This window comes from Sphingobium cupriresistens, from assembly GCF_004152865.1.
Taxonomy (GTDB): Bacteria; Pseudomonadota; Alphaproteobacteria; order Sphingomonadales; family Sphingomonadaceae; genus Sphingobium; species Sphingobium cupriresistens.
This window is the reverse complement of the sequence record NZ_SEOO01000014.1, coordinates 1-54,556: the sequence shown is the minus strand read 5'-3', so window position 1 is coordinate 54,556 and position 54,556 is coordinate 1. Positions and strand designations below refer to the sequence as shown.

58 protein-coding genes are annotated in these 54,556 nt (G+C 64.7%); 36 read left to right on the top strand and 22 right to left on the bottom strand.

The features are described from left to right. Positions 1–40: 40 nt before the first annotated feature. From EWH12_RS10195 to EWH12_RS10185, 3 genes are all read right to left on the bottom strand, one after another. Complete coding sequence (locus tag EWH12_RS10195; RefSeq protein WP_129926497.1) at positions 41–1,915, bottom strand: DUF885 domain-containing protein; 1,875 nt, start codon at positions 1,913–1,915, stop codon at positions 41–43. A 252-nt stretch (positions 1,916–2,167) separates the two neighbouring features. Next, positions 2,168–2,614 (bottom strand): NfeD family protein, encoded by a 447-nt coding sequence (locus tag EWH12_RS10190; protein WP_129926496.1) that lies wholly within the window; start codon positions 2,612–2,614, stop codon positions 2,168–2,170. A gap of 148 nt (positions 2,615–2,762) precedes the next feature. Then, the gene (locus EWH12_RS10185) at positions 2,763–3,737 is read right to left on the bottom strand and encodes an SPFH domain-containing protein (protein WP_066604938.1); all 975 of its coding nucleotides are present in this window, start codon (positions 3,735–3,737) and stop codon (positions 2,763–2,765) included. Between the two features lie 86 nt (positions 3,738–3,823). Between EWH12_RS10185 and EWH12_RS10180 the strand changes: the two genes are divergently transcribed. The 3 genes from EWH12_RS10180 to EWH12_RS10170 all read left to right on the top strand — a co-directional run bounded on the left by EWH12_RS10180 (position 3,824) and on the right by EWH12_RS10170 (position 7,443). Beyond that, positions 3,824–4,639: an HpcH/HpaI aldolase/citrate lyase family protein gene (locus EWH12_RS10180; protein WP_129926495.1), complete on the top strand. Its 816-nt coding sequence runs from the start codon at positions 3,824–3,826 to the stop codon at positions 4,637–4,639. An 82-nt stretch (positions 4,640–4,721) separates the two neighbouring features. After that, entirely contained in the window at positions 4,722–6,479 is a 1,758-nt protein-coding gene (locus EWH12_RS10175; protein WP_242496009.1) for a TonB-dependent receptor, read from the top strand. A gap of 154 nt (positions 6,480–6,633) precedes the next feature. Next, entirely contained in the window at positions 6,634–7,443 is an 810-nt protein-coding gene (locus EWH12_RS10170; RefSeq protein WP_165363600.1) for a DUF1206 domain-containing protein, read from the top strand. Here EWH12_RS10170 and EWH12_RS10165 read toward each other — a convergent pair. Both EWH12_RS10165 and ubiG read right to left on the bottom strand, forming a co-directional pair. Beyond that, the gene (locus EWH12_RS10165) at positions 7,440–8,210 is read right to left on the bottom strand and encodes a hypothetical protein (RefSeq protein ID WP_129926493.1); all 771 of its coding nucleotides are present in this window, start codon (positions 8,208–8,210) and stop codon (positions 7,440–7,442) included. The two genes, EWH12_RS10170 and EWH12_RS10165, sit on opposite strands and share 4 nt — an antisense overlap. A gap of 25 nt (positions 8,211–8,235) precedes the next feature. After that, positions 8,236–8,970: a bifunctional 2-polyprenyl-6-hydroxyphenol methylase/3-demethylubiquinol 3-O-methyltransferase UbiG gene (gene ubiG, locus EWH12_RS10160; RefSeq protein ID WP_129926492.1), complete on the bottom strand. Its 735-nt coding sequence runs from the start codon at positions 8,968–8,970 to the stop codon at positions 8,236–8,238. A gap of 279 nt (positions 8,971–9,249) precedes the next feature. On the opposite strand from ubiG, the gene EWH12_RS10155 reads away from it, so the two are divergent. The 3 genes from EWH12_RS10155 (at position 9,250) to EWH12_RS10145 (ending at position 12,637) form a co-directional block, all read left to right on the top strand. Next, entirely contained in the window at positions 9,250–10,515 is a 1,266-nt protein-coding gene (locus tag EWH12_RS10155; protein ID WP_066600577.1) for an aspartate kinase, read from the top strand. Between the two features lie 134 nt (positions 10,516–10,649). Beyond that, entirely contained in the window at positions 10,650–11,663 is a 1,014-nt protein-coding gene (locus tag EWH12_RS10150) for an NAD(P)H-dependent flavin oxidoreductase (protein WP_129926491.1), read from the top strand. Between the two features lie 86 nt (positions 11,664–11,749). Next, positions 11,750–12,637 (top strand): hypothetical protein, encoded by an 888-nt coding sequence (locus tag EWH12_RS10145; RefSeq protein ID WP_066600582.1) that lies wholly within the window; start codon positions 11,750–11,752, stop codon positions 12,635–12,637. 36 nt (positions 12,638–12,673) lie between these two features. On the opposite strand, the gene EWH12_RS10140 is transcribed toward EWH12_RS10145, so the two are convergent. Beyond that, positions 12,674–13,108 (bottom strand): winged helix-turn-helix transcriptional regulator, encoded by a 435-nt coding sequence (locus EWH12_RS10140; RefSeq protein ID WP_129926490.1) that lies wholly within the window; start codon positions 13,106–13,108, stop codon positions 12,674–12,676. A gap of 98 nt (positions 13,109–13,206) precedes the next feature. On the opposite strand from EWH12_RS10140, the gene EWH12_RS10135 reads away from it, so the two are divergent. Continuing rightward, on the top strand, positions 13,207–13,944 hold the full coding sequence (locus EWH12_RS10135) for an SDR family oxidoreductase (RefSeq protein WP_066600589.1): 738 nt from the start codon (positions 13,207–13,209) through the stop codon (positions 13,942–13,944). Here EWH12_RS10135 and EWH12_RS10130 read toward each other — a convergent pair. Next, a complete protein-coding gene (locus EWH12_RS10130) occupies positions 13,931–14,602 on the bottom strand; it encodes a winged helix-turn-helix transcriptional regulator (RefSeq protein ID WP_129926489.1) in 672 nt (223 codons plus the stop codon). The genes EWH12_RS10135 and EWH12_RS10130 overlap by 14 nt on opposite strands. A 120-nt stretch (positions 14,603–14,722) precedes the next feature. On the opposite strand from EWH12_RS10130, the gene EWH12_RS10125 reads away from it, so the two are divergent. The 4 genes from EWH12_RS10125 to EWH12_RS10110 are packed head-to-tail and all read left to right on the top strand — an operon-like array spanning position 14,723 to position 16,903. Beyond that, positions 14,723–15,085 (top strand): DUF1428 domain-containing protein, encoded by a 363-nt coding sequence (locus tag EWH12_RS10125; RefSeq protein WP_066600595.1) that lies wholly within the window; start codon positions 14,723–14,725, stop codon positions 15,083–15,085. Between the two features lie 53 nt (positions 15,086–15,138). Further along, positions 15,139–15,936: a VOC family protein gene (locus EWH12_RS10120; protein WP_066600597.1), complete on the top strand. Its 798-nt coding sequence runs from the start codon at positions 15,139–15,141 to the stop codon at positions 15,934–15,936. Further along, complete coding sequence (locus EWH12_RS10115) at positions 15,936–16,427, top strand: VOC family protein (RefSeq protein ID WP_129926520.1); 492 nt, start codon at positions 15,936–15,938, stop codon at positions 16,425–16,427. Before EWH12_RS10120 ends, EWH12_RS10115 begins: the two co-directional genes overlap by 1 nt. After that, complete coding sequence (locus tag EWH12_RS10110) at positions 16,424–16,903, top strand: SRPBCC domain-containing protein (protein WP_129926488.1); 480 nt, start codon at positions 16,424–16,426, stop codon at positions 16,901–16,903. The genes EWH12_RS10115 and EWH12_RS10110 overlap by 4 nt, the downstream gene beginning before the upstream one ends. Positions 16,904–17,014: 111 nt before the next feature. Here the strand turns inward: EWH12_RS10110 and EWH12_RS10105 are convergent, their stop codons facing one another. Together EWH12_RS10105 and EWH12_RS10100 are read right to left on the bottom strand one after the other, a co-directional pair. Next, entirely contained in the window at positions 17,015–18,181 is a 1,167-nt protein-coding gene (locus tag EWH12_RS10105) for a pyridoxal phosphate-dependent aminotransferase (protein WP_129926487.1), read from the bottom strand. A 186-nt stretch (positions 18,182–18,367) separates the two neighbouring features. Further along, positions 18,368–19,525, bottom strand: a complete 1,158-nt coding sequence (locus EWH12_RS10100; protein ID WP_066600612.1) for a pyridoxal phosphate-dependent aminotransferase — start codon at positions 19,523–19,525, stop codon at positions 18,368–18,370. A 159-nt stretch (positions 19,526–19,684) separates the two neighbouring features. Between EWH12_RS10100 and ptsP the strand changes: the two genes are divergently transcribed. From ptsP to EWH12_RS10045, 10 genes are all read left to right on the top strand, one after another. Beyond that, entirely contained in the window at positions 19,685–21,958 is a 2,274-nt protein-coding gene (gene ptsP, locus EWH12_RS10095) for a phosphoenolpyruvate--protein phosphotransferase (RefSeq protein ID WP_066600613.1), read from the top strand. Between the two features lie 74 nt (positions 21,959–22,032). After that, positions 22,033–22,980, top strand: a complete 948-nt coding sequence (locus tag EWH12_RS10090; RefSeq protein WP_129926486.1) for a helix-turn-helix domain-containing protein — start codon at positions 22,033–22,035, stop codon at positions 22,978–22,980. Between the two features lie 91 nt (positions 22,981–23,071). After that, positions 23,072–24,010 carry a hypothetical protein gene (locus EWH12_RS10085; RefSeq protein WP_066600620.1) on the top strand — a complete coding sequence of 313 codons (939 nt, stop codon included), beginning with the start codon at positions 23,072–23,074 and terminating at the stop codon, positions 24,008–24,010. Beyond that, the gene (gene tilS / locus EWH12_RS10080; RefSeq protein WP_129926485.1) at positions 24,001–24,963 is read left to right on the top strand and encodes a tRNA lysidine(34) synthetase TilS; all 963 of its coding nucleotides are present in this window, start codon (positions 24,001–24,003) and stop codon (positions 24,961–24,963) included. The genes EWH12_RS10085 and tilS overlap by 10 nt, the downstream gene beginning before the upstream one ends. A gap of 130 nt (positions 24,964–25,093) precedes the next feature. After that, positions 25,094–25,285 (top strand): hypothetical protein, encoded by a 192-nt coding sequence (locus EWH12_RS10075; protein WP_066600622.1) that lies wholly within the window; start codon positions 25,094–25,096, stop codon positions 25,283–25,285. A gap of 99 nt (positions 25,286–25,384) precedes the next feature. Then, complete coding sequence (ftsH, locus tag EWH12_RS10070) at positions 25,385–27,334, top strand: ATP-dependent zinc metalloprotease FtsH (RefSeq protein WP_066604941.1); 1,950 nt, start codon at positions 25,385–25,387, stop codon at positions 27,332–27,334. Positions 27,335–27,771: 437 nt separating this feature from the next. Further along, positions 27,772–29,229, top strand: coding sequence for an IMP dehydrogenase (gene guaB / locus EWH12_RS10065; protein ID WP_066600625.1), 1,458 nt, complete (start codon positions 27,772–27,774; stop codon positions 29,227–29,229). 186 nt (positions 29,230–29,415) lie between these two features. Continuing rightward, positions 29,416–30,591 (top strand): RsmB/NOP family class I SAM-dependent RNA methyltransferase, encoded by a 1,176-nt coding sequence (locus EWH12_RS10055; RefSeq protein WP_129926484.1) that lies wholly within the window; start codon positions 29,416–29,418, stop codon positions 30,589–30,591. A gap of 92 nt (positions 30,592–30,683) precedes the next feature. Continuing rightward, entirely contained in the window at positions 30,684–31,202 is a 519-nt protein-coding gene (locus tag EWH12_RS10050; RefSeq protein ID WP_129926483.1) for a tetratricopeptide repeat protein, read from the top strand. An 80-nt stretch (positions 31,203–31,282) separates the two neighbouring features. Then, a complete protein-coding gene (locus EWH12_RS10045) occupies positions 31,283–32,434 on the top strand; it encodes a ribosomal protein uL16 3-hydroxylase (RefSeq protein ID WP_129926482.1) in 1,152 nt (383 codons plus the stop codon). 185 nt (positions 32,435–32,619) lie between these two features. On the opposite strand, the gene EWH12_RS10035 is transcribed toward EWH12_RS10045, so the two are convergent. From EWH12_RS10035 to EWH12_RS10015, 5 genes are all read right to left on the bottom strand, one after another. Then, positions 32,620–33,171, bottom strand: coding sequence for a pseudouridine synthase (locus tag EWH12_RS10035; RefSeq protein ID WP_129926481.1), 552 nt, complete (start codon positions 33,169–33,171; stop codon positions 32,620–32,622). Positions 33,172–33,260: 89 nt separating this feature from the next. Then, on the bottom strand, positions 33,261–34,097 hold the full coding sequence (gene rsmA / locus EWH12_RS10030; protein ID WP_129926480.1) for a 16S rRNA (adenine(1518)-N(6)/adenine(1519)-N(6))-dimethyltransferase RsmA: 837 nt from the start codon (positions 34,095–34,097) through the stop codon (positions 33,261–33,263). Continuing rightward, on the bottom strand, positions 34,090–35,112 hold the full coding sequence (gene pdxA / locus EWH12_RS10025; protein ID WP_066600634.1) for a 4-hydroxythreonine-4-phosphate dehydrogenase PdxA: 1,023 nt from the start codon (positions 35,110–35,112) through the stop codon (positions 34,090–34,092). Before pdxA ends, rsmA begins: the two co-directional genes overlap by 8 nt. Then, on the bottom strand, positions 35,090–36,475 hold the full coding sequence (locus EWH12_RS10020; protein ID WP_066600637.1) for a peptidylprolyl isomerase: 1,386 nt from the start codon (positions 36,473–36,475) through the stop codon (positions 35,090–35,092). Before EWH12_RS10020 ends, pdxA begins: the two co-directional genes overlap by 23 nt. Positions 36,476–36,560: 85 nt before the next feature. Continuing rightward, on the bottom strand, positions 36,561–38,843 hold the full coding sequence (locus tag EWH12_RS10015) for an LPS-assembly protein LptD (protein WP_129926479.1): 2,283 nt from the start codon (positions 38,841–38,843) through the stop codon (positions 36,561–36,563). A gap of 176 nt (positions 38,844–39,019) precedes the next feature. Between EWH12_RS10015 and EWH12_RS10010 the strand changes: the two genes are divergently transcribed. From EWH12_RS10010 to ndk, 3 genes are all read left to right on the top strand, one after another. Beyond that, positions 39,020–40,465 (top strand): leucyl aminopeptidase, encoded by a 1,446-nt coding sequence (locus EWH12_RS10010; protein ID WP_129926478.1) that lies wholly within the window; start codon positions 39,020–39,022, stop codon positions 40,463–40,465. 25 nt (positions 40,466–40,490) lie between these two features. After that, complete coding sequence (locus EWH12_RS10005) at positions 40,491–40,928, top strand: DNA polymerase III subunit chi (RefSeq protein ID WP_066600645.1); 438 nt, start codon at positions 40,491–40,493, stop codon at positions 40,926–40,928. A gap of 90 nt (positions 40,929–41,018) precedes the next feature. Continuing rightward, a complete protein-coding gene (ndk, locus tag EWH12_RS10000; RefSeq protein ID WP_066600648.1) occupies positions 41,019–41,441 on the top strand; it encodes a nucleoside-diphosphate kinase in 423 nt (140 codons plus the stop codon). A 162-nt stretch (positions 41,442–41,603) separates the two neighbouring features. Here the strand turns inward: ndk and EWH12_RS09995 are convergent, their stop codons facing one another. From EWH12_RS09995 to EWH12_RS09985, 3 genes are all read right to left on the bottom strand, one after another. After that, on the bottom strand, positions 41,604–42,452 hold the full coding sequence (locus EWH12_RS09995; protein ID WP_066600652.1) for a sulfite exporter TauE/SafE family protein: 849 nt from the start codon (positions 42,450–42,452) through the stop codon (positions 41,604–41,606). 113 nt (positions 42,453–42,565) lie between these two features. Beyond that, the gene (locus EWH12_RS09990; protein ID WP_066600655.1) at positions 42,566–43,210 is read right to left on the bottom strand and encodes a hypothetical protein; all 645 of its coding nucleotides are present in this window, start codon (positions 43,208–43,210) and stop codon (positions 42,566–42,568) included. 5 nt (positions 43,211–43,215) lie between these two features. After that, positions 43,216–43,890 (bottom strand): glutathione S-transferase family protein, encoded by a 675-nt coding sequence (locus tag EWH12_RS09985; RefSeq protein ID WP_129926477.1) that lies wholly within the window; start codon positions 43,888–43,890, stop codon positions 43,216–43,218. 205 nt (positions 43,891–44,095) lie between these two features. Here EWH12_RS09985 and EWH12_RS09980 point away from each other — a divergent pair, with 205 nt between their 5' ends. The 11 genes from EWH12_RS09980 to EWH12_RS09930 all read left to right on the top strand — a co-directional run bounded on the left by EWH12_RS09980 (position 44,096) and on the right by EWH12_RS09930 (position 51,030). Then, positions 44,096–45,334, top strand: coding sequence for a tyrosine-type recombinase/integrase (locus tag EWH12_RS09980; RefSeq protein WP_129926476.1), 1,239 nt, complete (start codon positions 44,096–44,098; stop codon positions 45,332–45,334). A gap of 126 nt (positions 45,335–45,460) precedes the next feature. Beyond that, positions 45,461–46,210, top strand: a complete 750-nt coding sequence (locus EWH12_RS09975; RefSeq protein WP_129926475.1) for a hypothetical protein — start codon at positions 45,461–45,463, stop codon at positions 46,208–46,210. A gap of 103 nt (positions 46,211–46,313) precedes the next feature. Further along, positions 46,314–46,475, top strand: coding sequence for an excisionase family DNA-binding protein (locus tag EWH12_RS09970; RefSeq protein WP_242496007.1), 162 nt, complete (start codon positions 46,314–46,316; stop codon positions 46,473–46,475). Positions 46,476–46,679: 204 nt separating this feature from the next. Beyond that, on the top strand, positions 46,680–46,913 hold the full coding sequence (locus EWH12_RS09965; protein WP_129926474.1) for a hypothetical protein: 234 nt from the start codon (positions 46,680–46,682) through the stop codon (positions 46,911–46,913). After that, positions 46,906–47,100 (top strand): hypothetical protein, encoded by a 195-nt coding sequence (locus EWH12_RS09960; protein ID WP_129926473.1) that lies wholly within the window; start codon positions 46,906–46,908, stop codon positions 47,098–47,100. Before EWH12_RS09965 ends, EWH12_RS09960 begins: the two co-directional genes overlap by 8 nt. After that, positions 47,093–47,305: a hypothetical protein gene (locus EWH12_RS09955; protein ID WP_129926472.1), complete on the top strand. Its 213-nt coding sequence runs from the start codon at positions 47,093–47,095 to the stop codon at positions 47,303–47,305. Before EWH12_RS09960 ends, EWH12_RS09955 begins: the two co-directional genes overlap by 8 nt. Next, positions 47,295–47,615, top strand: coding sequence for a hypothetical protein (locus tag EWH12_RS09950; protein ID WP_129926471.1), 321 nt, complete (start codon positions 47,295–47,297; stop codon positions 47,613–47,615). Before EWH12_RS09955 ends, EWH12_RS09950 begins: the two co-directional genes overlap by 11 nt. Continuing rightward, positions 47,612–47,782, top strand: coding sequence for a hypothetical protein (locus EWH12_RS22210; protein ID WP_165363599.1), 171 nt, complete (start codon positions 47,612–47,614; stop codon positions 47,780–47,782). Before EWH12_RS09950 ends, EWH12_RS22210 begins: the two co-directional genes overlap by 4 nt. Next, a complete protein-coding gene (locus EWH12_RS09945; protein WP_242496006.1) occupies positions 47,779–48,678 on the top strand; it encodes a primase/helicase family protein in 900 nt (299 codons plus the stop codon). Before EWH12_RS22210 ends, EWH12_RS09945 begins: the two co-directional genes overlap by 4 nt. Continuing rightward, on the top strand, positions 48,675–50,252 hold the full coding sequence (locus EWH12_RS09940) for a DUF3987 domain-containing protein (RefSeq protein WP_129926469.1): 1,578 nt from the start codon (positions 48,675–48,677) through the stop codon (positions 50,250–50,252). Before EWH12_RS09945 ends, EWH12_RS09940 begins: the two co-directional genes overlap by 4 nt. Positions 50,253–50,727: 475 nt before the next feature. Continuing rightward, positions 50,728–51,030 carry a helix-turn-helix domain-containing protein gene (locus tag EWH12_RS09930; protein WP_207212385.1) on the top strand — a complete coding sequence of 101 codons (303 nt, stop codon included), beginning with the start codon at positions 50,728–50,730 and terminating at the stop codon, positions 51,028–51,030. 269 nt (positions 51,031–51,299) lie between these two features. Here EWH12_RS09930 and EWH12_RS22645 read toward each other — a convergent pair whose 3' ends face one another. From EWH12_RS22645 to EWH12_RS09910, 5 genes are all read right to left on the bottom strand, one after another. Continuing rightward, on the bottom strand, positions 51,300–51,614 hold the full coding sequence (locus tag EWH12_RS22645) for a hypothetical protein (protein WP_242496005.1): 315 nt from the start codon (positions 51,612–51,614) through the stop codon (positions 51,300–51,302). 166 nt (positions 51,615–51,780) lie between these two features. Beyond that, positions 51,781–52,128 (bottom strand): hypothetical protein, encoded by a 348-nt coding sequence (locus EWH12_RS09920; RefSeq protein WP_129926465.1) that lies wholly within the window; start codon positions 52,126–52,128, stop codon positions 51,781–51,783. After that, positions 52,125–52,394, bottom strand: coding sequence for a hypothetical protein (locus tag EWH12_RS09915; protein ID WP_129926464.1), 270 nt, complete (start codon positions 52,392–52,394; stop codon positions 52,125–52,127). The genes EWH12_RS09920 and EWH12_RS09915 overlap by 4 nt, the downstream gene beginning before the upstream one ends. A gap of 3 nt (positions 52,395–52,397) precedes the next feature. Continuing rightward, on the bottom strand, positions 52,398–52,574 hold the full coding sequence (locus EWH12_RS22205) for a hypothetical protein (protein WP_165363597.1): 177 nt from the start codon (positions 52,572–52,574) through the stop codon (positions 52,398–52,400). Beyond that, positions 52,571–53,185, bottom strand: coding sequence for a hypothetical protein (locus EWH12_RS09910; protein WP_129926463.1), 615 nt, complete (start codon positions 53,183–53,185; stop codon positions 52,571–52,573). Before EWH12_RS09910 ends, EWH12_RS22205 begins: the two co-directional genes overlap by 4 nt. 1,067 nt (positions 53,186–54,252) lie before the next feature. On the opposite strand from EWH12_RS09910, the gene EWH12_RS22980 reads away from it, so the two are divergent. After that, positions 54,253–54,369, top strand: coding sequence for a DUF6471 domain-containing protein (locus tag EWH12_RS22980; RefSeq protein ID WP_422917723.1), 117 nt, complete (start codon positions 54,253–54,255; stop codon positions 54,367–54,369). Positions 54,370–54,556: the final 187 nt, after the last annotated feature.

Below are 54,556 nucleotides of genomic sequence, written 5' to 3'. Positions count from 1 at the left end.
AGGGCCGGGGGAGTGATCCTCCGGCCCTTTTTCATATGGGTTATAGCGTTGCGTGTTTCCGCGCGGGAACATGTAGCGAGGCTGTTGATTGCGCCCTCCTCCGTTCCGCCACCCAGACGTCGATGCTCTGGCCCAGCACGGTCATTGGGACGCCGCCGCTCTTGACCACGGCGTCGTTGAACAGGCGGAAGTCGAACCTGTCGCCCAGCGCCTGTTGCGCTTGTGCCCGCAGGCGGACGATTTCGCCATGGCCGACCTTGTAGCCGCAGGCCTGGCCCGGCCAGGCGCAGTAGCGGTCGACTTCGCCCTGAACATCCTCGACCGTCGAGCCGTTGGTGGTGGCGAACCAGTGAATCGCCTTGTCGCGGGTCCAGCGCATGGCGTGGAGGCCGGTGTCCACCACGAGGCGGCAGCAGCGATAAGCGATCGACTGGAGATAGCCCAGCCGCCCGGCGATATCGCCATCATAGGCGCCCAGTTCGTCGCCCAGTTGCTCGGCATAGAGCGCCCAGCCTTCGCTATAGGCGTTGAAGGCGAGGAGCGAGCGGATCAAGGGCAGCTTATACGTATATTCGCCCTGCCAGATATGGCCTGGTATCCCCTCATGATAGCAAAGCGTCGGCAGCGAATAACGAGGCCAGATGCTGGTGTCGCGCAGGTTGATATAATAGTTGCCGGGCACCGAGCCGTCGATCGACCCGGCCCCGGCATAGGCGCCGGGCGCGCCCGCTTCGATTTCCACCGGCACGCGCTTGACGATCAGTTTTGCGGGCACCAGCGTCGCGAAGGCGCGGGGCAGGCGAGTGCGGATGTCGGCGAGGCGGCCGTCGATGAAGGACAGGATCTGCGCCCGGCCGGCGTCGTCGTTGGGGAAGAGATAGCGCGGGTCTTTGCCCATCGCGGTCATGCGTTCGCCCACCGTGCCCTTGGTCATGCCGAGCTTGCCGAGCAGCCCGTCCATTTCGGACTGGAGCGCGGCGAGCTGGTCGAGGCCGAGCCTATGGACCTCGTCGGGCGCCATGGTCGTGGTGGTCCCGGCCTTGAGCGCCCAAGCATAATAGCCATCCCCCTGCGGCAGTTTCCACACGCCCGCGTCCATCGTCGCGGTGGCGCGCTGGCGGGTGAGTTCGGCAACCTGGGCGGCGAGGGCGGGGGCGACCTGGTCATGGACGATGGCCTGCGCCTTCGCGGCATAATCGCCGGGCATGTCCTTCGTGCGGCGGGCGAGCGAGGCGACCGGCACCCACTGGTCGAGGGGGAGGGTCTGCACCGCCTTCATCTGGCCCAGCGTCTTGTCGAGCAGGAAGGCGGGAGCGGTGACGCCGATGCCCGCGTCGTGCCGTAGCCGATCGGTTTCGCCAGTCAGGTTCGCGGCATAGGCGGTGAGGCGGGCAAGATAGGCGTCGGCGTCCGCCCTGTCCTTGACGACATGGTTGCTGTCGAGGAAATCGGGGGTCTCCACGAAACTGCCGGTATTCTGGGCGACCGCATAGGGGCTGTTGCGGTAGGACCAGTTGCTGTTCATGATCGCCATGTCGCCGAAGGGGAAGGCGAAGCCTTCCGCCGCGGTGTTGTGGGCGGTGCGGACCACCTCCACATCGATGCGGGTCGCGGGCGAGAGCGGCGCGAGATCGATGCCGCGCAGCCGGGCGAGGCGGTCCTTTACATGCGCGGCGATCTGCGCCTGGCCGGCGGGCGTCTTGTTGCCGAGGCGGCTTTTGAGCGGGGCGCGTGCGCCGGTGTCGATGCCCAGGCCGCTGGCGGTTTCCGGGGCATCGGCCAGCATCGCTTCGGCCATGTCGGCGAGCAGCGCCTGCGCGGCGGCGTCCGGGCCGGTGGCGGCGCGGGCGGGGAGGGCGGTCAGGCTGAGGGCGGACGCGCCGGCGGCCAGGAAATCGCGGCGATTGGTGCGCATGGAATGTGGGTCTCCGGTAGATCGTTGCGGTCAGCTTGGCATATTTTCGCTGGGCATATGGCAGTTTATTTGCGGCCTTCGTGGCGCGTGCGAAAAGCCTGCGAAGTTCACACCATTCTGGCCGACGCCTTTTTGCGGGTCACGAACCGGCGGCGTCGATGTCGCAAATAGGCGCCGGAAAGAGCGCCTGAACCTGAACGAACGACCGCCTCCGGGGAATGGAAATGGGACGTCGGATGGCGGCAAATCCGCCTAAACCCCCTCCACCCGTAGCATCGTCCCGTCCGCGCCCACGATCCGCACCCTGGCGCCAGCGTCCGCATCCGCGCCGGTGGCGGTCCAGACGCTGTCGCCGACCCTGACCCGGCCTTCGCCGCCGACGATCGGCTCCACGACGGTCACGGTCTGGCCGATCAGGCGGGCGGTGCGGTCGTTGAGGAGGGGATCGGTGGAGGCGACCGGATTGTCGACATACCAGCGGCGGCCGGCATAGACCGCTGCGATGCTGAGCGCTGCGAACAGCAGGAACTGGAGCGGGAGCGCGATCGGCAGCGCGAGCGCGACGAGGCCGGTGATGGCGGCGGCGATCGCGATCCAGATCAGGAAGACGCCGGGGATCATCACCTCCGCAATGCCCAGCAGGGCCGCGAAAACCAGCCAGCCCCAATGATCCTGGAGCAGGGAGAGAGTGGCAGTCATGGGTGGATGGTCCGATTACGCGTTGGGGAGGTTGGTTTGAAGGACGTCGCAGCGATGTGGAGAAGGAAGGGAAGGGGCTTCGACAGGCGCGGGACGAACGGCCGGGGGTTTGTAACCGTCCAGCGTGATGTGGCTGTCACCATGCCCATCACCCCTGGCTCTGGCCGAAGGGGCCGCGGCGGGGCGGTGCCGGCGGGGTGGGCGCGGGGGTGCCGTCGGCGCCCAGCGCTTCCTTCGCCAGCGCGCCGATGCCGCCCAGCGTACCGATCAGCTGGGTCGCTTCGACCGGGAAGAGAATGGTCTTGGCATTGGGGCTGGTCGCGAACTGGCTGACCGCCTCGGTATATTTTTGCGCGATGAAATAGTTGAGCGCCTGCGGATTGCCGGCGGAAATGGCGTCAGAGACCATCTGCGTCGCCTTGGCTTCGGCCTCCGCCTCGCGCTCGCGGGCTTCGGCGTCGCGGAAGGCGGCTTCGCGGCGACCTTCGGCTTGTAATATCTGGCCCTGCTTTTCGCCCTCGGCGCGCAGGATTTCGGCGGCGCGGGCGCCTTCAGCATCCAGGATGTTGGCGCGCTTCTCGCGCTCCGCCTTCATCTGGCGGCCCATGGCGTTGACGATGTCGGCGGGCGGGCGAATGTCCTTCAGCTCGACGCGGGTGATCTTGATCCCCCAGGCGTTGGTGGCGTGATCGACCACGGACAGCAGGCGGGCGTTGATCTCGTCGCGCTTGGAGAGGGTTTCGTCGAGGTCCATCGAGCCCATGACGGTGCGCAGGTTGGTGGTCGCGAGCTGCATGATCGCGACATAGAGTTCGGACACTTCATAGGCGGCCTTGGCGGCGTCGAGCACCTGGAAGAAGACCACGCCGTCGACCGACACCATGGCGTTGTCCTTGGTGATGATCTCCTGCCCCGGAATGTCGACCACCTGCTCCATCATGTTGATGCGGCGACCCACGGCGTAGAAGAAGGCGGGGTAGAAATTGAGGCCGGGCTTGGCGACTTCGGTGAACCGGCCAAAGCGTTCGATCGTATATTGATAGCCCTGCCGCACCACCTTCACGCTGACCGCGAGGTAGAAGAGGACGAGGCCCGTGAGCGTCAGTGCGAAGGTCGTCAGCATATCCATGTCTCTCCCCCGGATGTGGGCTTGGATTATGCGCCCTAATCGTTAACGGGGAAAGGCAAACCGCTACCCAGGAGAATATCATGTTGCTGCGTCACGCCCGTTCGCTGCTGTTCCTGCCCGCGTCCAACGCGCGCGCCATCGCCAAGGCGCGGACATTGCCGTGCGACATGGTCATATTGGACCTGGAAGATGCGGTGGCGGACGACGCCAAGGAAGAGGCGCGGGCCGGCGCGATCGCGGCGCTGGGCGAGGGTTTTGGCGGGCGGATCGGCGCGGTGCGGATCAATGTCGCGGGGACGCCTTGGCACGGGGCGGAGATGGTGGCGGTCAAGGCGTCGGCCGCGGACTATGTCGTGCTGCCCAAGGTGGAGGCGGGGCGGCAGGTGAAAGACGTGTATAGCGTGTGCGGCAAGCCGGTGATCGCGATGATCGAAAGCGCGCGCGGCGTGCTGGCGGCGGTGGAGATCGCCGCGGCGGAGGGCTGCGCCGGGCTGTTCATGGGCAATAACGACCTGCGCCGCGACCTGGGCATACCGGCGGGCGTGGGGCGCGAGGGGCTGAGCCATGCGATGCAGGCGGTGGTGCTGGCGGCGCGGGCGGCGGGCATCGCGGTGTTCGATGGGGTGTATAACCGGCTGGACGATCTGGGCGCGCTGGAGGCGGAATGTGTGGCCGGCCATGCGCTGGGCTTCGATGGCAAGACGCTGATCCACCCCAGCCAGGTGCCGGTGGCGAACCAGGTGTTCGGGCCGGACGCGCAGGCGGTGGCGGACGCGCGGCGGCTCATCGAGGCGGCGACCGGCGGGGCGGAACGCTATGAGGGGCGGATGATCGAGGCGATGCATGTCGAGGAAGCGCGCGCGGTGGTGGCGCGGGCTGAGGCGGTGGGGCAATAGGCCCATGCCGTAGCGGAAGGAGCGGCGACCTGCCGTTTTCCGCAGTCAGATTTTCGCGGGACTGGCCGCGGATGGCGCGCTGGTGTCGCGCGATAATTTCGACATGGGCGTGCGCGGCGAGAAAAATGAGCGCGAGACGATGCGTTTCGTAGGCGGGTTCGAGGGGGAAATTTCCGACCATGCCCGATATGAATTGTCCTACACGTTCGGCCAGACCAAGTCGAAGGTGCTGCTGACCGACTATCGCATCGGGGATCGTTACTGGGCGGCGATCGACGCGGTGCGTGACCCGGCCACCGGACAGATCGTCTGCCGGTCCGACCTGGACCCCACGGCCAACATCAATCCCGACAATTATGACGCGCCGGCCACGACCTTCACGCCGGGCGCGGGCAGCGGTTGCCGTCCGCTCAACCTGCTGGGCAACGGGTCGCCCAGTCAGGCGGCGCTCGACTGGGTCAATGCCGACATATTGAACCGCGCCAAAATCCAGCAGCATGTCGTGTCAGGTTCGATCTCTGGCGATTTCGGCCAGTTCTTCGAATTGCCTGGCGGTCCCATCGGCTTCGCCATCGGCGGCGAATATCGCAAGGAGAAGAGCAGCTTCGTGCCCGACGACCTGTTGCAGCAGGGCGCGTTGGCGGACTTTTCGCTGCAATTGCCCGAAAAGGGCAGCTTTGACGTGAAGGAAATTTTTGGCGAATTGTCGGTGCCGGTGCTCAAGGAAGTGCCCTTCGCCTATAATCTGAGCTTTGGCGCGGCGATCCGGCTGTCGGATTATTCGACCATCGGCAAGACCACGACCTGGAAGGTGGACGGCACCTATGCGCCGATCCCCGACATCACCTTCCGCGGCACTTGGTCCGAAGCGGTGCGCGCGCCCAACATCACCGAACTGTTCGCGCCGCGCAACGGCGGGTTCGATTTCATCGGTGATCCATGCGACCCGGTCTATATCGGCGAGGGCACGCAATATCGCGTCGCCAATTGCCAGGCGACGCTGGCGGCCGCGGGCCTGACGCCGGAACAGATTGCTGCGTTCAACCCGGAAAACGATCCGACCGCGACTGTCAGCCTGCCGGGCTTTTCCGGCGGCAACCGCAATCTGAAGGAAGAAACGGCGCGGACGTGGACGGCGGGCGTGGTGCTGCGCCCCAGCTTCATTCCGGGCCTGCTGGCGTCGTTCGACTGGTATGACATCAAGCTGAAAAATGCCGTCAACACCGCCACAGCGGAAGAAGTGGCGGAACTGTGCGTCGATCAGCCGACGCTGGACAATGTGTTCTGCCAGAATATCGGCCGCGACACGACGACTGGCTATATCAATAGCTGGTACGTCCAGCCGCAGAATGTGGCCAATTTCCGAACGTCGGGTGCGGACTTCAAGCTGAATTACGGCTTCAACACCGCCAAGACGGGGTCGTTTGCGATCACGCTGGTCGGTGGTTACCTCAACAAGCTGGAATTCATCCCGACGCCGGGCGCAAGCGTCGATGTGGACCGCGAGGAAGCCTATTATCCCAAGTGGAACGCGACCGGGGACATCACCTGGAAGATGGACAAGCTGACGATCAACTATGGCGTGAGCTGGTTCAGCAAGACGCGGCGATACGAGTTGGAGCAGACCAACGCCAACCCGGATATCGCCGAGAGCAAATATCTAAAATACAAGGAAAAGTGGCAGCACGACCTGTATGTCGCCTATGATGTGGACGAACGGTTCCGCTTCTATGTCGGCGCGAACAACCTGTTCGACCAGCAGCCGTCGATCGCGTCGTCCAACTATCCGATCAGCTATGTCGGCCGGTACATGTATGCGGGCGCCAAGATCACGATGTAATTGGTTGGTGTCCGATCACGCGGGAGGAGGGGCGGTTTTCCGCCCCTTTTCTTTTTGGAGAGGCGGGTGAGCCGCGCCTATTTTCCGCTCGCGCTTGCCTTTGATGGGAACGGACGTCCTGCCGGCGCATTGGCCGTGCGACAGGGAGTATGGCATGACCTATGACGACAGGATGACCCTTTTGGCGCGGATCGGTTTTGCCGCGCGGGGGCTTGTCTATATCCTGATCGGCTGGTTCGCGCTCGACGTCGCGGTCAATGGCGGGCAGTTGAAGGATAATCAGGGCGCGCTCGGCACGCTGGCCAGTGCGCCGTTGGGGCATGTGCTGCTGGCGATCTGCGCGATCGGATTCGTCGGCTATGCGATCTGGCGGCTGACGGAGGGGATCACCGACCCGGAAAATCGCAGCCGCGACATTAAGGGGCGGTTTGCGCGCGCGGGATATGCGGTCAGCGGGATCACCCATCTGGCGCTGGCGACGGCGGCGGCGCGTCTGGCCCTTCGCCAGACACCGGCGCAAGGCGGCAGTCCGGGCGACGAGAGTGCGCAAAGCTGGTCGGCCTGGCTGCTGGCGCAGCCGGGCGGGACGTTGATGTTGATAATGGTCGGCATCGGCTTTTTCGCGGTGGCCGCCGCTCAGGCGGTCAAGGCCTATAAGGCAAGGTTCGACGAATTGGACGCCCAGGTTCCGGCCCCGCGCTATGTGCGGTGGGTGGGGCGGTGCGGCTATGCGGCGCGTGCCTTGATTTTCGCCATCATCGGCTGGTTTCTCATCATGGCGGCGACAAACCATGACGCCGACCGCGCCGGTGGCCTGGGCGAGGCGCTCCAACAGTTGCGGTCGCAGTCGGAAGGCGCGGCAATCCTGGGCATCGTTGCGTTCGGGCTGGCTTTGTTCGGCATGTTCAGCCTGATCGAAGCGCGCTATCGCCGGATCAGGGTCAAGAAGCCGGGTTTTCTTTAGGCAATGGCGGCCCACCGACCTCCGGCCTCCTTGCGGACCAGGGTGAGCGAGCGCGGGTTGATTTCCGGTGATTCCTGGCCGAGGTCGAAATGCCAGACATGGCCCTGGCGGATGCGCCAGTAGAGTTGCGACCCCTGGTCCAGGCCGAGCGGGCCGCAGGCGGTGCGGATTTCGTCCTGCCGCATAGCGGCGGCTTCGGCGGCCGGGATATCGACCACCAGCGCGTCGGCGGGCCAGCCGGGGATGTCCGCCTTGCGCACATGGCAACCATGGTCGTCGGCCTGATCGGTGATCGCGGCGCGGGTGAGCGCCAGGATCGTGGATTGGGGATCGTGGTGGTCGGCCGGGGCGAAGGCGACCAGCGTGGCGCCCTTCGCCTGATCGCCGCCCATGGGCGAAAGCGCGTAGACGAGGCGGGCGAGCGGCCGGGCCGGCGCATAGGCGAGGGCTGTGGTTTTTCCGGCGCAGCGGGCGGCGCGATAGAGCAGCCAAATGTCGTCGGGCAGGGCGGCTTCGTTGACCGACCAGGCGCAGCCGTCCGGCAGCGAGGGATGATCGTCGGCGGGGAGCAGCGCGGCGGCGTCCGCCGGGCACAGGCCGGTGCCGGGTAGGCGGGCGGCCTTGTCCGGGCAGGCGGGGGCGCTCGTCATGCTGACGACAGGCGCGGCATTGGATGTCTGGGCGTTATTGGCTGACTGGTCGGCGGGCGGGGGCGCGCAGGCGGTCAGCGATGCGAGCAGCGCGCAGAAGAGCAGGTGTCGCATCATGGGTCTATTCTGATCGGAAGGGCGGTCAGGCCTGTCGGTGCCGCGCGGTCAGCAGATAGTTGATCGCGCTGTTGGCGGACAGGGTGAAGCCGCGGCCGGGATCGAAGCTGAGGCCGCTGCTGTCGATGACAGTCAGGCCCGCCTGTTCCAGCAGCGCGGTGAGTTCTTCGGGCGTGATGAATTTGTGCCAGTCATGCGTGCCCTTTGGGATGCCGCCTATGCTTTCGCCGATGGTGATCATGGCGAGGCGGGAGAGGGGCGTGCGGTTAGGGGTCGAGAGGATCATCAGGCCGTCGGGGGCGAGTTTGCTGGCCAGCGCGGCTATGAAGGCGGCGGGATCGGCGACATGTTCGATCACTTCCATCGAGGTGACGAGGTCGAAGCCGGTGTCGGTCATGGCTTCGACCGGGGTGGCGCGATAGTCGATGGAGAGGTGCTGGCTCGCCGCATGGGCCTGAGCGGCGGCAATATTTTCAGGGGCTGCGTCAAGCCCGGTGACGGTCGCGCCGAGGCGGGCGAGCGGTTCGGCCAGCAGGCCCGCGCCGCAGCCGACGTCGAGCGCGCGCTTGCCGGCGAGCGGGCGGAAGCCGTGCGCATCGCCCGGCCAGCGCTGGTCGATCGCGGCGCGAATATAGGCGAGGCGCACCGGGTTGAGTTTGTGCAGCATCGCGCTGGAGCCGGCAGGGTTCCACCAGTCGGCGGCCATATCACCGAAATGGGCGGCTTCCTTCGGGTCGATCGTGGCAGTGTTTTGGGTCATGATGCGCCTTGGTCTGCAATCCCCGAAAAGAAGAACAGCCCTTCGACAGGCTCAGGGCGAACGAGGAGGGGTGGTTTCGATTATCCTGTATCGGCTTTTAGCAGGCCATGGACGGGAGGCAAATGGACCTATGCCGTTGAACCGAAAAGAGCGGGCCTTTCATACGATAGCGCGAGCGGCAGGATTGCTTGCCATATGCGCCCGCGCTGCTAATAGGAGCGCCGTTTGGCCCTTTTGGGACATTTTCTTTCATAATAGTGGATAAGGTTCGACACACACATGGCGCGCATCGTGATGAAATTCGGCGGCACCTCCATGGCGGGGATGGAGCGAATTCGCAACGTGGCCGCGCGCGTCAAACATGTCGTGAGCCAGGGCCATGAAGTCGCCGTCGTGGTGTCGGCCATGGCGGGCGAAACGGACCGGCTGGTGGGTTTCTGCAAGGAAGCGTCGGCGCTGTACGATCCGGCCGAATATGATGTCGTGGTCGCCGCGGGCGAGCAGATCACCAGCGGGCTGCTGGCGATGACGCTCAAAGCCATGGACGTCGATGCGCGCAGCTGGCTGGGCTGGCAATTGCCGATCCGCACGATCGAAGCCCATGCCAAGGCGCGGGTGAGCGATATCGACACGCTGGACCTGCTGGCGTCGATGCGGTCGGGCACGGTGGCGGTGATCCCCGGTTTCCAGGGCATGATGGCCGATGGCCGGGTGTCGACGCTGGGCCGGGGCGGGTCGGACACGTCGGCCGTCGCAGTGGCCGCAGCGATCAAGGCGGATCGCTGCGACATCTATACCGACGTGGACGGCGTCTATACGACGGACCCGCGGATCGTGGCGCGCGCGCGCAAGCTGGACCTCGTCACCTATGAGGAGATGCTGGAACTGGCCTCGGTCGGGGCCAAGGTGTTGCAGACGCGCTCGGTCGGCCTCGCCATGAAAGAGGGCGTGGTGGTGCAGGTGCTGTCGTCCTTCGACGATCCCACGCAGGATGATTTGCCCGGCACGCTGATCGTCAGCGACGTGGAACTGGAAGCCAAGCTCAAGGAAGACAAGATGGAACGTCAGCTCATCACCGGCATCGCCCATGACAAGAATGAGGCGAAGATCATCGTGACGCGCGTGCCCGACAAGCCGGGCGCGGTCGCCAACATCTTCGTGCCGCTGGCCGATGCGGCGATCAACGTCGACATGATCATCCAGAATGACAGCAAGGACAATGAAGAGACGGACGTCACCTTCACCGTTCCGCGCGCCGACCTGGCCCGCAGCGTCGACATTTTGGAAGCGAACAAGGATGCGATCGGCTTTCGCCGGATCATCACCGACACCGAAGTCGCCAAGATCAGCGTCGTGGGTGTGGGGATGCGCAGCCATGCGGGCGTCGCAGCGACCATGTTCAAGACGCTGGCCGATCGCGGCATCAACATCGAGGCGATATCCACCAGCGAGATCAAGGTTTCGGTGCTGATCGACGAGGATGAGACGGAACTGGCGGTGCGTGTGTTGCACACGGCCTATGGGCTGGACGCGCCGATGGCTTGACCTTTTCTCCCCTCCCCTTCAGGGGAGGGGCCGGGGGTGGGGGATTGCCCCACATGCCGCGTCAAGTGGACAGCCCCCACCCCAACCCCTCCCCTGAAGGAGAGGGGCTTTTTGTGATTCTAGAGGCTAAGTTCATGACCCACGCAAAGCTGAACTCCCTGATGGCCCGCGGCGCCGCCTTTTTCGGGTGCGAGAGCGCTATCCTGTGCGGGGCGATGAGCTGGGTCAGCGAGCGCAACCTGGTGTCGGCGATTTCCAACGCCGGCGGGTTCGGTGTGATCGCGTGCGGCGCGATGACGCCCGAATTGCTGGACGCGGAGATTGCAGCGACCAAGGCGCTGACGGACAAACCGTTCGGCGTGAACCTGATCACCATGCATCCGATGCTGTTCGACCTGATCGATGTGTGCGCGAAGCATGAGGTCAGCCATATCGTGCTGGCCGGGGGGCTGCCGCCCAAGGGCAGCATCGAGGCGATCAAGTCGAAAGGGGCCAAACTGATCTGCTTTGCGCCGGCGCTGAGCCTGGCCAAGAAGCTGGTGCGGTCGGGCGTGGATGCGCTGGTGGTCGAAGGGATGGAGGCGGGCGGCCATATCGGTCCGGTCGCAACCAGCGTGCTGGCGCAGGAAATCCTGCCGGAAATGGCGGAGCAGGTTCCCGTGTTCGTCGCCGGTGGCATCGGCCGGGGCGAGGCGATCGCCGCCTATCTGGAAATGGGCGCGGCCGGCGTGCAGTTGGGCACGCGCTTTGCGTGCGCGACCGAGAGCATCGCGCATCCCGCTTTCAAGAAGGCGTTCTTCCGTGCGTCGGCGCGCGATGCGATCGCCAGCGTGCAGATCGATCCGCGCCTGCCGGTGATTCCGGTGCGGTCGCTGAAAAATGCCGGGATGGAGAATTTCACCGTCAAGCAGCGCGAGGTCGCCAATCTGCTCGACGAAGGCGCGGTCGACATGATGGAAGCGCAGTTGCAGATCGAACATTATTGGGCGGGCGCGCTGCGCCGCGCGGTGATCGACGGGGATGTTGAGGGCGGGTCGCTGATGGCGGGCCAATCGGTCGGCATGGTGACCAAGGAAGAACCGGTCGCGAACATCATCGCGCAACTGATGGATCAGGCCGCCGCGGCGCTGGAGCGGCGAGCCGCCTAAAGGCTTGCGGCGAACCGAGCGTTAGGCATATTTCCTCCGCACAAAATGCACGGCATGACCGGCGCACAGTCCCATCGGAGAATTTGATGTTGTCATCGCGCCGTCTTGGCCGTCTTTCGCTTGCGTCGCTGGCCGTGTTGGCGGCCTGTTCGACCCCGCCGCCACCGCCGCCGACCCCGCCGCCGCCGGTGGTGCCCACCATCCGCCCGATGCCGCCTGCGAATGCGGTCGAAGGCATGAGCATCCCGACGCAGGGTGCGGACGGCAAATATCTGACCGCCAATCGCGGCGTGACGTCGAATACCGCGTTGTGGCACCTGCGCATGGGACTGAACGTCGCGGCGCTCAATTGCGACAAATATGGGCCGACCGCGCGCAACCAGTATAATCAGTTGCTGGCGGTGCATAAGGCGGCGCTGAACGGGGCCAATGCGGCGGTCGATCGCAACTACAGCGTCGCCTATGGCAGTTCAGGCATGGCGTCGCGCGAACGGTTGAACACGGTGGTCTATAATTTCTTCGCGCTGCCGCCGGTCATCAAGAGTTTCTGCCCGGTCGCGGTGACGGTCGGGGCGAAGATGATCGCGATGCCATCGGACCAGTTGCTGGAAGCCGCGCCGGCCTTGCTGGCCGAACTGGAAAAGCCGTTCCAGGAATTTTACGCCGCCTATGCGGATTATCTGCGTCGTCTGGCCGAATGGCAGTCGCGTTTCGGTGCGACGGTGACGGTCGTCGTGTCGCCCACCCCGCTGCCGCCGCCGCCGATCCCGCCGGGGGAGGCGCCGCCCAAGGGATGGACGCCCAGTTACAAGAGCGCGCTGGAGGCGACCCCGCCGCCGCCATCGGACGGGGGCGTTGCGCCAGCTGTCGCGCCCGCCGCCTCGGTATCTGGTCCGCCGGCCGCTACACGCACTCTGCCGGACAATAGCCAGCCCAAGCTGATCGTGCAGCCGCTGCCGACCACGAGCGAGTAAGGACACGCCGCTCCGCTAGAACGACCGCGCCGTGAATCAGTCGCGCGCGTCAAAGGTGGCGCGGGCGGCTTCGACGATGTCGAGATGGCGTTCGGCCCAGACCCAGACGCCGCAAAAGGCGGCGCTGAGGCTGTTGCCGAGCGGGGTGAGCGCATAGTCGACGCGCGGCGGCACGACCGGATGGACGGTGCGGGTGAGCAGGCCGTCGCGCTCCATCTGGCGCAGCGTTTGCGTCAGCATCTTCTGGTTGATGCCATCGATCTGTCGGCCGATTGCGGAGAAGCGCAGCACGCCTTTCTCCTCCAGCAGTTCCAGCACCAGCAGCGTCCATTTGTCCGCGATGCGGCCGATCAGGTCGTTGACGAGTCGCTCCACCCGCGGGTCGAGTTCGGCGGGGGGATCGGTCGCAAGATAATGTTCGGCCTGCGCGATATCGTCGGCATGGAAGCGGGTTTGGAGCGGATTCGCCATTTCTTACCTTTGGGTGACTACAGCACTTTTTGGTGCCTACTTTCCAAAAGAGAGCATAAGCCTAAATGGCCTTTCAAGCCAATTGAAAGGAAAGATCCATGCAACCCACAGGCAATAGCATCCTCATCACCGGCGGCGGTTCGGGCCTTGGCGCGGCGCTGGCGCATGAATTTCATGAAGCAGGCAATCAGGTGATCATCGCCGGGCGACGGCAGGCGGCGCTGGACTCGGTCGTGGCGGCGCATCCTGGCATGGCCGCGATGGTGCTGGACATGGCGGATGCGGCGGGGATCGTCGCCTTCGCGGAGAAGCTGATTGCGGACTTCCCGGCTTTGAACGCCGTGCTGCTCAACGCCGGGATCATGGTGGCGGAGGAGAAGATCGACTTGGCCACAGCCGAAGCGACGATCGCAACCAATTTGCTGGGGCCGATCCGGCTGGCCCATGTGCTGCTGCCGCATCTGGAGGCGCAAGCGGCATCGACGATCCTGACCGTGTCCTCGGGCCTGGCCTTCGTGCCGCTGGCGGCGACGCCGACCTATAGCGCGACCAAGGCGGCGATCCATAGCTGGTCGGTCGCGATGCGCGCGCAGTTGAAGGCGACCAGCGTGGAAGTGATCGAGATCGTGCCGCCGGGCGTGCAGACCGACCTGATGCCCGGCCATGCCGAGAATGACCAGATGATGCCGCTCGCCGACTTCATCGCCGAGACGATGACGTTGCTGCGGCAGGAACCGGCGCTGCCGGAAATCCATGTCGCGCGGGTGAAATTGCTGAGCGAAGCCACGCAGCGCGGGGAATTTGCGCAAGTGTTCGGGATGCTCAACCAGCATTGACGGTAGAGGGCGCCCTGGGGGGTAGGGGGAAGAGGGTGGCGAAGCGGTCGGCCAGCGCCTCATCCCCCTCCACGCTCAGGGCGCCTGCCATGTCGGCATAGCGCGCGCCGCCATAAAGGACCGCGACCAGCGCATTCTGGTCGCCGCTGATGATCGCATCCGCGCCCGCCGCCGCGCCGCGATCTATTAGGACATCGCCGTCTTTGAATGTGGCGCGAAATTCCTCTTCGCCGAAGCGGAAGCCGATCGTCGCGTCCATGGCGCCGATGCGGCTGCGGTCGATCATCGTGCGCATCGACAGGATCACCGACACCTGGCTCATCGGCTTGCCCGGCTCCATCGTGGGAGAGCGGCAGGCCCATCGGCCCAGCACCTGAAACAGGATTTCCGATTCGCGGCCCCAGTCGGTCAGTTCGTAAATCTGGCTGGCCGCGGGCGGGGGCAGGCGGCGGCGGATCAGGATGCTGGCCGCTTCCAGCTCCTCCAGCCTTTGCGTCAGTACATTGGCGCTGATTCCGGGCAGGCCGGCGCGCAGGTCGGTGAAGCGCTTTGGCCCCAGCATCAATTCACGCATGATCGGCATCGCCCAGCGATCGCCGATGATGTCGAGCGCGTGGGCGACGGCGCATCCGTCCTGATAGGCGCGTTTCTGACTCATTGGTTATCTTTTATAACTTAACAGTTGTAATAGATAATGACGAGGCGCAGAAAGTGCAAGCGATGAGTCGCCTTCCGCAGGGAAAGAGCGCCGCTGCGTGGACAGAAGAGGAGAGAGACGATGGCCTATATGGACGGTTTCGTGATCCCGGTGCCCAAGGGCAATAAGGAACGCTATAGGGAGGTGGCGGCCTTTGCCGCGCCGATCTTCATCGAATATGGCGCGCTGCGCGTGGTAGAATGTTGGGGCAATGATATCAAGATCGGCAAGACCAACGACTTTCGTACCGCGGTGATCGCGGAGGAGGACGAGGAGGTCGTCTTTTCCTGGATCGAATGGCCCGACAAGGCGACCCGCGACGCCGGGGCCGAGAAGGTCATGAAAGATGAACGTATGCAGCCCAAGGAGGGCGAGGACATGCCGTTTATCGGCGCGCGGTTGATCTATGGCGGGTTCGAGATGTTGGTGGACGCGAAGGGTTAGGGCGTGCGTGTTCCCGCGCAGGCGGGAACACCCGATGATGCAGGAGGAAGACCATGACCGATCTGACCGGCAAATTCTTCTGGTACGAGTTGATGACCAGCGATCCGCAGGCGGCGCTGGCTTTTTATGGCGATGTGATAGGGTGGACGAACGCGCCCTTTGGCGGCGATCTGGGCGAACCTTATCATGTCGTGTCGGGCAGCGCGGGCGCGGTCGGCGGCGTCATGGCGATCCCGGCCGAGGCCCGGACATGCGGCATGACGCCCTGGTGGGGTGGCTATGTCGGGTCGGCCGATGTGGATGCGGACGCCGCGCGGTTGAGCGCGGCGGGCGGCACGGTGAAGCGCCCGGCCGAGGATATTCCCGGCGTCGGGCGCTTTGCGGTTATGAGCGATCCGGGCGGAGCGATCTTCATGCTGCTCAAGGGGTCCAGTCCAGACGGGATGCAGGCGGCTCCGCCGATGGCGTCCGGCCATGTCGGCTGGCATGAACTGTATAGCGGTGATTTCGACGCGGACATGGCGTTCTACACCGGCGCGCTGGGTTGGACCAAGGGCGAGGCCATGGATATGGGCGAGATGGGGCTGTATCAGTTGGTGTCGCAGACCGGCGGCGCGGACTTCCCCGACATGACCGGCGGGATCATGCCGGCGCCCAAGGAAATGCCGGGTCCGGCATGGCTCTTTTATTTCACCGTCGGCGATATCGACGCGGCGGTGGATCGGGTGAAGGCCGGAGGCGGCGCGGTGCTGAACGGCCCGATGGAGGTGCCGGGCGGTGCTTGGATCCTCCAGGCGGCCGATCCGCAGGGCGCGATGTTCGCGCTGGTCGGCAGCAAGGGAGACGCATGATGAGCAAAATATCGCCCTGCCTCTGGTTCGACGGCCAGGCCGAGGAAGCGGCGCATTATTATGCGGGCGTGTTCGGCGGTTCGGTCGATCATGTCAGCTATTATCCACAGGAGAATTCCTCGCCGTCACCGATGGCGGGCGGCAGCGTGCTGCTGGTCGAGTTCACCCTGTTCGGGCAAAGCTATCAGGCTTTGAACGGCGGCCCGCAATTCACCTTTGACGAGGCGATATCGCTGTCGGTCGAGTGCGCGGATCAGGCGGAGCTGGATCGATATCATGACGCGCTGATCGCCGATGGCGGATCGCCGGGTCCGTGCGGCTGGGTGAAGGACAAATATGGCCTGTCCTGGCAATTAGTCACCAAGGCGATCATGGCGAACTATCACAGCGACGACAAGGTGGCGATCGCCCGCATGATGGCGGTGATGATGACGATGCAGAAGCTGGATACCGCCGCGATGCAGGCGGCCTTTGACGGAGAGGCGGCATGAGCGAGGCCGAGCATGAACTGTCGGTGAGCTGTCATATCGCCGCGCCGCGCGCGATCTGCTGGAAGGTGTGGACCGACCTGAAGGACGAATGGTTCTGCCCCAAGCCCTGGCGCGCCGACGTGATCGAGGAGGATTTGCGGCCCGGCGGGCGCAGCGCGGTGCAGATGTTCGGACCCGACGGCGAGGAGACGGGGCCGATGGAGGGCGTCTTCCTGGAGGTGGCGCCGGGCGAGCGGGTGGTGACGACCGACGCCTATGCCGCAGGCTGGGCGCCGCAGACGCCGTTCATGACGGCGATCTGGGACTTTGCCGACGAGGATGTGGACGGCGATGGCGGCACGCGCTTCACCGCGACCGCGCGCCATTGGGATGCCGAGGCGAAGGCGCGGCATGAGGCGATGGGTTTCCATCCCGGCTGGGACCAGATGATGGCCCAGTATAAGGCGCTGTGCGAGACGTCGGCGGCGAGCGCTTAGCGTCGCCTTGCGATCGATGGGGCGGCGCAAGAGACGATCGCGATCGAGCATGAAAGGAAAGGGCGCCCGGTTTCCCGGACGCCCTTTCCTTCGTGACGCTATGTCGGGCGTTTACGCCTTGTAGACCTTGTCCACAGCGGCGCGGAACTTGGCCATGTCGTCTGCAGAACCTACGGTCACGCGCGAGACGTTGGGCCAGATCGCCCAGCTGCGGCCGATCTGCACCTTTTCTGGCGCGGCGATCAGCGCGGCCTGCATCTCCTTGGCCGGCTTCTTCCAGTCGACCATGAACATGTTCGCCTGACTGCCGGGATGGACTTCGATACCCTTCTTGGTCAGCCATGCGATGGTTTCGTCACGGTTGCCGATCATTTCGGCGCGGCGCGCCTTGATGAGGGCGGCTTCCTTGTAGACCGCGTTGCCGCAATGCATGGCGGTGATCGCCAGGCCGCCGGCCGAGGGACCGAAGAGCGAAATGCGCTTTTGCACTTCGGGGTCGGCGAAGGTGAGGCCAAGGCGCACGCCGGCCATGCCGAACAGCTTCGAGAAGGTCCGCATGACAATGATGTCCTTGCGGGCGCCGATCAGCGAGGCGGCGCTGGGGGCTTCGGAGAAGTGGATATAGGCTTCGTCCACCAGCAGCATGGAATCGGCCGGCTTGTTGTCCAGCAGCCACTTGATGTCGGCCAGTGGGGTGATGGTGCCGGTCGGGTTGTTGGGGGTGCAGATATAATAGAGGCCGGCATTGGGGTTGGCGGCGAGCATCGCCTTGACGTCATGGCCCTTGCCGATCGCCTGGGGCGCCTTGGCGATGGGGGCCTTCATGTAATCAGCCGTGCGCCACGCGGATTCGAAGGTCGGGTCGGCGGTGACCAGACCCTTGGTCGGCGAGCAATAGGCCGCCACGATGCTGACCAGCGGGCCGCCTGACCCTGGCCAAGGCATGACCTGCGCTTCGGGGATGCCTTCGACGGTGGCGACGGTCTTGATGAGGTCGCCCTTATAATTGTCGGGGTCGTACCAGTTGCCGAACGAGGCGGCTTCGGCGGCGGCCTGAACGCCCGAAGGGAAGGGGCCGGCCCAGCATTCGTTGGAACCGATGCGCACCGCGCCCTTCACGCCGCGCGCGGCCTGCTGCTGCGCCATGGCGCTTCCGCCCAGCAGCGAACTGGCGGCGACGCCCGCGCCGAGCAGCGCGGTGATTTCACCCAGTTGGCGGCGGGAATAGCCGCGCTCGATCATGTCGTCCTTGGCGTCTTTGGTCAGCATCATGGTCATGTCGTCCGTCCCCGTCTGATTTCGGTTTCAAATCTCATGGGGGAAAACGAAAGAGCGGCGCATTTCCACAATGCGCCGCCCCGTATTTTCGCAATTTTTATGCGTTTTTGGCCGATCATATGGCCGTGTCCTACGTGGCGTGTTCCCGCCTGCGCGGGAACACGCTATTCTTGCTCAATCCGTATTTCAGGCCTTCCAGACCGTGTCGACGGCGGCGTTGAACGCTTCCATTTCCTCCATCGAGCCGACCGACACGCGCGAGACGTTGGGCCAGATCGGCCAGCTGCGGCCGATCTGCACATTGGCGGCGAGCAGGGCGGCCTGCATGTCCTTGGCGGGCTTGCCCCAGTCGATCATGAACATGTTCGCCTGGCTGCCGGGAATGACCTTGATCCCCTTGGCCTTCAAATGGCTGACCGACTTTTCGCGGGCGGCGTTCATTTCGGCGCGGCGCGCCTTGATGAGGGCCGCTTCGGTGACGGAGGCGGTGCCGCAGGCGACGGCGGTCATCGGCAACATGCCCGTGACCTGGCCGCCGTCATAGCGCATCATCTTTTCCATCAGCGAAGGCGCGGCGAAGGTGAGGCCCAGCCGCATCCCGGCCATGCCGAACAGCTTCGAGAAGGTGCGCAGGATCAGCACATCGTCGCGGGTGGCGGCGAGCTTGGCGGCGTTGGGGCCATCGACCCAATGAATATAGGCTTCATCCACAACCAGGATCGAATCCTTGGGCTTGTTGTTGGCCAGCCATTCGATGTCGGCGATCGGCGTGACGGTGCCGGTCGGGTTGTTGGGCGAACAGATATAATAGACGCCGGCATTGGGATCGGCCGCCAGCATCGCCTTTACGTCATGGCGGTAGTCGCTGGTCAGCGGCACCTTCGTCACCTTCGCGCCCAGCCAGTCGCCGGTGCGCCAGATCGCTTCATAGGTGGGGTCGGCGGTGACGATGCCGCGCGTGGGCGAGGCATAGGCGACCGCGACGCGGCTAAGCGGGTCGGACGATCCGGGCCAGGCAACGATGCGGTCGGCCGGAATGCCCTCCACCGATGCGACGGCGTCGAACAATTTCTGATGTTCATTGTCCGGTTCGTAGCGATTGCCTTCCTCCACCAGTTTGAACGCCGCCTTGGCCGCGACGGGGAAGGGGCCGGTCCAACATTCGTTGGCGCCGATGCGCACCGCGCCCGCAACCGCCTTTGCCGCCTGCTGCGCGCCCGCGCCCGTCACGCGGATGGCGGCGGCGCCCGCGCCGAGCAGGGCGGCGACCTTCGCCAGTTGGCGGCGCGAATAGCCGCGATCGATCAGATCCTGTTCCATTTCTGGTTGAAGTCGCGTCGCCATGATCCCGTTCTCCCTGCGCGCCCGGTGACGGGCTTTCCACTTGATGGACGATTGTACAGAATGTTTCCGCCATGCAAATATGGCCTGTCGAACAATATTGCCGGCGCGGTGAACGGAAACGCCTTGGAAAGCCGGGCTTCAATCTGATAGCGCAATAATATGCCCAGCACACCCGCCGCCGCCGCCCGCCAAATTCTCGTTCGCCTGCAGGAGGTGATGGCCGCGCGCAATAGCGCCCAGGCCAAATTGAACAAGGTGGTAGAGATTATCGGCGAGTCGCTGTCGAGCGAGGTCTGCTCCATCTATCTGGTGCGCGAGGGCGTGCTGGAGCTGTTCGCGACCCGCGGGCTGAAGCAGGAGGCTGTCCATGTCACCCGCATGGCGATGGGGGAGGGGCTGGTCGGCCTGATCGCCACCAATGTCGAGACGCTGAATCTGGACGAGGCCGCGTCGCATCCCGATTTTTCCTATCGCCCCGAAACCGGCGAGGAATTGTTCCACAGCTTCGCCGGCGTGCCGATCGTACGGCGCGAGCGCGCCATCGGCGTCCTGTGCGTGCAACATGCCGATCCGCGCAAATATGAGGAAGTGGAGATCGAGGCGCTCCAGACCGTCGCGATGGTGATGTCCGAGCTGATCGCCAATGCTGAGCTCGCCGATGACGGCCCGGCCGACCAGCGGGTGACCGACACCGGCACGACCATGTTGCACGGGTTGCAGCTGGTGATGGGCATGGCGCGCGGCCATGTCGTGTTCCACCAGCCGCGCGTCCATATCGAACATACCGTCGCGGAGGATACCGAGGCGGAGCGGCAGCGCGTCATTTCCGCCTTCACCAAGATGCGCGAACAGATCGACCGGATGACCGGCGCGGCCGAGTTCGGCATGGAGGGCGAGCATCAGGAGGTGCTCGAAACCTACAAGATGTTCGCCTATGACGAGGGCTGGACGCGGCGCATCAACGAGGCGATCGACAGCGGCCTGACGGCGGAAGCGGCGATCGAGCGGGTGCAGCAGCGCACGCGGATGCGGATGCGGCAGATCGACGATCCGCTGCTTTCCGACCGGATGCACGATCTGGAGGATCTGGCCAACCGCCTGCTGCGGATCGTTTCGGGGCAGTTGGGTACGGCGGCGCAAATGGGGCTGCGGCAGGACGCGATCCTGATCGCGCGCAATCTTGGGCCGGCGGAGCTGCTGGAATATGACCGCCGGCGGCTGAAGGGCGTGATCCTGGAGGAAGGGTCGCTGACCGCGCATGTCACCATCGTCGCGCGCGCCATGGGCGTGCCGGTGCTGGGCCGGGTGCGCGACATTCGCCATCTGGTGAATGAAGGCGACCTTGTGCTGATGGACGTCGGCGCCAATGCGCTGTTGATCCGCCCGACCGCCGACATGGAGGAGGCGTTCGAGAATAAATTGCATGTGACGCAGAAGCGCCGCGCCGAGTTCGTCGCGATGCGCGACCTGCCGTCTGTGACGGCGGACGGGCAGCGGGTCGAGCTGATGGTCAATGCCGGATTGCGCGAGGATGCGCAGGCGCTGGACATGGTGGGCGCAGACGGGATCGGGCTGTTTCGCACCGAGTTTCAGTTCCTGGTGTCGGCCACGTTGCCGCAACGTGAGAAGCAGCAGCGGCTTTACAAGGATGTGCTGGATGCGGCGGGCGACCGGCCCGTCATCTTCCGCACCGTCGATATCGGCGGCGACAAGGCGCTGCCCTATATGCAGCGCGACGATGACGAGCATGAGGATAATCCGGCGATGGGCTGGCGCGCGCTGCGGCTGGCGCTGGACCGCGACGCCCTGATGAAGGCGCAGGCGCGGGCGTTGCTGGAGGCGAGCGCGGGCAAGATGTTGCACGTCATGTTCCCGATGGTGTCGGAGCCATGGGAATATGAGGAAGCGCGCGCGCTGGTCGAGCATCAGCGCGAATGGTTGCAGGCGCGCAAGAAGAAGCTGCCGATCGCGGTGCGTTATGGCGCGATGCTGGAGGTGCCGGCGCTGGCCGAAGTGCTGGATATCCTGCTGCCCAAGCTGGATTTCCTGTCGATCGGTACCAACGACCTGACCCAATTCCTGTTCGCCGCCGATCGCGCCCATCCCAAGCTGGCGGAACGCTACGACTGGCTGAGCATCGCGATCCTGCGCTTCCTGGACCGGGTGGTGCGAACATGCCACGACTATCAGGTGCCGGTCGGCGTGTGCGGCGAAATGGGCGGGCGCACGCTGGAGGCGATGGCGCTGGTCGGGCTGGGCGTGCGCCGGCTGTCGATCACGCCCGCGTCGGTCGGGCCGGTCAAGGCGATGATCCGCGCGATCGATGCGGAAGAGTTGCGCACGCTGATGCGGGAGTTGCTGGACGACGGCGTCATCGACATTCGTGGACGGTTGACCCGATGGGCGATTGAACGGAACATCGAACTGAGCTGAAATGGGCGGACGCGGCGTTGACAACGCCCGTCCCGCAATGAGACAAGGCCGGCCATCACAGGTCGCGGAGCAGCATGGCAGACGAACCAGAACTCGAAACCGGCGCACAGGGCGCGGCGCCGGAAGCGCAGCCGTCAACCCCCGGCGCCAAGCTGCGCGCCGCGCGGGAGGCGCGGGGCCTTTCGATCCAGGATGTCGCGACCCGCACGCGCATCGCCCAGCGTCAGTTGGAAGCGGTCGAGCGCGACGATTATGCGGCCCTGCCGGGCATTCCCTATGCCGTCGGGTTCGCCCGCGCCTATGCCCGCGCGGTCGATCTGGACGAGGTGGCGATCGCGGCGCAGGTGCGCCATGGCGTGCATAATAGCGACATGGGCGCGCGGTACGAGGCGTTCGAGCCGGTCGATCCGGCGCGCGTGCCGCCCCGCCGATTGGCATGGGTCGTGCTGGCGATCGTCGTCGTGCTGATCGCGGGCTACACCATCTGGCGGCCCCAGTTGATGACGTTGCCGACCGGCGAAGAAATCGCCCAGGAGCAGGCCCAGCCTGCGGCCGCGCGTCCCGCCGGCGCTGACCCCGTCGCGCCCGCCGCCCAGCCGGTAGTGTTCACCGCTATCGACGACGTCTGGCTGCGCATCTATGACGACGCAGGCGAGCGGTTGAAGGACGGTCTGCTGAAGAAGGGCGAGAGCTTTACCCTGCCGTCGACCGCCAAGGGGCCGATGATCCTGACGGGTCGCCCTCAGGCGCTGAGCGTGACAGTGGGCGGCAAAGTGATGCCGCCGCTTGGTGCGGCCGATCGCACCATCGCCGACGTGCCGGTCAGCGCCGAAGCGCTGCTGGCGCGGGGCGAAGCCCCGGCGGAGGCCATGCCAGCGCGGGGAACGCGCCCGTCTGCGGCGCCGTCACGTCCTGCGCAACGGCGCACCGCTCCTGCGCCTGCGTCCAGCGAGATCAGCGCGCCGCCTGCCCCAGCCGCGGTTGCGCCGGCGGGCGATGGCGCCGCTGCGCCGCAGCCCTGACGCGCGCCGCCGGGGATGACGGGCGACGTCGCGCTTTACCGCGCGAAATATCGCCTTATGGTTAAGCCAGGAATATCAGTCGGGGATCATCATGCGTAACGCCCTTCTTGCGACAACGGCGGCTTTGCTGGCCGTTGCCATGCCTGTCATGACCCTGCCCGCCGCTGCGCAGAACGCGCCGGTGGAGGTGCGGGTCGACCGGCTGGAAAAGGAAATGCGCGCGGTGCAGCGCAAGGTGTTTCCAGCCGGAACCCCGATCGAGGCGGAAATCAGCCGTCCGGCCACGCCGACGATCGCGCCGGGATCGCCCGCCTCCACCCCGATCGCGGACCTTACAGCGCGGGTCGGCGCGCTGGAATCGCAACTGGCGTCGGTCACGGGGCAGGTGGAGCAGAATAGCTATAAGCTGCGCCAGCTGGAGGAGGCGTTCAACAAATATAAGGCGGAGACTGATGCGCGTATGGCGCCCGCCGCCGAAGCGCCGCCGGTGCCGGCGCCTGTGGCGGCAGAGGCTGCGCCCGTCACGCCCCGTTCCGCAGCGCCCAAGCCAGCGTCCAAGCCGGCTCCGGTCGCCGCACCGCCGGTCGCGAGCGACGCGCGCAAGACCGCCGTCGCAGCGGTCGAGCGCCCCGACACCGGCGATGCGGCGGATGACGCCTATACTTATGGTTTCCGTCTATGGGACGCGAAATTCTATCCTGAGGCGCAAGGCCAGCTAAAGGCGACGGTCGAGAAATATGGCGACAGTTCAATCGCCAGCAAGGCGCAGAACCTGCTGGGCCGGGCCTATCTGGACGATGGCAAGCCGGCGCTGGCGTCGGTCGCCTTCTATGAAAATTACCAGAAGCGTCCGCGCGGCGACCGTGCGCCCGACAGCCTGGCCTATCTGGGCGACGCGCTGATCCAGCTCAAGAAGCCGGCCGATGCGTGCAAGGTCTATCAGGAACTGGAGCAGGTCTATGGCGAGAGCCTGTCTTCCTCCCTGCGCGGCATGATGACCGCGGGTCGCGCCAAGGCGAAGTGCAGCTGACCAACGAAGCGACCGCGCTGGTGGCGCGGCTGGACGCGGTGACGCGGACGCTGGTCGGGGACGACCCGGCGGCGCGTTTCGGCGTCGCGGTGTCGGGCGGGCCGGACAGCATGGCTTTGCTGTGGTTGGCCGTGCGCGCCTTTCCGGATCGCGTGGCGGCGGTGACGGTCGATCATCGGTTGCGCGCAGACTCGGCGGGGGAAGCGGCCATGGTCGCGCGCTGGTGCGCCGATCAGGACATCGCCCATGCCACGCTGACGCCCGACCGGCCGGTGGCGGGCAATGTTCAGGCTTGGGCGCGGGCGCTGCGCTATCGGTTGATCGAGGCGTGGCGGGCGGCGCAGGGGATCGATTGGATCATGACCGCCCACCATGCCGACGACCAACTGGAAACCATGCTGATGCGGCTGAATCGCGGGTCGGGCGTCGGTGGGCTGGCCGGCGTGCGGGCGCGGTCGGAGGCGGGCGCGGGCCGGGTGATCCGTCCGCTGCTGGGCGTGCGCAAGGCGGCGCTGGAGGCGCTGGCGCAGGTCGAGGGGCTGCCCCATGTCCATGATCCGTCCAACGCCGATCCGCGCTTTGACCGGGCGGCGCTGCGGAAGGCGTTGGCCGATGCGTCCTGGCTGGACGTCCAGGCGGCGGCGCGCAGCGCGGCGGCGCTGGCGGAGGCGGACGAGGCGATCGACTGGAGCGTGGCAGCGCTGGCGGCGGCGCATGTGCGGGCCGACGGGGCGGGGTGGCGGCTCGCGCGCACCGATGTTCCGCGCGAATATCTGCGGCGGTTACTGTCGCTTATGCTGGAACGGGCCGGGTGCAGGCCGCAGCGTGGCGATAGCCTGGATCGCGCTATTGGAGCCGCCATGGCGGGCAGGCAGATCAGTTTGGGCGGCTGGCTATTGAAGGGCGGGGCGGTGTGGACGCTGCATCCCGCACCGCCGCGGCGGACGTTCTAGAGATCGTTACGGAAAGGTTCCGCGGATTGTCGCGATCCCCTCACGCTTCGCCGATTTGACGCGGCGCAATGACCTTTCCTTAATCGCTGTCATGGCTATCCTGCGCGCTTTATAGCGGGGAATATGGTGCATGGTGGAGTTTGCGGCACTGACCTATGGCCTGTTGGCCAGCGTCATTCTTTCGGCGGCGCAGCGTAATCGCAAGCGGGGGCGCCCGCATCCGCCGCTGCTGCTCTATGTCGGCTATCTGCTGTGCGGTCTGTCGGGCGGCGTGGCGTTGGCGCTGTCCTATGTTGCGCTGACCTTGCTGGGCGCGGTCTGAACGACGGCTAACGGCGCATGAAATAGCGGGCGGAACGCGGCGGCGCGCGCTTGCGCTTTTGTCGGCGCGCCCTATCTTGGCCGGTGAAAGCGAGTGATGATGAACGACGAAAAAGACCCGCAGGGCAATCCCTGGATCAAGAGCGCCATGATTTGGGCGGGCGTGATCGTCGCCCTGCTGATGTTCGTGTCGCTGTTCGACAGCCGGACCGCGTCCAGCGCGGGATCGGGCATCGCCTATTCCGAATTTCGGTCCAAGGTGCAGGAAGGCCAGATCAAGGACGTCGCGATCGCGCCGGACAAGATCAGCGGCACCTTGTCGAGCGGGCAGAAGTTCACCACCGTGCCGGTCAATGATCCGGGCCTGACCAGCCTGCTGGACGATAATGGCGTCAAATATTCGGGCCAGGCGCAGGACCAGCCCAGCTTCTGGCAGATTCTCATCTATCAGTCGCTGCCCTTCCTGCTGATCCTGGGCATCGCCTTTTTCGTGCTGCGCCAGATGCAGAAGGGCGGCGGCGCGGGCGGCGCGATGGGCTTTGGCAAGTCCAAGGCCAAGCTGCTGACCGAAAAGCATGGCAAGGTGACGTTCGATGACGTCGCCGGCATCGACGAAGCGCGCGAGGAGTTGCAGGAAATCGTCGAATTCCTGAAAGATCCGACGAAGTTCGCGCGCCTGGGCGGCAAGATCCCCAAGGGCGCTTTGCTGGTCGGTTCGCCCGGCACCGGCAAGACGCTGCTGGCCCGCGCGATCGCGGGGGAGGCGGGCGTGCCCTTCTTCACCATTTCCGGGTCCGACTTTGTCGAAATGTTCGTCGGGGTCGGCGCCAGCCGCGTGCGGGACATGTTTGAACAGGCGAAGAAGAACGCGCCCTGCATCGTCTTCATCGACGAAATCGACGCGGTCGGCCGCCATCGCGGCGCGGGACTGGGCAATGGCAATGACGAGCGCGAGCAGACGCTGAACCAGCTTCTCGTCGAAATGGACGGCTTCGAAGCGAACGAAGGCATCATCATCGTTGCGGCGACCAACCGCCCCGACGTGCTGGACCCTGCGCTGCTGCGGCCGGGCCGGTTCGACCGTCAGGTCGTCGTGCCTCGTCCCGACATCGACGGGCGCGAGAAGATTTTGGCCGTGCATATGAAGAAGGTGCCGCTGGCCCCTGACGTCGATCCCCGCGTGATCGCGCGCGGCACGCCGGGCTTTTCTGGCGCGGACCTCGCCAACCTTGTCAACGAAGCGGCGCTGACGGCGGCGCGGCGCGGCAAGCGACTGGTGGCGATGGACGAGTTCGAATCGGCCAAGGACAAGGTGATGATGGGCGCGGAACGCCGTTCCATGGTCATGACCGACGACGAGAAGAAGATGACCGCCTATCATGAAGCGGGCCATGCTATCGTGTCGGTCCATGAAGCCGCGTCCGACCCGATCCACAAGGCGACGATCATCCCGCGCGGCCGCGCGCTGGGCATGGTCATGCGCCTGCCGGAACGGGACAGCTACAGCTATCATCGCGACAAGATGCACGCGAACATGGCCGTCGCCATGGGCGGGCGCGTCGCTGAGGAAATCATCTTCGGCTATGACAAAGTGTCGAGCGGCGCGTCTGGCGACATCCAGTACGCGACCAAACTGGCGCGCGACATGGTCACCCAATGGGGCATGTCGGACAAGCTGGGGCCGCTGCAATATGAAGAGCAGCAGGGCGAGACGTTCTTGGGCTATTCGCAGAGCCAGCGGGTCCATATGTCCGACGAGACGGCCAAGCTGATCGATGCGGAAATTCGTGGACTGGTGGAAAAGGGCTATGCCCGTGCGCAGGAATTGCTGACGGGTCACGAGGACCAGTTGCACCTGCTGGCCAACGCGATGCTGGAATATGAGACGCTGAGCGGCGAGGAGATCAAGGCGCTGCTGGAAAAGGGCGAGATCACCCGCGACGACGGCACGACGATCAAGCCTTCGGTGATCCCGGCGGCGGGTTCCTCCATCCCGCGGACACGCAAGCGCAAGGGACCGTTCGGTGAGGCGAGCGCTGCCGGGGCCTGAGGGCTGTCATTGGGTCAGGGAAAGGGGCGTGGCTGAGGCTGCGTCCTTTTTCGTAGTCGGGTGCTGACGGCCAGAATCGGACCTTGTTCCCCCTTGCGCCGGCAGTAAGGGGTTAGGGGGTGGGCTTGCGCAACGAGCGATTGCTCACCCCGGCGTGACTAACGCGCTCCGCGCAATACTATAATCGCGCGAAGAGGCAGAGGCGCGGAGAAGGTTGGATGGGGGTCTTGCGGCGGCTCTCCTATCGCTGCCAAGATGGCAGACATATCGCCGCTCGCGACTTTCGCCGGTAATGGCGCGGCGGCCTTCGGCCTCCACAATAAATCCCCCAAAGGGTCTGGCCGTGCGCGCCCATAGTGGTTACATGGGCCGCCACAAATCCCCCGGAAGCGCCGTCTTTTTCGGCGTCGGTTCCGCAGCAGAAAGTGGCTTTTTCCATGGATATCCGCCTCGGCCTCACCTTTGACGACGTGCTGTTGCAGCCCGGCGAATCCGATGTGCTGCCCAGCCAGGCGGACACGTCCACTTTCGTCACGCGCGAGATCAAGTTGAACATCCCGATCCTGTCGTCGGCGATGGACACGGTGACCGAGGCCGACATGGCGATAGTCATGGCGCAGTTGGGCGGGATTGGCGTGTTGCACCGGAACATGACCGTCGAGGAGCAGGCGGACGCCGTGCGCGCGGTCAAGCGGTTCGAGAGCGGCATGGTGGTCAACCCGATCACCATCCTGCCCACCGCGACGCTGGCCGACGCGCAGATGCTGATGCAGCGGCACAAGATCAGCGGCATTCCGGTCGTGGAAGCCAATGGCAAGCTGGTCGGCATCCTGACGCATCGCGACACGCGCTTTGCGGAAAATCCCAAGCAACCGGTCAGCGAGCTGATGACCAAAGATAACCTCGCCACGGTCAAGGTCGGCGTGGGCCAGGAAGAGGCGCAGCGCCTGCTGCACCAGCGCCGGATCGAAAAGCTGCTGGTGGTGGACGAGGGCTATCATTGCGTCGGCCTGATCACGGTCAAGGATATCGAGAAGGCCGTTACCTATCCGCAGGCGACCAAGGACGGGACGGGCCGCCTGCGCGTCGCCGCCGCGACGACGGTCGGCGAAACGGGGCTGGAGCGCAGCCGGGCGCTGATCGACGCGGAATGCGACCTGATCGTCATCGATACCGCGCACGGCCATAGTACCCAGGTGTCGGCTGCCGTCGAGGCGGTGAAGAAACTGTCCAACCATGTGCAGGTGGTCGCGGGCAATGTCGCCACCGCCGAAGCGACCAAGGCGCTGATCGGCGCGGGCGCGGATTGCGTGAAGGTGGGTATCGGGCCGGGGTCCATCTGCACCACCCGCGTTGTCGCGGGCGTGGGCGTGCCGCAGCTGACGGCGGTTATGGACTCCGCCGAGGAAGCCGCCAAGCAGGGCGTGCCGGTGATCGCCGATGGTGGACTGCGCACTTCGGGCGATCTGGCCAAGGCGCTGGCGGCCGGCGCGGGTTGCGTCATGGTGGGATCGCTGCTGGCCGGCACCGCCGAAGCGCCGGGCGAGACGTTCCTGTATCAGGGCCGCGCCTATAAGAGCTATCGTGGCATGGGCAGCGTCGGCGCGATGGCGCGCGGTAGCGCCGACCGCTATTTCCAGGCCGATATCAAGGATCAGATGAAGCTGGTGCCCGAAGGCATTGAGGGCCAGGTGCCGTTCAAGGGACCGGCCAAGGACGTCATCCACCAGCTGGTCGGCGGCGTGAAGGCGGCAATGGGCTATACCGGCAGCGCCACGATCAAGGATTTGCAGGAGCGCGCGCGCTTCGTGCAGATCACCAATGCCGGGCTTTCGGAAAGCCATGTCCATGACGTGACGATCACGCGGGAAGCGCCCAATTATCCGACGCGGTAAATCCTCCCCGACACGGGGAGGGGGACCGCTGGCGAAGCCAGTGGTGGAGGGGGATAGCCTTTCCTCACGACCTTCGTTGAGTGACTTTTTACGACTTTTCATGCAGCTATTTCCAGAAATGTCGCGTTTGCCGCCCGCCCCCTCCACCAGCCTCTGGCTGGTCCCCCTCCCCGTGTCGGGGAGGATATGACCCCGTCCGCTCGTATTCAGGCTGCGATCGATCTGCTGGACGCCATCATTGCGTCGGCGCGCGATGGCGGGCCGGCGGCTGATACGCTGATCGCGCGCTATTTCAAGGAACGGCGCTATGCCGGGTCGCGGGATCGGCGGGCGGTGCGCGACCATGTCTATGACGCGATCCGTCGCGCGGCGGAGCGGCCGGAGACAGGGCGCGCGGCGATGATTGGCGTGGCGCTGGAGCGGCCGGACATGGCTGCGCTGTTCGACGGATCGACCCATGCACCCTTGCCGATCGAGCCGGGCGAGACGGGGGCTGAGGCGGGCGCGGTGCCAGAATGGCTGCAAGGCTTGCTGGCGGACAAGGTGGAGCAGGATGCGCTGCTGGGCCGCGCGCCGGTGGATTTGCGCGTCAATCGGCTGAAGGCGACGCCGGAGGCGGTCGCGCCTGCACTGCCCGATGCGACGCCGATCGCCGGCCTGCCCGATGGGCTGCGCCTGCCCGAAGGCTTTCCGGTCGAGCAGCAGGCGGCGTGGAAGGACGGGCTGGTCGAGGTGCAGGACGCCGGCAGCCAGTGGATCGCGGCGGCGTGCGGGGTGCAGCCGGGCATGACCGTGGTCGATCTGTGCGCCGGGGCGGGCGGCAAGACGCTGGCGCTGGCGGGCGCGATGGCGGGGCGCGGGACTTTGGTCGCCGCTGACACGATCCGGTCGCGGCTGGCGCGGCTGGAACCGCGCGCGGCGCGTGCGGGCGCGACCTTCATCGAGACGCTGTTGCTGGACCAGAGTCATGAGGCGCGGGGGCTGGAGAGCCTGAACGGCCAAGTGGACGTGGTGCTGGTCGATGCGCCCTGTTCGGGCACTGGCACCTGGCGGCGCAACCCGGAGGCGCGTTGGCGGCTGACGCAGGCGCGGCTCGACCGGCTGGTCGCGGAACAGGCCCGCATCCTCGATTTTGCGGCGCCCCTGTTGGCGCCGGGTGGGGCGCTGGTCTATGCGACCTGCGCGCTGACCGAGCGCGAAGGGCGCGGGCAGGTCGACGCCTTTCTGGCCCGCCATGCGGGGTGGACGGCGGAGCCGATCGACCTGCCCGTCGGCCGGGCGCATGGCGCGGGGCTGCTGCTGACGCCGGGGCATGACGGCAGCGACGGCTTCTTCTTTGCGCGGCTGCGCCGGGAGGGATGAAACAGGCCATGGACAAGCGCCCGCAAAATCGCGACACTTGGGGCGTGGGCTATGGGCCGAAATCAGCGCCTGAAACATGGCTGGAGATATTAATGCGTTTTACCCCCGCCTCGATTGCGCTCGCTATCGTCCTGACCACCGTGTCGAGCGTAGGCCTGAGCCAGAAGCCGGATAGTCAGATCAGCCCCCAGTCGGTCGAATGGCAGAAGGCGGGCGAGGCCGCGCACAAGGCCGGCAATCTGGAAGGCGCGACGGATGCGCTGGAAAGCGCGCTGGCGATCGATCCGCGCAACCGCGCCGCCTTCATCGAACTGGCGGAGATCGCGCGCGCACAGGGGCTGCAGGGCAAGGCGATCCGCCTCTACAAGGAGGCGCTGCTGCTCGATCCCACCGACGTCGCCGCGCTGGCCGGGCAGGGCGAGGCGATGGTCGAAAAGGGCGCGATCGCCAGGGCGAAGGATGTGCTCGCGCAGGCGCAAGCCTTGTGCAAGGGCGACTGCGCGTCGGTCGGCAAGCTGGCCGCGGCGATCCAGAAAGGGCCGCCCGCCGTCGCGATGACGAGCAAGGACGCGGTGACCGTGCCCAAGGCGGCACCGACGCAAACGCCTTAACGCGCTTTGACTTCGTCGGGTTAGCCCGGCAAGGCCGTTGGGCGGGCGCATGAGGCGCGCCGCTGAACCGCGGGCAGCCCATGCACTTCACAGATTTCGACGTCGACCTGTTTCTGCGCGATTATTGGCAGAAGAAGCCGCTGCTGATCCGCAATCCGTGGGCGGCGTGGGTGAACCCGCTGGAACCGGACGAACTGGCGGGTTTGGCCTGCGAGGAAGGCGTCGAGTCGCGGCTGATCGGCCAGGGCGACGGGCGCTGGATGGTCGAACATGGGCCGCTGCCCGAAGACCGGTTCGGCGCGATGGGCCGCAGCCCCTGGACATTGCTGGTGCAGGCGGTGGACATGCATGTGCCGGCCGTCGCCGCGCTGGTAGCGCCGTTCCGTTTCATCCCTAACTGGCGGATCGACGACGTGATGGTCAGCTACGCCACCGACGGCGGCGGCGTGGGCGCGCATTACGACCAATATGACGTGTTCCTGATCCAGGGGCTGGGCCGGCGGCGCTGGCAGGTGGGCGGGCGGTGCGACGCCGATACGCCGCTGATGCTGCATGAGGATCTGCGCCTGCTGGCCGATTTCCAGTCCGAAGCCGAATGGGTGCTGGAGCCGGGCGACATCCTCTATGTGCCGCCGGGCGTCGCGCATAATGGCGTGGCCGTAGGCGACGATTGCATGACCTATTCGGTCGGCTTTCGCGCCCCGTCGCGCAGCGAACTGGTCGAGCAATTTTGCGCCCATGTCGTCGGCGGCATGGATGATGACGACCGCTATGCCGACCCGGACCTGATGACGCAGGCCAATCCCGGCGAGATCGGCGCGGCGGCGCTGGCGCGGTTGCAGGCGATGGTCGGCGACGCGCTGAGCGATCGCGCGGCCTTCGCCCGCTGGTTCGGGGAATATAGTAGCGAGCGTAAATATCCCGAACTGGACTTCCGGCCGGAAGAGCCGATCGCGGTCGAGGATGTGCGGGAACTGGTGGAGGAGGGCGTCGCGCTGTGCCGCAATCCGGCGAGTCGCTTCGCCTTCGTGGCGGCGGGGGAGGGCGCGGTGACATTATTCGTCGATGGCGAAAGTCATGATTGCAGCGGCGATGTGGCGGTGCTGGCCCGGCAGATTTGCGCGGCGGACAGCGTCCTGATCGATCCAGTGCTGATGGAGGCCGATGAAGCGATGGCGTTGGTGGTCACGCTCTATAATGAAGGTAGCGTCAGCTTCCTGACCGAGGATTGAGCGATTCGCACGCGACTCAGCATTTGCGCGCGCAAGCGGCGGTTCGGCTCGCAGGAGGCGGCCCTGGCGGCGGCGTTGGAGGGGAGCGTGCCGCTGCGGACCTATCGTTGCGACCGGTGCGACCAATATCATCTGACCAGCCGGACCAAGGGCAAGCGTTTGTTACGCCTGCCCGGTAATGCCGATCAGCCGACCTGAACCTCGCGCCATTCGCCCGGTTGCAAGCCATCGAGCGTCCAGTCACCGATGCGCCAGCGGACGAGGCGCAAGGTGGGATGGCCGACCGCGGCGGTCATGCGGCGGACCTGCCGATTGCGGCCTTCGCGGATAGTGAGGCTGATCCAACTGTCGGGAATCGCCTTGCGCACGCGGATCGGCGGATTACGGGGCCAGAGGTCTGGCGCGTCGATCCGTTCGACATCGGCCGGTCCAGTAAGACCGTCCTTGAGGCCCACGCCGCGGCGGAGCGTGGCGATCGCGTCGTCGGTGACGTCGCCCTCCACCTGCGCCAGATAGGTTTTCGCGGTTTTATATTTGGGATCGGCGATGCGCGATTGCAGCCGGCCGTCGTCGGTCAGCAGCAACAACCCCTCGCTATCGCGGTCCAACCGGCCGGCGGGATAGACGCCCGGCACGGCGATGCAGTCGGACAGGGTCGCGCGCGCCGTGTCGGTGCCGCGATCGGTGAATTGCGACAGCATGTCATAGGGCTTGTTGAACAGGATCAGGCGGGACATGGGGTTTCCAGACAATGCTTCGATACGAGCCTTCGACAGGCTCAGTCTCTACTCAGCACGAACGGATGGGCTGAATATCGGCTTGGGATTTAACGGCTCAATATCCGTGCGATGGCGACAAATTCCTCGACGCTGACGGTTTCGGCGCGACGTTGCGGGTCGATACCCAGGCTGGCCAACGCTTCGAGCGCGCCGGGCAGGCCCTTGAGGCTCTGGCGCATCATCTTGCGGCGCTGGCCGAAGGCGGCGGCGGTGAGGCGTTCGAGATATTTGAGCTGCACCCCGTCGGGTGCCAGCCTGGGGGTGATGTGGACCACGGCGGACATCACCTTGGGCGGGGGAGTGAAGGCGCTGCGATGCACCTTCATTGCGATCTTCGCGTCGCTGCGCCATTGGGACAGGACGGCGAGGCGGCCATAATGGTCGGAGCCGGCCTTGGCGACGATGCGCTCGGCGACCTCCATCTGGAACATCAGCGTCAGGCTGGACCACCATGGCAGCGGTTCCCATTCGGCGGATAGCCAGCCGACCAGCAGCGGCGTGCCGACATTATAGGGGAGGTTGGCGATGATATGGGCGCCGTCGCCCGCCTCGGCATGGGCGTCGATCGCCATCGCATCGCCGGAAATGACGCGGAGCTGGCCGGGAAAGGCCTCCTCCAGTTCGGCGAGCGCAGGCAGGCAACGGCGATCGCGCTCCACCGCGACCAGCCGCGCCCCGGCGCGCAGAATCGCGCGGGTCAGGCCGCCGGGGCCGGGACCGACTTCGAACGTCGGCGCGTCGGCCAGCGCGCCGGGGATGGCGGCGATACGGTCGAGCAGTTGCTCGTCGAGCAGGAAATTCTGGCCCAGCGCCTTGCTGGCGGCAAGGCCGTGGCGTGCGATCACGTCGCGGAGAGGCGGCAATATGGGGCGGGTGTCAGCCATGGGCGATGCGGGCGCGCGCGGCTTCGGCCGCCATCTTGAGCGCGGCCATCATCGCGCCGGGATTGGCGCTGTCGGTGCCGGCGATGCCGAAGGCTGTGCCATGGTCGGGCGATGTGCGCACGATCGGCAGGCCCAGCGTGATGTTGACGCCTTCGTCGAAATAGAGCGTCTTGATCGGGATCAGCGCCTGATCGTGATACATGCAGAGCGCGGCGTCATAGGCTTCGCGGGCGCGGGCATGGAACATGCCGTCGGCGGCGAGCGGGCCGACGATATCGAGGCCGTCTTCGCGGAGCAGATCGATGGCGGGACGGATCACGTCGATCTCTTCCCGGCCCAGCGCGCCATTTTCGCCGGCATGGGGGTTCAGACCGGCTACGGCGAGGCGCGGGCGGACGATACCGAAATTGCGCTGCAATCCCTTGGCGGTGGTCAGCGCACGCGCGCGGATCAGGTCGATGGTCAGCACCGACGGCACATCGGCCAGCGGGATATGGATGGTGATTGGCACGACTTTCAGCGACGGTCCGGCCAGCATCATCACCGCATTATGGGGCGACACGCCGCAGCGTTCGGCAACGAATTCGGTCTGGCCCGGATGGGTGAAGCCGACGCCATATAGCTGTTCCTTGCCCACCGGCGCGGTCACGATCCCGGCGGCGGACCCTTGCCGCGCGAGGCCGACCGCGACTTCGAGCGCCTGGAACGCGGTGCGCGCGCCGTCGATGCTGGGGCTGCCCGGCACGATTTCGCCCGCGTCGGCGACCTGAAGGCAAGGCAAGGCCGTGCCGAACGCGTCGGCGGCTTCCTCCGGCGCGCCGATGATCGTGATCGGTCCCAGCCATACCGCGCGGAGCGACGCGGCGTCGCCCACCGCGAAGAAGGGCGGCAGGCCGCGCGCTTCGCGCATCACCCAGCTTTTCGCGACGATCTCCGGCCCAATTCCGGCGGGATCGCCGAGCGACACCGCAAAGGGCGCGAGAGGCGCGACGTCAATTATATTCGATGACCGCATCACGACGAAGGTCACGCAGGTAGATGCGCGCGCGCTTGTTGACCCGTTCTTCTTCCAACTGCGCCTGGATTTGTTCGGCGTTGGGGGCGTTGGCTGACACCGGATCGTCGCGACCGCAAACCACCAGCACGCGCACGCCATCGTCGATCGAGCCAAAAGGCGGAGTCGATTCGCCGACCTGCAGATTAATCAATATGTCCTGCAACTGCGGCGGCAGGTCGCGCACCTTGACATTGTCGTTATCGACCACGTCGGCACCGATCTTCGCCCCGACCTCATTCGCCTGGCCGCACCCCTTGATCTCCTTGATCGCGGCGGCGAAGCTGGCGGCCTTGGCGCTGGCCTGTTCCTTGGTCGTCCCTTTGGGGAAAAGCACGGAGAGCTGTTTCAAGCTGAGCAGCGAATCGCGCGGATCGGCGGTCAGGACCTTCCGTTTGTCCATGACATAGACCAGTGACACGCCGCCCACGGTTTCGATCGGCCCAGCGATCTGGCCGACCTGCATTTCCGCAGCGGCCTGCGCCAGTTCGGGCGGCAACTGCGCGGGGCGGACCCAGCCCAGATCGCCGCCGACCGCTGCGGTCGAGGCTTCGGAAAACTGTCGGGCATAGGCCGGGAAGCTGCCGCCCTTTTGAATCTGCTCGATGATGTTGCGCGCGTTGGCGACGATCTGCGCGCGATTTTCCGGGGTCGCCGACAGATAGATTTCGCCGATCCGATATTCATCGCTGCCCTTGGCGGCGTTCAGGCGGTCGACCACCGACTTCACTTCGTCTTCCGACACGTTGACGAACGGTTGGATGTTGCGGCGTTGCAGACGGCTCCAAGCCAGTTCGCCCTCGATCTGGCGCTTGATGCTGGCGGCGGAGCTGCCCTTTTCGCGCAGATAAGCGTCGAACTGGGTCGGCGACTGGCGGAAATTGGCCGCCACGCGCTCATAGCTTTGCTGGACTTCTGCCGGATCGACCTTGATGTCGTTGGCGGCGGCTTCCTGGATCTGGAGCGTTTCGTCGATCAGGTTGCGCAGAACCTGGACGCGCAGTCGCTCCTTCTCCGCTTCCTCCACCTTGCCGCCATTGGCGGTGATGATGAGCGCGAGGCGCTGGTCAATGTCCGTACCCGTGATGATCCGGCCGTTGACGATCGCCGTCGCCTTGCGGACATTGGGGTCGCTCTTGCCAAAGACGGTCACGTCCTTGGGCAGGTTAAGTTGCTGCGTCGCGACATCGCTGCCGTCATCGACCGTCTGGGCGAGAAGCGGCTGGACGCCGACACTGATCAGCGCCGAAGACAGGAGCAGGGTGCGAAGGCCCGAACGGACGCCATGAAACAGGCTGATGGGCGAGGAAGCGACAGGCAGCATCGTCGGCAAAAATCTCCAATACGAACCGGCGCGTGATGCGCTGGTCCGCCTTAACCAGTCCTGACGGTAGGCGGGAGCCTGTTCCTTATATGCCAATATTGCGGAAAGCTAGACGTAGCTGGAAGCCATTGCCCTTTCGCGCGTCGCCATTGGCCTGATAGTCGCGGCGCCAGGTGAGGCCGAGGGTCAGGCAATCATCCTCATAGGCGACGCCAAGGCGGTGGCGAACGGGTTCGTAGCCGTCGGACGTGCTGTTCGGCGCTTCCCTCGCATCGGTTAGGTCGATAACGGTCGAACCGAACACCGACCAGAAGCGGGCGAACTGGATGCGACCGCCCAGGCGCAGTTCCTCGCGGTCCTGCAAATCCTCCAGCCCCGACGCCACATCGCGGTTCAGGCGCAGATAGCCGACCATCGCATAGGTTTTCTTGGTGCCGACGGTCGCGTCGATCTCATTGCGGCGGACGGCCAGATTGTCCTTGTCCACGCGATAGCGGTGAGTGAGGGCAAGGAAATCCTTATAGCGGACGGTGGTGCGGCCGACGATGTCGGACGTGCGGTCGGACAGGCCGGTGCCGTCGGGCAGGATGGCGGGGCGATTGTCGATCCGGTAACTCTGGCCGACATTGGCGTCGAGCGAGAAGTCGGGCAGCGCCAGGCTATATTCCAGCCCATAGGTGATGCGGGTCGAATCCTCGAACCGATCATAGCCCGCGAAACGATTGAGCGCGAAGAGGTTGCTGTCCTCCAGATCGACGGCGCGGGCGTCCTCATTGGGCAGCGACAGGTTGGCCAGATGCGGCGCGGCGACGATCTGCACGCGCGGGGCGATGCGCTGCACGCCGCCAAAGGCTTCGCCGACGAAGGGCCAGCGCATGTCGACCGCGGCGGCGGCGATCCCGCGCGCCTGCCAGCCGGGATCGCCGGCATAGCTGACCACTGATGTCAGCGCGTTGTCGCTGCTGTGATAGACGTCGCCGCGCAGATAGCCGGTGAAGGTGACTTCCTGCCCCAGCCCGGTCAGCGTGCGGAGGCTCCATTCCGCCGCGGCGAAGGCGCGCTGCGTATCCTGACCGCTGGTGCGGGTGATGGCCAGCGTATTGGCCTGCAACTGTAGCACGCCGCCCAGCAGCGGGTCCTTGAGCCGCAGGCGATAGTCGATGACCGGCAGCGCGATCGGCGTTTGCCCCTGCGAATCGCCTTGGCGCAGGGTCTGCACCGTCCAGCCGCGAATCGAGAAATAGCTGTCATCGCCAATCCGCTGCGCGCCCAGGGTCGAGCGCAGCCGATCGTCGCGGCTGATGTCGTAGCGGCGCAGGAAGGTGCGGTCTGTGGCGAAGCGGATCGACCCGTCGAGGCTCCATTCGGGCGACAACTGCATCTTGCCGCTGGCGTCGAGATAGCCGCGAATATCCTTTTCGGATGCGGCCGGGGTCGTGCCCGCGCTGCTGTCGCTGGTGGCGACGCGGCTGCCATGGGTGATGAAGCCGGTGACCTGATAGGCGCCGCGATCGTAGAGATGGCGGTAATTGGCCTCCAGCATCGGCAGCGTGTCGGTATAGACATGCGGCGTGACGGTGATGTCGCGATTGGGCGCCAGCTTGAAATAATAGGGCAGCGCGACTTCGAAGCCGTTATTGCGGTCATAGCGCAGATTGGGCACCATCAGGCCGCTGCTGCCGCCATCGCCGACCGGGTGGGACAGGCCGGGCAGCGGGATCAGCGGCAGACCGAACAGTTCGATATTGGCGTTCTTGTACGTCACGCGCTGCCGCACCGGGTCGTAGATCACACGGATGGCGTTGATCTGCCAGGTGGGCTCCTTGGGACAGCCATGGCTGTCCTCCACCGCGCAGCCGGTATAGGTGGCGCGGTTGAGCGTGTAGACGCCGTTGGCGCGCGTGCCCTTGACCGACGCCAGGCGGCCGCCCGACTGAAGCACGAGCAGCATATTGTCGACCGCGCCGTCCTTCAGCGTATCGGTGACGTCGATGCGGTCGCCATAGGCGATATTGCCTTCAGGATCGATGATCGACACATTGCCGATCGCCTCCACCTTGCCGCTGGTGCGGTTCCACACGATCTTGTCGGCGCGCAGGCGGTTGCCGTCGCGCAGCAACTGCACATTGCCGTCGGCGGTCACGATTTCGCTGTTGCTGTCATATTGCAGCGCATCGGCGGCAAAGCCGATCTGGTCGTCATTTTCCGGCATCGGCGCGTCGGGCGCGCTGATCGGGGCGGCAGGCTCGTTCAGCTGCTGCGCCAGCGCTGCGGGGGCCAGCAGGAAGCCGGGCAACGCCGCGCCAGCCAATAAGGCATGGCGGACAGGGAAAGGGAACAGGACGGTTTGCAAGCGGTGGGGCCTCATCAACGGGGCGCATATTGCCGTCCCGCCTATCGCACTGATTGCCGGTCCGCAATCGCCCGTCGCGCATCTTTGGCCGGAAATCGGTCGAACGGCTTTGCCAGACGGGGAAAGCCGCACTATCTGACGGGTAAGAGCGCGGCTTCGCCCGCCCAAGAGACAAGAGGACAAGAACCCCGATGGATATCCAGTTCAGCCCGACCCGCCCCGATGCCGACACGCTGGTCTTCGCCGTGCCCAAGGGCGGGTTCGACACGCTGCCCCTGTCGGCGGCGCCGATCCTGGCGGCGGGCGCCGCCGCGTCGCGCTTCACCGGCGAGACGGGGACGAGCTTTGAAAGCTTCGTGGCCGAAGGCGGCAAGACGCTGCGCGTGCTGTTGCTGGGCATCGGCGCGGGCGGCGAACTGGACGTGGAAAAGGCCGGCGCGGCGCTGACCGCCAAGCTGTCGACCAGCGGCGCAATCCATGCCGCGGTGGAGTTTTTCGGTGGCGCGAGCGGCGAACTGGCGGCGCATCTGGCGTTTGGCGCATTGCTGCGCGGCTGGCGGATCGATACCTATCGCACCCGTCAGCCCGAAAAGGCCAAGCCGACGCTCAAGACGATCACGCTGGTCGCGGCCGGGGCGGACGCGGCCTGGGAGCGGCTGTCCGCGGTCGCCGCCGGTGTCGCCTTCACCCGCGAACTGGTGTCGGAGCCAGCCAACATCCTCTATCCCGAAAGCTTCGTTGAACGCTGCCAGCATCTGGCCGAACTGGGCGTGAAGATTACCGTCCTCGACAAGGCAGCGATGGAAGAACTGGGCATGGGCGCGCTGCTGGGCGTGGCGCAAGGGTCCGTGCGAGAGGCGCGGTTGCTGGCGCTGGAATGGGACGGCACCAATGGCGCTGTCGAAAAGCCGGTCGTCTTCGTCGGCAAGGGCGTGACCTTCGACACCGGCGGCATCTCCATCAAGCCGGCGGCCGGCATGGAAGACATGAAGTGGGACATGGGCGGCGCGGGCGCGGTCGCCGGCGCGATCAAGGCGCTGGCCGGGCGCAAGGCGAAGGCGCGGGTCGTGGGCATTTGCGGTCTGGTCGAAAATATGCCGGACGCCAATGCGCAGCGCCCCGGCGACATCGTGACGTCGATGTCGGGACAGACGATCGAGGTGCTGAATACCGACGCCGAGGGGCGGCTGGTGCTGTGTGACGCCATCACATGGGCGCAGAAGACCTATGCGCCGGACGTGCTGATCGACCTGGCCACGCTGACCGGCGCGATGATCGTCGCGCTGGGCGATCAATATGGCGGCCTGTTCGCCAATGACGACGGACTGGCGGAAGACCTGACCGCAGCGGGCAAGGCGAGCGGCGACCAACTGTGGCGCTTCCCGCTGGCGGACGCCTATAACAAGATGATCGACAGCCCGATTGCCGACATGAAGAATATCGGCGGGCGCTACGCTGGATCGATCACCGCGGCGCAGTTCATCAAGCGGTTCGTGGACGATGGCGTGAAATGGGCGCATCTCGACATCGCCGGGATGGTATGGTCGGACAAGCCGGGCGCGACCTGGGACAAGGGCGCCACCGGCTATGGCGTGCGCCTGATCGACCAGCTGGTCGCGGACAAGTTCGAGTTCTGATGCCAACCCGATAAGGGAGACTGTCGTGCAGGTCGATTTCTACCAGCTCAGCCGCGATCCGGTGGACCAGGTGTTGCCCGCGATCGCGGCGCGCATCCTGGGCCTGGGCGCGCGGCTGCTGGTGGTGGCGCAGGAGCCTGATCGGCTGGAGCGAATTTCGGCGGGGCTTTGGGCCGGGCCTCCCGAAAGCTTCCTGGCGCATGGCCGGGCGGGTGAGGGCGGCGAGGCGCAGCAGCCGATCCTGCTGAGCGAGGCGTGCGAGGCGCTGAACGGCGCGGCGCATATCGCGCTGGCGGACGGTATCTGGCGCGACGCGGCGCTGGGGTTCGAGCGGGCCTTCTACTTCTTCGACGATGATACGGTCGACGGCGCGCGGTCCAGTTGGCGGGTATTGTCGAAGCGCGAGGAGACGGTTTCGCGCTACTTCAAGCAGGACGGCCGCAAATGGGCGCAAATGGCCTGACGCACGGTCAGGGTTAAGCCCCTTGCGGCCTGGCCCGGCCGCGTCTAAAGGCGCGCCCAGCATTTCCAACAATTCGGAGTTTCGAGGGCCATGGCCGTCACGCGCACCTTTTCGATCATCAAGCCCGACGCGACCCGTCGCAACCTGACCGGCGCGGTCGCCAAAATGCTGGAGGAAGCAGGGCTTCGCATTGTCGCTTCCAAGCGCATCCGCATGAGCCGCGAGCAGGCCGAGGGCTTCTATGGCGTTCATAAGGAACGGCCTTTCTTCGCCGACCTAGTCGCCTTCATGATTTCCGGCCCTGTCGTCGTCCAGGTGCTGGAGGGCGAAAATGCCGTGCAGCGCAACCGTGACGTCATGGGCGCGACCAACCCCGCCAACGCCGATGCCGGCACGATCCGCAAGGAACTGGCCGAATCGATCGAAGCCAATTCGGTCCATGGTTCGGACAGCGAAGAAAATGCCGCGATCGAGATCGCCTATTTCTTCAAGCCGGAAGAGATCGTCGGCTAAAGCCACGATCCTTTCGAGCGGAAGAAGCCCGGTCCTCACACATGAGGGTCGGGCTTCTTCATGTCGGCAGCCTGTCCGCTTCCGTGTTCCTGCAAAGGCGGGAATCCAGTCCTGCCGTTTGCCCTGGTCTCCTGCCTTCGCAGGAGCACGCGGCGCAATGGCTCAATGCTGTGCTTTCGCCATAACCGGCGCTTCGACCTTTACCGGGGCGGGCGTGCGCGCCTTGACGAAGAGTTGCCAGGAAGAGATGGCCAGCACCGCGGCGAGCAGGGGTTGCAGCACCCGGTCTGGGGCATGGGACGACAGATAGCTGCCAACGATCACGCCGGGTATCGACCCGATCAGCAGGGTGATCAGCAGGATGAAGTTGACGTCCCCCATCAGCCAGTGGCCGGTACCGGCGATCAGCGCCAGAGGCACGGCATGGGCGATGTCAGACCCCACGATGCGCGCCATGGGCAGGCGGGGATAGAGGAACAGCAACACCGTCACCCCGATCGCGCCCGCGCCGACCGAAGAGAGCGAAACGGCCGCGCCGATCAGCGCGCCGAGCGCCGTGGTGCCATAGAAGGTGGTGCCGGCCGAGTGGGTCGCCCCCAGGTCGCCGCGATGACGGAACAGCCATTTGCGGCCGATCACCGCGACCGACGTCAGCGCCAGCAGCGAAGCGAGCGCAATCAGGATGAGATTTTCGGTCGACTGGCCGACATCGCCGATCCAGCCAAGCGCCAGCAGCGTGATGAGCGCGGCCGGCACGCTGCCCGCCGCCATGCGCCGCACGATCGGCCACTCGATTGTGTCGCGCTTGCCATGCACGGCCGATCCGACGATCTTGGTCAGGGCGGCGAAGAGCAGGTCGGTGCCTACCGCGGTCTTCGCGCTGACGCCGAACATCAGCACGAGCAGCGGCGTCATCAGCGAGCCGCCGCCCACGCCAGTCACGCCCACTAGGACGCCGACCAGCAGGCCGGCACTGGCATGGAAAATGTCGATCGATCCCATCAGGCTCATGGCGCCCGCTTGTCCTTATTATGATATGCAACGACCCTGCGCGGGTCTTGCACCCGTTTCATCGCCGCAAGACAAGTGGTTTTGCGGTTTCAGGCGACGAAGCAGGACTTGGGCTATTTACCGCTCAGGCGCGCCCAGCGGGCGTCGACCCTGGCCTGGGCGCTGTCCGGCTTGAGCGTTTCGACCCGCGAAAGCCCACGCAACGAAAGGCTGTGGCCGGCGATCCAGCGACCTGCTACGCCATAGCCGATGTCGTAGAGCGCGATATTCTCATGCGTGTCGCCGCCCACCACGAAGCGGGTGGTGATGGCCACTGGCAGCCGTTCGTCGCCCACGCTGTCGTCGGGCAGCTTCGCCTTGGCCCGCGCTGTCTTCAGCGCGTCGCTGAACCAGTCCGCCTCGATCCGCGGATCGCCGGTGGTGTCGACCGGCGCGATGCCGAGCGCGCGGGGGAAGAGGATCGTCTGGCTCTGGACGACCTGGTCGGGGTCGGTGGTCTTCAGCGCGATGCGATCGTCCTTCACCGAATCGGCGTTCAGCACCAATATCGCGGCGCGGCCGGACGCCTTGCGGCTTTCCGCCGCTTTTTCGGCGCGCTGGTCTTTCTTGTCCGCCCAATTGAGATAGAGGGTGAGGGCGGAAATGCCCACCGCCAGAACGGCGAGTATCTCGCCCAAGGTGATCCAGCGACGGCGAATTGCGGCTGCTTCGGCCGCGCGCGCTTCCTTGGGCGTGTCGGTTTCGGGCGTTTCGCTCATGATCGTCAGGCCGTCTGCGGCGGAACTTCGAATCGGTCGATCACCCAGTCTTCCGCTTGCGCGCCGCCGATCCATTCCTGCATCCAGGGATGGGCGATGATCGCGCGCATATAGGCGTCGGCGAAACGGGCGACCGGCAGTTGATAGGTGATGAAGCGAGTGACGACCGGGGCGAACATCAGGTCCACCGCGCCGAACCGTCCGAACAGGAAATCGCCATCGCCGCCATAGCGGGCGCGGGCCTGCGCCCATAGCTGCATGATACGGGCGATGTCGTGGGCGACAGGTTCGGACGGCGGCACCGCGGGGTAGATTTGCCGGATGTTCATGCTGTGCTCGCGGCGTAGCGCAGCGAAGCTGCTATGCATTTCGGCCGCCATCGACCGGGCCATGGCGCGGGCGGCGGAATCGGTCGGCCAGAACAAGTCGCCATCCGTCTTTTCGTTGAGATATTCGACGATGGCCAGGCTGTCCCACACGACGACGTCGTCGCCATCCCACAGGATCGGCACCTTGCCGGAGGATGGCGCGAATTCGTCGCCCTCGCGCCGTTTCTCCCAGGCTTCGTCATAGAGGGGGACGACTACCTCCTCGAACGGGAGAGCGGACAATTTGCACGCCAACCAGCCGCGCAGGGACCAGCTCGAATAGGCTTTGTTGCCAATGAACAGCTTCATCATGCCGCCTTCTTAGACGGTAGCGGCGGAACAAGTCGAGCGGGAAGAAATTGGAGGCCCGAGCCAACTTAGAACTTCATTCCACGGCTGGACATGAACGAACACGTTTCTGCGCCTGTTCACTTTACGGTCCGCCAATATGTTCCACCTTTGTCCATTGACGAGCATCGTTGACCACAACATAATGTGGGAACGGATGAGGTGACGCATGGGCAAGCTGACGACGATCGCGATCAAGAACGCAAAGACCGGCCGCCATGCCGATGGTGACGGCCTCTACCTGCTGGTGAAGCCGACTGGTGGGCGGTCCTGGCTGCTGCGCGTCCAGTATGATGGAAAGCGCCGCGACATAGGCCTTGGCTCTGTCGATCTAGCGCCTCGGAAACCTGGCGGTGATCTGATCGAGGATATCCCGATTTTGGAGCGTCGGGTGCTGACGCTTGCGGAGGCACGTGAGAAGGGGGCCATACTACGGCGCTTGGCGAAGGCTGGACGGGATGCCGTTGCTGAGCGCGATAAGGATAGGCGGTCCAGTCGGACTTTTGAGGATGCCGCCAAGGCGTACAAGGGCAGCATGGCCGGAACATGGTCGAAGGCCCATGCTGATCGCTTCATTAATTCCCTGACAGAACACATCTTCCCGCACATCGGCGCGAAGCCGGTCGACCAAATTGACGCGGCCGCCATGCGTGATGCGCTGGCTGCGGCATGGGCGGCAATGCCGGTAACGGCTGGGAAGCTGCGCCAGCGAATCGCGGCGGTCTTGAACTATTCTAACAGCGAAGGGTGGCGCCCGACCGAGGCACCCTTGCGCGCGCTGTCCTTCATGCTGGGCGAGCGTCCGACCGGTGGCAACTATCCGGCGATGCCTTTCGAGGACGTTCCCGCCTTCATGGCTGAACTGGTTGGCGACTCGGAGACGATGGGTAAGCTGGCGCTGCGTTTCCTGATCCTGACTGGCGCGCGATCGGGTGAGGTGCGCAAGACGACATGGGCGCATATCGACCTCGACGGGAAGCTGTGGAACAGGCCGGCAGATATCATGAAGGGCCGCAAGGCAAAGGCCCATAGCGTCACGCTGAACGATCAGGCTATCGTCATATTGCGCCGGGTTGCTGAGCTGGGCGAAGCAGATCCTGACGCGTTCGTCTTCCCCAACTCAAAGGGGCAGGCGATGAGCGACATGACGATATCCAAGATCATGCGCGACAAGGGCTTGGAATATGTGCCGCACGGCTTCCGCTCGTCATTCCGAGATTGGTCGGCGGAGCGGATGCCGTCGATACCAGATCCAGTCGCAGAGGCGGCGTTGGCGCACGTCGTGCCGGATAAAGTCATTGCGGCCTACAAGCGCACGACCTTCATCCAACTGCGGCGGGAGCTGCTGGATGCCTGGGGCGAGTTTCTAACGGTTCCAAATAATGTCATTCGGCTTGCTGCTGGATGATGGACCTTCTTCACCCGGCGCTCGCTAGGTGAGGAGAGGTGACGGCTAGGGCGACGGCCCGAATAGCGCGACCACTCCGCCGCGCCGCCCCCTCATCATTCAGTGGAGGTGCCCAAGGAGTGGGGCGTGGAAACCAATTGGATCAGTTTCAGTGATGCGGCGCGCATGTTGGCAACGAAGTTCGGTGACAGCGAAGAGGCTGCTGCGGCCCTTCATTCCAAAGCGTCAGTTGGTGGTATTGTGTTGCGCGCAGAGAATGCGGCGGAGGTGGAAAAGTGCGGGTACCTAGGTGACGGAGGAACCGTAGTTTCCACACATCGCGATTGGGCGATCCCTATCGATGTTTGGCGTGGGGTTGTGCGACCCGACGCCCTGGAGAGACGCTGGCGACATTCCGCATTCGTGTCGTTGAGTGGCGGGATATCAGATCGGCGGGCGATTTTTCTGGATGGCGTGATTATCGACCATGCAGTGATTTCGGGGCTGCTCGCGGAACTGCCCAATGTCCCCTTGTCGATTAGGGGGCAGATGGAAACGGGGACGGGGGCGTTCGCTCCATTCAGAAGTGCGGAAGTTGGGCCGCCTGCTTCGACATTGTCTTTCAAAATGGCCCCGCCGACTCTGGCTCCTGCACAAAGTGCTGCGCGCCCTTCTGCCACATCTAATAAGGCCCGCGTTCCAGAGGGCCGGCTGAAGGAATGGTTCATGGGATTTGCTCGGGACAATGATATCTCTGCGATGAGCGTGGATGATCAGATACTTCCCGCTGCCAAGGCCTATTTCAGTAATTACGCCGTTGCGCGCGGGCGCGTGCGTGATCTGGTCAGCGCAATTGATCCGGTCAGAAAGCAAGGTCCGAAGGTAATTCGCCGCTAACGTACCGCGTAATAGCGGCGGAAATTTTCGGCGTAATTCCGCGGATCAATACTCGACCTGTCCACGGCTGGCCATCCCCAGCCATTGAAGGAGCAGGGCGAGTATGACAAAGATCACTGCAACCGTGAAAGAGGCCTGCGAGATGACGGGCCTCAGCAAATCCAAAATCTATCTGCTGATCGGGGAAGGCAAGCTGTCGTCCACGATGGTGGGCCGTCGCCGCTTGGTTAAGGTTGACAGCATCCGCGAGCTGGTCGCCGCCTAATGCCGGTCGTTACGGCACGGCGCGCCGATAGCGCCGGCAAACGAAAGGGCCGCCCCGGCAAGAGCAGCCCCTTCCAAATCGCTCTCAACAGCAATGATAAGGATAATGGTTCGGACTGGCGAGCGCAACTGCTCTCGCTTCGCCACCATATTTCTCCGAGCATCAGCGGACTGATCCGCGATCTTCACTTTGGGGAGACGCGGGATGTCTGACGCGAAGAACCCGCAAGCCATCGTTAACCTGGCCGACGCTGCCATGGTGTCCGCCTGCGGTCGCAGCGCAGAAGCGGCGGTCATGTTGATGGATGCAGCTTTAGCCATTGCGCTGAAGAGCTTCGGAGTAACCCCCGGAGCCGGTGCCAGTGAGATGGCGGGCCACCTCGCCGAATATCTGGTCAAGCAGGTGAACCACGTCGTGGGAGATGCCGGCAATGCCTGACCGTATCATCATCGCCAAGGCCGCGATCGGCGGCCGTCACATCGTCACCTTTGAACCGCGCTCGATCTCCTGGCCCAGCCTGGAGTTTCGCACGCATGACGAGGCGGTGCGCTGCGCAGAGGCCCGCCAGAAGGTTCACGGCTGGCTGATCGAGGACAAGACGGGGGAGGTTCGCGATCATGACTAAGCCTCTTCCTCCCTTCATCGACCACAGCGCCGCCGCGCTGGCGCTGCTTAATCAGGGCGGCAGGTTCACCCGCAAGGCCGGTTCATTTTTGGGCCAGTGCGCGGTTGATCCCACACCCTTGACGCCCTCCCAATCTGAATGGCTGTCCACGCTGCTGGATCGGGCCGGGCTTCCTCCTGTCGCGGAGATTTCCGATGGCAAGTAATTATCCCAACAGCCCTGGCGCATATCCAGTCGATACCTCCATCGCTGCTGCCGATGCGGTTGCCCCTTCTGTCAGCTATTTGCAGAAGCTGATCCTGGCCGTCCTCCGGTCTGTTGGCGCATACGGTGCTACCGGCGATGAGATCGCGGAGCGCCTTGGCTGGGAGCGGTTCCGGGTTCGCCCGCGCACCAGCGAACTGCGGGTGCTGCGCAAGATTGTGGACAGCGGCGCGCGTCGCAAGAGCCAGTCGGGCATCGCCTCGATTGTGTGGGTGCTGGCCGAACATGCACCGAAAGGTGGTGACGCATGACCGCCCGCATTCTCGACTATCGCCATTGGCGCGCCGCGCAGGAACGGCGCGCCTGTCGTGAGCGGGCTATTATCCGGTCGCTCTATGCTGGTCCTATCCAACCTAAGCGCCTCACGCTTGATCAAATCCTCGGCCCTACCTTCGATCCATCGGGAGGTGCGGCATGAAGGCGTTTTCCTATAATGCCGCTGGTCGGCATGATAGCCCGCATATGACACATGATGTGGTCGCCGGGGTCATCGGCGCAATGGAAGCCGCTGGAATGAAGCCGGTTGAGCATATAGCCGATCGGCTTGGCCCGGATCTGATCCGCTTCGCCTGCGAAGGCGACGGGAAGGGCAAGCGCAATGGCTGGGCTATCCTCCATTTCGATGGCGTTCCTGCGGGTGCGTTCGGCAACTACCGCCTGGGCATATCGGAAAAATGGCGCGCGGGCGTTGGTGAACAGCTTTCACCAGCGCAACGCCGGGACCGGGCGGCGGCGATCCGGGCGGAACAGGAATCTCGCGCCGCTGAACGCATCGCCGCGCAGGATCATGCTGCGCTGGCGGCCGGGCGGGAATGGGATCGGGCTGGCGTGGCAAACCCGCTTCACCCCTATCTTGTTGCAAAAGGCATCAACGGCGAAGGTCTGCGCCAGCGTGGCAATCTCCTACTGGTGCCGATGCGTGACGAGGCGGGAAAGCTCTGGAACCTCCAGCGGATCGCCCCGGAGGGCACCAAGCGCTTTGCCAAGGGGGGGCGGCAACAGGGCCTCTTCTGCGTCCTTGGCGAGCCGCATGGCGTCCTGTGCGTCGGCGAAGGCTATGCGACCTGTGCCGTGGTGCGCCGGGCGACTGGCGAAGCTGTGGCGGTGTCCTTCTCGTCCGGGAATATGGTTCGGACGGCAACCGCCTGCCAGGCGCTCTACCCCGATGCCGACATTATCGCGGTGGCCGACGACGATCCGCACCTGATCAATAATCCGAACATTCGGAAGAATCTCGGCGTCGAGGCTGCCTATGCGGCGGCGGCGGCTGTCGGTGGACGGGTGGCATTGCCGCCTCGCGGGGTGGTGACATGACCGAACAGGAGGCACGTGACTTCGCGGATGTCGGTAAAGACATGGGCGACAACGTCATCAGGGCGGCGATCAGGGCGGCGCGCCCGATCCCGGCCAATAGCGATGCAGGCCCGCGTGAGTCTGAATGGAAGCCGGTCGACCTGTGGGCGCGCTACGAGGCGCCGCCACTGCCCAAATATATCCTCCCGCCCATTATCGAGAGGTTCGCCGTAGCGCAGGCGGATAGCATGGGTGTCGATCCGGGCGGACTTGCCATGTCGGCGCTGGCGGTGTGCGCCGCCGCTACGTCCGACCGTATCCAAGTTCAGGTGAAGCGCCATGATCCTACTTGGCGTGAATCCGCCCGCCTGTGGGTCGCGCTTATCGGAACCCCCAGCACCAAAAAAACGCCCATGATGTCAGCAGCGATGCGTCCGCTTCACAAAATGGACACGCAGATGTTCAGGGAATTTACGATCAAGCAGGAAATCTTCGATGCCCTGCCCGCGCAGGAAAAGAAAACGACCCCGAAGCCAGCGCAGCGCCGCCTGCGGATTTCTGATGCGACTGTAGAGGCGGCGCAAGAGGTGTTGAAAGATTCGCCCGATGGCGTTCTGTCCCAACAGGATGAGCTGTCTGGTTGGTTCGGTGCCATGGATAAATATTCGGCTGGTAAGGGGGCCATGGCCGATCGCAGCTTTTGGTTGCAGGCTTTCAACGGTGGAGCCTACGCCCTAAATCGTGTGGCGCGCGGGGCGTCGCTGATCCCCAATCTGTCCATATGCGTCCTGGGCGGCATCCAGCCCGACCCGTTGCGGCGCATTGTGTCGGACGCTGTAGACGATGGGCTGATCCAACGGCTTCTGCCTGTCATCTTGAAGCCGGCCGTCCTGGGTAAGGACGAACCGCAGGATGATAGCGTCCGCCACTATGACGATCTGGTCAATCGTCTATGGGCGCTCTCTCCACCGCCCTGCGTCGATGGGGATGGCATCCTCCGCTTTTCGGACGAAGCCCAATTGATCCGCCGTGCGCTAGAAGCGCGGCATCTGGAGATGTCGGCGGCAGAAGTGATCTCGCCTAAGCTGGCGTCGCACTTCGGCAAGTATGACGGCATTTTCGCCCGGCTTTGCGTTCTGTGGCACTGCATCGAGTATGCCGACGCTCCGACGCTGCCAGGGATCATCCGCAGCGACACTACCCAGCGCGCGGCGGATTTCCTGCACGGTTACATCGTGCCCAACGCCATCGCCTTCTACACCTCGGTCCTGGGGCTATCTGACGACCATGGCGCGCTGATCGAACTGGCGAGCTACATTCTCGCCCATCGGCTGGAAAATGTGCAGCACCGCGATACGCAGCGAGCCAATGCCACACTCAAGGCCCTGACCGCCGAGCAGTCGCGCAAGCTCTTTGAGAAGCTGGAATCGCTGGGGTGGCTGGAGCCGACCCTGCCGCCTCCCAACAGCAGCACGCCCCGATGGCTGGTCAATCCCGCTGTCCACGATCTGTTTGCCGAGCGCGGCCGGAGAGAGAAGGAAAGCCGGGAAAAGGCGCGCGCGGCGATCATGTCAGTCCTGGGTGAGGCGGCATGACTTGTCACCATCTGTCACTCGCGCGCGTGAAGCAAAAAACACGTTTCCCTCTTTCTTATTGTCTGGGATTTTTATTCGCCCCGCGCGCGCAAGTGACAAGTGGTGACAAGTGCCATGGGTTCTCAATGCAATTTCTACAGGGCCAGCTGCTTGTTGATGTCGGACGGTGGGTCACGTCGGCGGCTGCTACGCTTCCGCAAAGTGTAGCAGAGCAAGGCGTAGCGCTGTCGCATACGACTGCCGCACTTGAAAAAGGTGCGGCGCGGCAAGGTGCGGCAGAAGAGCCTACAGAGTGCCGCACCACCACCCTCCCCCCTATAGGGGAGGGGTGGTGCGGCAGTGCGGCGGAGAAGAATAATCAGGTGCGGCAAACGCGAGGTGCGGCAGGGACCGACGACCTTGATGATGGCGGCGACGTGATCGGTTGGAATGATACCGATCGCACGCCTCGGTTTTGATAATGGAGGAAACCCCCATGCCCTTTGATCCTGATAATACAGTGGCGAAACAGTGTGACGGGGGGAAGCCCTTCGATCCCGACCGCGGCTTGGATGGATTCGCCCTGATGCTGTTTCGGCTGAGGTTTCGAGAGTTAAAGCTGAGCCAGCGCGCTTTCGCTCAGCGATATGGTCTGGGCTACCCGACCATTCGCGATCTGGAGCAGGGGGCGACGAAACCCACGCCCGCCATTCGGTTGATCGTGGCTGCTATTGCGCGCGATCCGAAGGGGATGGAAGCGGCGGCAGATGACGCGCGGCTGATGGCGGAGGGCCGGTAATTCGCGTGGGCGCCGGCTGTCCAAAGGGCGTTGCCAAAGGGTCGCGCTGATGCCGGTAGGCGGTCATAGCCGGACGCATCGCGCGTGCGCGCGAGGGAGACTCGGCTTTGGTGCCGCTGCCCGGTGATTTTCAGACCCCATAACCCGCGTGCCAAGTTGAAGCGATTTGCTGGGGCGGCCGATGGGTGACCGGCATTTTTGTCAGGCCCTACAGGAAACGCCCCGATCCTTTCGAACCGAGGCGCCGATATATCTGCGAAACACTGCTCCTAAGCGCAGCGCGGCGGCCACGGAATGGAAGGGTCGAGCGGCCCGGTGTAGGGCGGAGCCTCATTAATCTGGTCCGCGTCCTCCACATTGCCGCCGCCAGGGTCGCTAATCGGGCATCCTGCCCCGCCTTCCGCCTCAAAATCCCCGTTACCGAACGCGGTGTTTATCTCATCCTCGTCGCACTGGCCGCCTGCATCCGCGATCGGACAACCGGGGCCACAATCAAAGGATAGAACCGCGCCCTTTGTCAGGCTGAAATCATCCTCAAGGTTGGTGGCGTTCTCAAGATCGGCGTCGCCGTCCATCTGGTCCATGCGGTCGATCGCCTTTTGCACCAGCCTCGCCAGCGCTGGGCGGGGCAGGGACGGCAGGACGGTTAATAGGGCCTCAAGGTGTGGGCCACGCGCCGCTTGCCTCCTGTCGGCCCTATGGCGGCGTCTGTGGGCGTGCCGTGGGGCGCAGCGGGAGATGATGGGGGCTTTACTCGCCATCGACCGTCTCCTTCGCCATGAAGGCCCGAAGGCGGGCCACAACCTTGGACGATGGGTCACGCCCTATCCGAAGGTCGGCGACCAGGTTGGGGTCGCCTACGGCCATCCTGCCGAATTTGGATGCTGGGAGGTCGTGCTGTTTCAGCCACCGCTCCACCTCCATCAGGACCGGAGCGGTATAATTCCATTCCTTGGCCTGGCGGGCGGGTGGAAGGGTGGGGCGGCGACTGCGGGACAGCATGGCCGCCTCCTGCACGGCGTCGGCATCGCGTTCGACGGGTGCGACGTAGGGCTGCTGGGTGCCGCGTGCCGCATGGTTCTGCCGGTAGATCATCATGACAGCGCCTCCATTAGGCAACCGGATGTGAGGTAAGCCCGGACAGCCTCGCGCTTTGAAGGATCGGCCAGGATCGGGAGTTGATGCGCGGCAAGCGCGGCTTGCTCAGCCCAAGATAGACCCCGCACCGAGTGAAGGCAGCAACTCGCGCCGGTGACGGTATAGCCGCCGCCCAGATCGACATAGCTTGCAACCCATTCCGCTGGATCAAACAGGCGCGCGCCATGGTTGGGGGCCGAAGCCCCCGAAGTGTTTGCCATGTCCATGGGTCACGCCCTCCGATCGTTTGCAGCGACGGCAATGGTGAGTGAGGCAAGCTCGGCCTCCCACCACGCGAGTTGCCAACGGGAAGACCTGACGCGATAGCGCGCCTCTTCGATATCAGAGGCATCGTCAGGAAGCGGGGTCGTGACACGGCGCACGGGGAAGGGGACTATCTTGCTCATGCCTGAGCCTCCCCGACGATCGAGGCTAGCAGCGGGCGAAGGTCGCCACTGTCGTCGCCGAAGCGATCAAGGATCACGCGCAGCTTTTGAGCGATGATGTCGGGATCGCGCGAAGGGTATGCGATGATTGCCCGGATGGCGGCAGTGTGGGTGTCGCAGGCTGCCTTATAGCGCCCTTCTACCTCTGCCAGTCCCGTTTCCTGTCGGGCGAGGTCACGAATTGCTTCGCGCTGTTGCCGCGCGGCTTCACCTTCGACATTCCATCGCTGGACTGCCACCTGCACGGAATTTTCAAATTCTTGGTCGCTCTGGCCTTCCAGACGATCAACGCCGGGCCATGTTCGCGCCTCCCATGCCCGCTGCCAATCCTTCTCGGCCGCTTCACAAGCGGCATAGAAGCGGTCATCAGCCTCCTCCTGCTCATCAACCATGAGGTCGAACGCGGCCGACAGGCGGCGCTCTTCGGCCAGCAGGGCTAGCCAGTCAGCATGCTGAGTTGCTGGGATGCAAACAAGCCCGGTTGCCGCGCTGGCGGCCGGCGCTGCGATTATTGCGGGTATGATGGCGAGCGCGCGCATTGCGCCGCGCCGCGAAGTTGCTACTTCGTGCATAGTCGTAATCCCTCGTTGGTAGGGTTGCGGTTAGGCCGGGGCGGTCGTTGGTACCTTCCGCTCTGGCCGTTCGTTACGTAACGAGGTTAACGTGCCCCGTCAATAGGCGTTACGTAACGATATTGATCTTGTCGAAGAAACCCGTTACGTAGGCGGCATGGCCCTTACTAATGCACAGCGACAAGCGCGCCTGCGCGACCGCAATCAAAAGCGACTCAGCGAGAGCGTCACCCCCGAGGATGTCGATCGCGCGGTGAAGCTAATCTATGAGGCTTTCTGCGTAGAAGAAGGAGAGGCGTCGTCTCTGCCATCTTGGGACGACTGGCTTGCAGACTTAGAGCGACGGAGTGTCGCAAAGGCAGGTGAGCGATGGCGCGAAATGGCACCGGAAAGCGCAGATCCCGACGACTATCCAGATCATATTGCGCTTGAAGATCGACAATTTCTTGCGAAAGTCGGAGCGGTAATGAGGGCCGCCCGATGGCCTGCCAAGCATCGGTGAAATAGCGCGGCGTTCATGCGTATCGGCACCGCAACTTGACACGCGCTTTCCGCGGTAGCTTACTTCGTCCTTCTTGAGTGGAGGGTTTATGTCGGGGGTCGTTGGTCATCAGGTCTTGGAGGCGGCCCGTATCTTGGTGCTGGCCGCTATCGTCATGAAGGCTTTCTCTCTCGCTAAGAATGCTGGGGAAAGAAATGGCCGCTTCGCTGCTCTCCGGGTTGGCCTTTCCTGGTGCGTCGGCATCGCCCTTTTTGCGGCAGTAATGCAAGGCGCGCCGAGCTGTGATCGTGACGATGACCCGCTGCGAGGTGGGTGCGATGTGGCCGCTGACAATGGTTATGCCCCATCAAGAGAGCAACGCGGGGCAACCTTCCTTTTCTGGTCTCTGATCCTCATGGCACCCGTTGCGTACGGCGCGATGAGCGCAGGCAAGCATCGCGCCAGTCCGTGGCGACGGCCTGAGAATAGGTGACGGTTGTTATGTCGCGGCGCCGGGCGCTTCAAACCGGGGTAGTTTGCTTCCCTACGCAGCAAACCTCCCGGATTGAATGTTATCGCGGGCGTTATGGACTCAGAGCTGAATATCAGGAACAAGCTGAGCCGGGGTAAATTTACAGCGGTGTTTTTCATCCAATGCCTAGAAGCTATCAGAGCATCGTCGTTGCGGCTTTCGGATGGCTGAGCCTAGTAGGGGCTGGCGACCCGCCAAAAGATAGCCAAGGCAGTAATAGCGCCATATCCGGGTCGTGTCCCAGGAGGTGGTGTAGGAACCGTCAATCCACGGCAGGATCGGGATCGGGTTCGGGTCAGGCAGCCAGAGCTGGCAGGCTGACAATGGGGTTATGGCTCACCGCGCCGATTGTTTCCAG

Excerpts from the sequence above, each read along its gene's own strand:
- EWH12_RS10195 (WP_129926497.1), bottom strand. The coding sequence starts at position 1,915 with ATGCGCACCAATCGCCGCGATTTCCTGGCCGCCGGCGCGTCCGCCCTC.
- EWH12_RS10190 (WP_129926496.1), bottom strand. The coding sequence starts at position 2,614 with ATGACTGCCACTCTCTCCCTGCTCCAGGATCATTGGGGCTGGCTGGTT.
- EWH12_RS10185 (WP_066604938.1), bottom strand. The coding sequence starts at position 3,737 with ATGCTGACGACCTTCGCACTGACGCTCACGGGCCTCGTCCTCTTCTAC.
- EWH12_RS10180 (WP_129926495.1), top strand. The coding sequence starts at position 3,824 with ATGTTGCTGCGTCACGCCCGTTCGCTGCTGTTCCTGCCCGCGTCCAAC.
- EWH12_RS10170 (WP_165363600.1), top strand. The coding sequence starts at position 6,634 with ATGACCTATGACGACAGGATGACCCTTTTGGCGCGGATCGGTTTTGCC.
- EWH12_RS10165 (WP_129926493.1), bottom strand. The coding sequence starts at position 8,210 with ATGATGCGACACCTGCTCTTCTGCGCGCTGCTCGCATCGCTGACCGCC.
- ubiG (WP_129926492.1), bottom strand. The coding sequence starts at position 8,970 with ATGACCCAAAACACTGCCACGATCGACCCGAAGGAAGCCGCCCATTTC.
- EWH12_RS10155 (WP_066600577.1), top strand. The coding sequence starts at position 9,250 with ATGGCGCGCATCGTGATGAAATTCGGCGGCACCTCCATGGCGGGGATG.
- EWH12_RS10150 (WP_129926491.1), top strand. The coding sequence starts at position 10,650 with ATGACCCACGCAAAGCTGAACTCCCTGATGGCCCGCGGCGCCGCCTTT.
- EWH12_RS10145 (WP_066600582.1), top strand. The coding sequence starts at position 11,750 with ATGTTGTCATCGCGCCGTCTTGGCCGTCTTTCGCTTGCGTCGCTGGCC.
- EWH12_RS10140 (WP_129926490.1), bottom strand. The coding sequence starts at position 13,108 with ATGGCGAATCCGCTCCAAACCCGCTTCCATGCCGACGATATCGCGCAG.
- EWH12_RS10135 (WP_066600589.1), top strand. The coding sequence starts at position 13,207 with ATGCAACCCACAGGCAATAGCATCCTCATCACCGGCGGCGGTTCGGGC.
- EWH12_RS10130 (WP_129926489.1), bottom strand. The coding sequence starts at position 14,602 with ATGAGTCAGAAACGCGCCTATCAGGACGGATGCGCCGTCGCCCACGCG.
- EWH12_RS10125 (WP_066600595.1), top strand. The coding sequence starts at position 14,723 with ATGGCCTATATGGACGGTTTCGTGATCCCGGTGCCCAAGGGCAATAAG.
- EWH12_RS10120 (WP_066600597.1), top strand. The coding sequence starts at position 15,139 with ATGACCGATCTGACCGGCAAATTCTTCTGGTACGAGTTGATGACCAGC.
- EWH12_RS10115 (WP_129926520.1), top strand. The coding sequence starts at position 15,936 with ATGAGCAAAATATCGCCCTGCCTCTGGTTCGACGGCCAGGCCGAGGAA.
- EWH12_RS10110 (WP_129926488.1), top strand. The coding sequence starts at position 16,424 with ATGAGCGAGGCCGAGCATGAACTGTCGGTGAGCTGTCATATCGCCGCG.
- EWH12_RS10105 (WP_129926487.1), bottom strand. The coding sequence starts at position 18,181 with ATGACCATGATGCTGACCAAAGACGCCAAGGACGACATGATCGAGCGC.
- EWH12_RS10100 (WP_066600612.1), bottom strand. The coding sequence starts at position 19,525 with ATGGCGACGCGACTTCAACCAGAAATGGAACAGGATCTGATCGATCGC.
- ptsP (WP_066600613.1), top strand. The coding sequence starts at position 19,685 with ATGCCCAGCACACCCGCCGCCGCCGCCCGCCAAATTCTCGTTCGCCTG.
- EWH12_RS10090 (WP_129926486.1), top strand. The coding sequence starts at position 22,033 with ATGGCAGACGAACCAGAACTCGAAACCGGCGCACAGGGCGCGGCGCCG.
- EWH12_RS10085 (WP_066600620.1), top strand. The coding sequence starts at position 23,072 with ATGCGTAACGCCCTTCTTGCGACAACGGCGGCTTTGCTGGCCGTTGCC.
- EWH12_RS10075 (WP_066600622.1), top strand. The coding sequence starts at position 25,094 with ATGGTGGAGTTTGCGGCACTGACCTATGGCCTGTTGGCCAGCGTCATT.
- ftsH (WP_066604941.1), top strand. The coding sequence starts at position 25,385 with ATGAACGACGAAAAAGACCCGCAGGGCAATCCCTGGATCAAGAGCGCC.
- guaB (WP_066600625.1), top strand. The coding sequence starts at position 27,772 with ATGGATATCCGCCTCGGCCTCACCTTTGACGACGTGCTGTTGCAGCCC.
- EWH12_RS10055 (WP_129926484.1), top strand. The coding sequence starts at position 29,416 with ATGACCCCGTCCGCTCGTATTCAGGCTGCGATCGATCTGCTGGACGCC.
- EWH12_RS10050 (WP_129926483.1), top strand. The coding sequence starts at position 30,684 with ATGCGTTTTACCCCCGCCTCGATTGCGCTCGCTATCGTCCTGACCACC.
- EWH12_RS10045 (WP_129926482.1), top strand. The coding sequence starts at position 31,283 with ATGCACTTCACAGATTTCGACGTCGACCTGTTTCTGCGCGATTATTGG.
- EWH12_RS10035 (WP_129926481.1), bottom strand. The coding sequence starts at position 33,171 with ATGTCCCGCCTGATCCTGTTCAACAAGCCCTATGACATGCTGTCGCAA.
- rsmA (WP_129926480.1), bottom strand. The coding sequence starts at position 34,097 with ATGGCTGACACCCGCCCCATATTGCCGCCTCTCCGCGACGTGATCGCA.
- pdxA (WP_066600634.1), bottom strand. The coding sequence starts at position 35,112 with ATGCGGTCATCGAATATAATTGACGTCGCGCCTCTCGCGCCCTTTGCG.
- EWH12_RS10020 (WP_066600637.1), bottom strand. The coding sequence starts at position 36,475 with ATGCTGCCTGTCGCTTCCTCGCCCATCAGCCTGTTTCATGGCGTCCGT.
- EWH12_RS10015 (WP_129926479.1), bottom strand. The coding sequence starts at position 38,843 with ATGAGGCCCCACCGCTTGCAAACCGTCCTGTTCCCTTTCCCTGTCCGC.
- EWH12_RS10010 (WP_129926478.1), top strand. The coding sequence starts at position 39,020 with ATGGATATCCAGTTCAGCCCGACCCGCCCCGATGCCGACACGCTGGTC.
- ndk (WP_066600648.1), top strand. The coding sequence starts at position 41,019 with ATGGCCGTCACGCGCACCTTTTCGATCATCAAGCCCGACGCGACCCGT.
- EWH12_RS09995 (WP_066600652.1), bottom strand. The coding sequence starts at position 42,452 with ATGAGCCTGATGGGATCGATCGACATTTTCCATGCCAGTGCCGGCCTG.
- EWH12_RS09990 (WP_066600655.1), bottom strand. The coding sequence starts at position 43,210 with ATGAGCGAAACGCCCGAAACCGACACGCCCAAGGAAGCGCGCGCGGCC.
- EWH12_RS09985 (WP_129926477.1), bottom strand. The coding sequence starts at position 43,890 with ATGATGAAGCTGTTCATTGGCAACAAAGCCTATTCGAGCTGGTCCCTG.
- EWH12_RS09980 (WP_129926476.1), top strand. The coding sequence starts at position 44,096 with ATGGGCAAGCTGACGACGATCGCGATCAAGAACGCAAAGACCGGCCGC.
- EWH12_RS09970 (WP_242496007.1), top strand. The coding sequence starts at position 46,314 with ATGACAAAGATCACTGCAACCGTGAAAGAGGCCTGCGAGATGACGGGC.
- EWH12_RS09965 (WP_129926474.1), top strand. The coding sequence starts at position 46,680 with ATGTCTGACGCGAAGAACCCGCAAGCCATCGTTAACCTGGCCGACGCT.
- EWH12_RS09960 (WP_129926473.1), top strand. The coding sequence starts at position 46,906 with ATGCCTGACCGTATCATCATCGCCAAGGCCGCGATCGGCGGCCGTCAC.
- EWH12_RS09955 (WP_129926472.1), top strand. The coding sequence starts at position 47,093 with ATGACTAAGCCTCTTCCTCCCTTCATCGACCACAGCGCCGCCGCGCTG.
- EWH12_RS09950 (WP_129926471.1), top strand. The coding sequence starts at position 47,295 with ATGGCAAGTAATTATCCCAACAGCCCTGGCGCATATCCAGTCGATACC.
- EWH12_RS22210 (WP_165363599.1), top strand. The coding sequence starts at position 47,612 with ATGACCGCCCGCATTCTCGACTATCGCCATTGGCGCGCCGCGCAGGAA.
- EWH12_RS09945 (WP_242496006.1), top strand. The coding sequence starts at position 47,779 with ATGAAGGCGTTTTCCTATAATGCCGCTGGTCGGCATGATAGCCCGCAT.
- EWH12_RS09940 (WP_129926469.1), top strand. The coding sequence starts at position 48,675 with ATGACCGAACAGGAGGCACGTGACTTCGCGGATGTCGGTAAAGACATG.
- EWH12_RS09930 (WP_207212385.1), top strand. The coding sequence starts at position 50,728 with ATGCCCTTTGATCCTGATAATACAGTGGCGAAACAGTGTGACGGGGGG.
- EWH12_RS22645 (WP_242496005.1), bottom strand. The coding sequence starts at position 51,614 with ATGGACCAGATGGACGGCGACGCCGATCTTGAGAACGCCACCAACCTT.
- EWH12_RS09920 (WP_129926465.1), bottom strand. The coding sequence starts at position 52,128 with ATGATGATCTACCGGCAGAACCATGCGGCACGCGGCACCCAGCAGCCC.
- EWH12_RS09915 (WP_129926464.1), bottom strand. The coding sequence starts at position 52,394 with ATGGACATGGCAAACACTTCGGGGGCTTCGGCCCCCAACCATGGCGCG.
- EWH12_RS22205 (WP_165363597.1), bottom strand. The coding sequence starts at position 52,574 with ATGAGCAAGATAGTCCCCTTCCCCGTGCGCCGTGTCACGACCCCGCTT.
- EWH12_RS09910 (WP_129926463.1), bottom strand. The coding sequence starts at position 53,185 with ATGCACGAAGTAGCAACTTCGCGGCGCGGCGCAATGCGCGCGCTCGCC.
- EWH12_RS22980 (WP_422917723.1), top strand. The coding sequence starts at position 54,253 with ATGGACTCAGAGCTGAATATCAGGAACAAGCTGAGCCGGGGTAAATTT.